This window comes from Mucilaginibacter sp. P5_A4, from assembly GCF_056400605.1.
In genome coordinates this window covers 57,672-115,342 of sequence record NZ_JBFUKX010000016.1, presented here as the reverse complement: position 1 = coordinate 115,342, position 57,671 = coordinate 57,672, and the positions used below count along the sequence as shown (strand labels likewise).

Annotated in this window: 34 protein-coding genes (1 of these 34 only partly in view); 31 read left to right on the top strand and 3 right to left on the bottom strand. The window is 40.8% G+C overall.

The annotated features are described in order from the left end of the window. Nucleotides 1-213: 213 nt before the first annotated feature. From AC1DQW_RS12300 to AC1DQW_RS12190, 23 genes are all read left to right on the top strand, one after another. Nucleotides 214-2,427 (top strand): CmcI family methyltransferase, encoded by a 2,214-nt coding sequence (locus AC1DQW_RS12300; protein WP_477454350.1) that lies wholly within the window; start codon nucleotides 214-216, stop codon nucleotides 2,425-2,427. Between the two features lie 13 nt (nucleotides 2,428-2,440). Beyond that, on the top strand, nucleotides 2,441-3,187 hold the full coding sequence (locus AC1DQW_RS12295; RefSeq protein ID WP_477454355.1) for a capsular polysaccharide synthesis protein: 747 nt from the start codon (nucleotides 2,441-2,443) through the stop codon (nucleotides 3,185-3,187). A gap of 10 nt (nucleotides 3,188-3,197) precedes the next feature. Continuing rightward, complete coding sequence (locus tag AC1DQW_RS12290; RefSeq protein WP_477454349.1) at nucleotides 3,198-3,845, top strand: FkbM family methyltransferase; 648 nt, start codon at nucleotides 3,198-3,200, stop codon at nucleotides 3,843-3,845. Between the two features lie 28 nt (nucleotides 3,846-3,873). Continuing rightward, the gene (locus tag AC1DQW_RS12285; protein WP_477420916.1) at nucleotides 3,874-4,485 is read left to right on the top strand and encodes a Pvc16 family protein; all 612 of its coding nucleotides are present in this window, start codon (nucleotides 3,874-3,876) and stop codon (nucleotides 4,483-4,485) included. 19 nt (nucleotides 4,486-4,504) lie between these two features. After that, on the top strand, nucleotides 4,505-5,557 hold the full coding sequence (locus tag AC1DQW_RS12280; RefSeq protein ID WP_477454348.1) for a hypothetical protein: 1,053 nt from the start codon (nucleotides 4,505-4,507) through the stop codon (nucleotides 5,555-5,557). Nucleotides 5,558-5,574: 17 nt separating this feature from the next. Continuing rightward, a complete protein-coding gene (locus tag AC1DQW_RS12275) occupies nucleotides 5,575-7,107 on the top strand; it encodes a phage tail sheath family protein (protein ID WP_477454347.1) in 1,533 nt (510 codons plus the stop codon). Between the two features lie 46 nt (nucleotides 7,108-7,153). Further along, entirely contained in the window at nucleotides 7,154-7,585 is a 432-nt protein-coding gene (locus AC1DQW_RS12270; RefSeq protein WP_477420919.1) for a phage tail protein, read from the top strand. A gap of 15 nt (nucleotides 7,586-7,600) precedes the next feature. Beyond that, nucleotides 7,601-8,134: a phage tail protein gene (locus AC1DQW_RS12265; RefSeq protein ID WP_477454346.1), complete on the top strand. Its 534-nt coding sequence runs from the start codon at nucleotides 7,601-7,603 to the stop codon at nucleotides 8,132-8,134. A 3-nt stretch (nucleotides 8,135-8,137) separates the two neighbouring features. Next, nucleotides 8,138-8,296, top strand: coding sequence for a DUF5908 family protein (locus tag AC1DQW_RS12260; protein WP_477454345.1), 159 nt, complete (start codon nucleotides 8,138-8,140; stop codon nucleotides 8,294-8,296). After that, nucleotides 8,296-9,030: a CIS tube protein gene (locus tag AC1DQW_RS12255; RefSeq protein ID WP_477404823.1), complete on the top strand. Its 735-nt coding sequence runs from the start codon at nucleotides 8,296-8,298 to the stop codon at nucleotides 9,028-9,030. Before AC1DQW_RS12260 ends, AC1DQW_RS12255 begins: the two co-directional genes overlap by 1 nt. Further along, complete coding sequence (vgrG, locus tag AC1DQW_RS12250) at nucleotides 9,023-10,909, top strand: type VI secretion system tip protein VgrG (protein ID WP_477454344.1); 1,887 nt, start codon at nucleotides 9,023-9,025, stop codon at nucleotides 10,907-10,909. Before AC1DQW_RS12255 ends, vgrG begins: the two co-directional genes overlap by 8 nt. 3 nt (nucleotides 10,910-10,912) lie before the next feature. Then, a complete protein-coding gene (locus AC1DQW_RS12245; protein ID WP_477454343.1) occupies nucleotides 10,913-11,164 on the top strand; it encodes a hypothetical protein in 252 nt (83 codons plus the stop codon). Nucleotides 11,165-11,186: 22 nt separating this feature from the next. Continuing rightward, the gene (locus AC1DQW_RS12240) at nucleotides 11,187-11,618 is read left to right on the top strand and encodes a GPW/gp25 family protein (RefSeq protein WP_477420730.1); all 432 of its coding nucleotides are present in this window, start codon (nucleotides 11,187-11,189) and stop codon (nucleotides 11,616-11,618) included. Further along, complete coding sequence (locus AC1DQW_RS12235) at nucleotides 11,615-14,785, top strand: hypothetical protein (RefSeq protein ID WP_477454342.1); 3,171 nt, start codon at nucleotides 11,615-11,617, stop codon at nucleotides 14,783-14,785. Before AC1DQW_RS12240 ends, AC1DQW_RS12235 begins: the two co-directional genes overlap by 4 nt. Before the next feature lie 77 nt (nucleotides 14,786-14,862). Next, on the top strand, nucleotides 14,863-17,487 hold the full coding sequence (locus AC1DQW_RS12230) for a hypothetical protein (protein ID WP_477454341.1): 2,625 nt from the start codon (nucleotides 14,863-14,865) through the stop codon (nucleotides 17,485-17,487). A gap of 4 nt (nucleotides 17,488-17,491) precedes the next feature. After that, complete coding sequence (locus AC1DQW_RS12225; RefSeq protein ID WP_477454340.1) at nucleotides 17,492-20,362, top strand: hypothetical protein; 2,871 nt, start codon at nucleotides 17,492-17,494, stop codon at nucleotides 20,360-20,362. A 2-nt stretch (nucleotides 20,363-20,364) separates the two neighbouring features. Further along, nucleotides 20,365-21,834, top strand: coding sequence for a contractile injection system tape measure protein (locus tag AC1DQW_RS12220; RefSeq protein WP_477454339.1), 1,470 nt, complete (start codon nucleotides 20,365-20,367; stop codon nucleotides 21,832-21,834). Next, entirely contained in the window at nucleotides 21,828-23,201 is a 1,374-nt protein-coding gene (locus AC1DQW_RS12215) for an ATP-binding protein (protein ID WP_477454338.1), read from the top strand. Before AC1DQW_RS12220 ends, AC1DQW_RS12215 begins: the two co-directional genes overlap by 7 nt. A gap of 12 nt (nucleotides 23,202-23,213) precedes the next feature. Continuing rightward, complete coding sequence (locus AC1DQW_RS12210) at nucleotides 23,214-24,365, top strand: eCIS core domain-containing protein (RefSeq protein ID WP_477420724.1); 1,152 nt, start codon at nucleotides 23,214-23,216, stop codon at nucleotides 24,363-24,365. Further along, nucleotides 24,366-24,824, top strand: a complete 459-nt coding sequence (locus AC1DQW_RS12205) for a hypothetical protein (RefSeq protein ID WP_477454337.1) — start codon at nucleotides 24,366-24,368, stop codon at nucleotides 24,822-24,824. A gap of 112 nt (nucleotides 24,825-24,936) precedes the next feature. Then, a complete protein-coding gene (locus AC1DQW_RS12200; protein WP_477454336.1) occupies nucleotides 24,937-26,592 on the top strand; it encodes an eCIS core domain-containing protein in 1,656 nt (551 codons plus the stop codon). A 111-nt stretch (nucleotides 26,593-26,703) separates the two neighbouring features. Then, nucleotides 26,704-31,791, top strand: coding sequence for an eCIS core domain-containing protein (locus AC1DQW_RS12195; RefSeq protein WP_477454335.1), 5,088 nt, complete (start codon nucleotides 26,704-26,706; stop codon nucleotides 31,789-31,791). A gap of 2 nt (nucleotides 31,792-31,793) precedes the next feature. Further along, a complete protein-coding gene (locus AC1DQW_RS12190; protein WP_477454334.1) occupies nucleotides 31,794-32,348 on the top strand; it encodes an imm11 family protein in 555 nt (184 codons plus the stop codon). Nucleotides 32,349-32,351: 3 nt separating this feature from the next. On the opposite strand, the gene AC1DQW_RS12185 is transcribed toward AC1DQW_RS12190, so the two are convergent. From AC1DQW_RS12185 to AC1DQW_RS12175, 3 genes are all read right to left on the bottom strand, one after another. Further along, nucleotides 32,352-33,137, bottom strand: a complete 786-nt coding sequence (locus AC1DQW_RS12185; RefSeq protein WP_477454333.1) for a response regulator transcription factor — start codon at nucleotides 33,135-33,137, stop codon at nucleotides 32,352-32,354. A gap of 602 nt (nucleotides 33,138-33,739) precedes the next feature. Beyond that, nucleotides 33,740-36,145: a glycoside hydrolase family 127 protein gene (locus AC1DQW_RS12180; protein WP_477454332.1), complete on the bottom strand. Its 2,406-nt coding sequence runs from the start codon at nucleotides 36,143-36,145 to the stop codon at nucleotides 33,740-33,742. A 6-nt stretch (nucleotides 36,146-36,151) separates the two neighbouring features. Further along, nucleotides 36,152-38,521 (bottom strand): beta-L-arabinofuranosidase domain-containing protein, encoded by a 2,370-nt coding sequence (locus tag AC1DQW_RS12175; RefSeq protein ID WP_477454331.1) that lies wholly within the window; start codon nucleotides 38,519-38,521, stop codon nucleotides 36,152-36,154. A gap of 316 nt (nucleotides 38,522-38,837) precedes the next feature. Between AC1DQW_RS12175 and AC1DQW_RS12170 the strand changes: the two genes are divergently transcribed. The 8 genes from AC1DQW_RS12170 to AC1DQW_RS12135 all read left to right on the top strand — a co-directional run. After that, the gene (locus tag AC1DQW_RS12170; protein WP_477454330.1) at nucleotides 38,838-41,861 is read left to right on the top strand and encodes a SusC/RagA family TonB-linked outer membrane protein; all 3,024 of its coding nucleotides are present in this window, start codon (nucleotides 38,838-38,840) and stop codon (nucleotides 41,859-41,861) included. A 26-nt stretch (nucleotides 41,862-41,887) separates the two neighbouring features. Then, on the top strand, nucleotides 41,888-43,273 hold the full coding sequence (locus AC1DQW_RS12165) for a SusD/RagB family nutrient-binding outer membrane lipoprotein (protein WP_477454329.1): 1,386 nt from the start codon (nucleotides 41,888-41,890) through the stop codon (nucleotides 43,271-43,273). A 694-nt stretch (nucleotides 43,274-43,967) separates the two neighbouring features. Beyond that, complete coding sequence (locus AC1DQW_RS12160; protein WP_477454328.1) at nucleotides 43,968-44,870, top strand: AraC family transcriptional regulator; 903 nt, start codon at nucleotides 43,968-43,970, stop codon at nucleotides 44,868-44,870. Nucleotides 44,871-44,919: 49 nt separating this feature from the next. Beyond that, nucleotides 44,920-46,719, top strand: coding sequence for a DUF885 family protein (locus AC1DQW_RS12155; protein ID WP_477454327.1), 1,800 nt, complete (start codon nucleotides 44,920-44,922; stop codon nucleotides 46,717-46,719). Nucleotides 46,720-46,863: 144 nt separating this feature from the next. Beyond that, the gene (locus AC1DQW_RS12150) at nucleotides 46,864-51,018 is read left to right on the top strand and encodes a hybrid sensor histidine kinase/response regulator (protein ID WP_477454326.1); all 4,155 of its coding nucleotides are present in this window, start codon (nucleotides 46,864-46,866) and stop codon (nucleotides 51,016-51,018) included. Nucleotides 51,019-51,677: 659 nt separating this feature from the next. After that, nucleotides 51,678-54,839 carry a SusC/RagA family TonB-linked outer membrane protein gene (locus AC1DQW_RS12145; RefSeq protein WP_477454325.1) on the top strand — a complete coding sequence of 1,054 codons (3,162 nt, stop codon included), beginning with the start codon at nucleotides 51,678-51,680 and terminating at the stop codon, nucleotides 54,837-54,839. Nucleotides 54,840-54,858: 19 nt separating this feature from the next. Then, nucleotides 54,859-56,493 carry a RagB/SusD family nutrient uptake outer membrane protein gene (locus AC1DQW_RS12140; protein ID WP_477454324.1) on the top strand — a complete coding sequence of 545 codons (1,635 nt, stop codon included), beginning with the start codon at nucleotides 54,859-54,861 and terminating at the stop codon, nucleotides 56,491-56,493. A gap of 14 nt (nucleotides 56,494-56,507) precedes the next feature. After that, nucleotides 56,508-57,671, top strand: the 5' portion of a protein-coding gene (locus AC1DQW_RS12135; RefSeq protein WP_477454323.1) for an IPT/TIG domain-containing protein. 42 nt of this gene lie beyond the right edge of the window; only the first 1,164 of its 1,206 coding nucleotides appear in the window; its start codon is at nucleotides 56,508-56,510; the stop codon falls past the right edge of the window.

Genomic DNA, 57,671 nt, shown 5'->3' with positions numbered 1-57,671 from the left:
GGCTATTGTACTGAGTTTTGAATACACTTAATTTTATACTTGTTAAGCTACTTGAGCAAACACTACCATTGAATCTAAATAAGTACTAAGAATTTTTCAGCTTTTTAAACGGATGTATTTGTGACAATCCCCAAGCGAAGCTTTGCTTTACAGCCAAAATTCAAGTGTCCCGCTTAATTTAAATTAAAAAAAATCAGATTACAATCAATAAGTATGGATAAGCTACCGCTTGTATCATGCATTATGCCAACCTATAACCGCAGGCGTTTTGTACCACACGCCATCCGGTATTTTCAACGGCAGGAACATCAAAATAAGGAATTAATTATAATTGATGACGGAACAGATTGTATTGAAGACCTTGTTATAAACCAGCCTGGTATAAAATACATCCGCCTTGATCATAAAATAACACTTGGCGAAAAATTAAATATGGCCTGTAGCAATGCATCGGGCAGTATAATCGCTAACTGGGACGATGATGATTGGTATGCCCCGCATCGTTTAAAATACCAGGTGCACGAATTAAATAAAAATAATACCAGGGTTTGCGGTATCAATAACCTGCTTTACTACGATTTTTTTAATAACCAGGCTTATCAGTATAAATATCCTTCAGATCAGCGTAAATGGCTATTAGGTAGTTCATTATGCTATTACAGATCGCATTGGGAAAACAACCAGTTTAAAAATATTAATGTAGGTATGGATGGATTATTTGTTTGGAATACCTCTCCGGAGCATGTTACCGAGTTGGAAGATACCACCATGTCGGTTCATATGATACATGATCAAAACATTAGCCCCAAACAAACTTCAGGTGAATGGTGGCATCCTTATTCTGTAAAAGATATTGAACAAATTATGCAGGCTGATTTAAAACATTATCATAATCATAGCATGGCTGTAAATTATAGCCGGATGAGTGAGGTTACAAATAGTGTTACTATTCAAGGCAACTCAGGAAAGGGAAAAAATGTTTACGCCTGCCTGGTGCATGAAAGCCCGGACTGTGTAATTGATATGGTCCGTAATTTACACTATAACGATCCATCTTCTATAATTTTACTTTTCAACGGTGGGGCTGATTTTGATCTTAAATCAACATTGTTTCCATTTGAGCAATTTGGTGCTGTTATCTGTCCTGTTAGTTATTATGTGAAGCATGGTTATCTGCACACTTTTGCGTTGGAATGTATGAGGTTTGCATTGGAAAACTTTTCATTCAACACTTTAACAATTGTTGATTCTGATCAGTTAAGTGTTCAGCCGGATTACTCTTTATTTATATCCAATTTCCTATCCGATAAAAGTAACGTTGGGTTATTGTCAAGCAGGCCAGAGCGTATTACCGCAGAAAACAGGGATGTATGGACATCAATTAAAGCATTTGAAGAATATGATCTGTGGAAACCATTGCTGAAAACCTTCCCCGATGGAGAGAATAAGTTTGTACACTGGTCTTTTTGGCCCTCAACAGTATTTACTTATGATGCAGTTAAGGATTTGGTTAAACAGTTTAAGATCAATACCCGGCTTCATGATATAATGCAGCGCACAGGGATATGGGCAACCGAAGAAATTATTTTACCTACAATGGTAAGTTTGCTTGGGTATGATATTCTGCTAAATCCATGCTGTAATACTTTTAATAATTATCAAAAATCTTATTCCACATTAGATCTGGATTGCGCATTAAGTGATCCGAATGTTTTTTGGATGCACCCAGTTGCCAGGGAATATGATGATGTGATCAGAAACAGCACACGGTTATATCTCAATAATTATACCCCTGCTAAAAATGAAATAATACACGAACCTGTTGATCAGTCATTGTTTTTCCCGCTGCAGGTAATTGCAGAAATTCAAAAAATTCAGGGATGGCTTAGTGATGCTGAGTGTGAATTACTTATGGCCACGGCATTAAAAGCATGCTTTAAATTTTCTGGCGCCCATGTTGTTGAAATTGGGAGTTTTCATGGCAAAGCAACAATTTTGCTGGGCAAAATTGCCAAATCAATATCAGATGAAATTAAGGTAATTGCTGTTGATCAGCACGATGGAAAGTTAGGAGCCTTAGGTTCGGATTTGTGTGTATTTGAACCCTCTTTTGAAAGTTTTAAGCAAAATATTGAAAATGCAGGTCTTTCAGCTACCGTGATCTCCCAGGTTGGTAAATCAGTTGATGTTAAATGGGATAACGCAATTTCGCTGTTACTGATAGATGGCCTGCATGATTATATCAGTATCAATGATGATTTTCAGCACTTTTCGCCTTTTGTAGCAGTAAACGGATATGTTGTTTTTCACGATTATGCTGATTATTATCCAGATGTGCAGACGTATGTAAATCAGTTACTTGCAAAAGGTAAATATCAACACGTTTGCCTGGCCGAATCTCTTATCGTTATTCAAAAAATAAGTTAAACCACCAACAGTGATGAATCAGGAACCGGCAGATTTACCTATATGGCTTTATTGGGAAGGTGATCTTCCCGATTGGATCCGCGAGTGCCAAAAAACAGTATTTGCACATGGCGCCAATGTTCAATTGCTGACACCTGAAAGTTTTAGAGAAATGCGTAACACCGATCTGGATATAAAGCTTGAAGACCTTTACGTAGCGCACCGTGCAGATTTTATTCGGGCGTTTTTACTTGCAAGGCATGGTGGTTTATGGATTGATTCGGATTGTGTGGTTATTAAATCTCTTAAACCTTTAATGGATACTTTAAATAATTATGAGTTTTTAGGGTACAGGGAGCGGTCTGGCGAGGTAACAAACAACCTGATGGGCGCATCTAAGAACAGCACTATCGCCGCAAATTATTATAGCCTTATTTGTAGTATTTTACGCAATAGCGAGCCTATTGAGTGGCTAACCTTAGGGTCAAAAGCATTAACATCTACGCTTAACGAAAGTAATGCTTCATGGTGCGAACTAACCGTGGAACAGATTCAACCAGTGTGCTGGAGTAAACCCGAAGAATTTTTGGAGGAAAGGCCTGACGAAGAACACCAATATTTTATTAACAGGACCTCTTATTGCTACATGCTTTCTGCCAATATGGTAAGGCAACATATTTCTGAAAACCCAAATAAAAATATTTTAAATAAGAATACTTTTTTCAGTTACCTGCTAAGAATGTCGGTGCCAACTGAAGAAAATTATTTAGCCTTTGCTTAAATCTGATACAATGAACGATGTTTTAGAAATAGCCTATCGTAAAGATACCGATGATGACCGCTGGGTGATTCCGGAAGTTATTGACCAGGATATGTATTGTATAAAAAGCCTGTTAATAAATCTCAAGCCAGCTAACCCCTGTTATATTGTTGATTGTGGTGCTCATATCGGTGCTTTCTCCATCATGTGTGCACAGTACCTGGCAAATGTTGAAGTTATTTCATTTGAACCCAACCCGGATAGTTTCATGTATTTAAGCCAGAATGCAAACCGGTTTGGGAAAATACAAGCGCTTAATAAAGCTGTTTCAATTGCCGATGGAATATTAAATCTTTATGCTCCCGATCAAAGCGATTGGAGTGGAAGGTGGACAACGCTGCCCAACTCAAATGGGTTTTTAACGGTTGAATCTGTGGGGTTATTTTCTTTTATCAATAAGCTGGATAAAGAGGTTTTTATTCTGAAACTGGATGTGGAAGGATATGAAGAGTTTTTAGTTGATGAATTAAAAGACGGAGACTTGAAAAATGTACAGGTTATAGTAGTTGAAACCCACACCAATAATTTTGATCATCAAAAACTTATAGACTACGGTTACAGCCTGCTATTTAACCCGGGAATATCATCAGCAAGGCAATTTGTTTACACACGAAACTGAGAAACAGCTGTTCATTTAATTAAAAAATATGTTAAGGACCGCATTTGAATTTCTGTCGGATGAACTTAACGCTTATATCAAGCGAAAAGATTCAACAAACTTCGGCAATGAGGATATTGTTGTGCTTTCGTCATTAATGAACCCCGATGGCACATTCGCGGTTTCGACCGAAGGGAGTGACGTATCAAAAGTTATCCTGACACTTGTTAACCTGGAGGAAGACCGGATAGCTGATTCACAATATAACTATCAAAAAATTGAAGATCGTATCCAGGTTGTCAATCCACCTGTAAATATTAATGCATTTGTTCTTTTTTCGGTATTTGCTAATAATTATTCTACTGCATTAAGGCTGTTATCATATGTAATGGCGTTTTTTCAAGGCCACCAGGTTTTTGATAGTGATCAGTATCCTCAAATAAATGCCAAAGTGGATAACAATAAACCATGGCAAAAGGTGGGGCGGTTGCTTATAACACTTCACTCAACAACTTTTGAACAGCAAAATAATCTTTGGGCTGCGCTGGGGGCAAAATATATGCCTAATGTGGTGTATAAAATAAGAACCATCAGCTTTATTGATTACGAACCTAAGATGGAAACACCGCCGATTACCGAGATCACAATTTCTGATAATTAAAAATGTAGCTTTTATTACAATGATAAAAATTAAGTACAAGACGCTTTTTACATTGGAATTTGCCCATACATTCTATAAATCTGGCAAAAGTCCTGATATAATAATGCAGCCTTCGGCCAGGTGTGCAGTGCTGATAAAATCATTAGGGCTTCACTTTTTACCAACCACATCCGGCGGAAAATTATTTGCAAAGGTAGATGCTGTTGCGGGCAATGATATTATTAAGAACCCCTTGCCAGATGGTACAAAATTTACTTTTTTATTGAAACTGCGAAATGGATTATTTGAAAATATTACCAAAATAAATTTGCTTAAAGCGCCTACAAGCCATTACTATTTTAACAACCAGGTTAATAATATGTCGGCTGCTAATGTTCCGCTGCTTGTAGCCAATACAGGCAGTAAAATAGTATCAGATGCCGATTTGCTTCCTTTTGTAAACGGTAGTTTTTCATCAGTTCAAAACAGTACGGCAGGTACGCAAAACGGCGAATTGAATTTTATTGATAGTAATGAAAAGTTGCAACAGCAATTAAACAATTCAAATAATTTATTTAATTATTCTTTTGATCTTAATAAAGCATCTGGTGGAAGAGTCCTTTTTTTAGTTGACGGCACAGAGAAAGCCACTTTCTATTCACTTGACCCGGCCGAAATGTCTGACGTATTTGGAGTGGTTGAAATATTTTACAAAGCTGGTTTAAATAGCAATTACCAGTTCCAGGGTATTGATAATTCAATTACAACTGTAAATTATAAAATTCCGTTTGCTAACCGAGCAACCAAATGGCGCTATATAATTACCAGGAAATTTAACCCGGCAATCACATCGGTAAGTGTGGCCAAAACAAATGGTTCTCCTATAAATTTTAGTTTACTCGGCGGTTCTCCTGCAGGAACATTTATTGTTATATCAAACAATGCGCTTCCATTATCAGAAGAATCTGTAGCTGGCATAAAATTAAAAGACAATACAAATAAAGTGCTGATAGCCAACTTACCAAACCCACCTCTAAATCTCATAAAAACAGAAGGAGCAGATACCTTCTCAGATATTTTAATAACCATTTAATTAAAAAAAGTACCACCATGGCAGATGTATTTAAAACTCCCGGGGTTTACATTAAGGAAATCCCAACGTTTCCACCTTCGGTGGCAGAAGTTGAAACCGCAATTCCTGCATTCATCGGATACACCGAAAAATCAAGTTTCAATGGCAATGATTTTGGGAAACAGCCGCAACGAATAGGTTCGTTGTTAGAGTATGAACAGTTATTTGKGCTTGCTCAAAAAGAAACGGCAATAACGGTAACCATAACAGATGTAAATGCTGCAAATACTGTTACCAGGACAATTAATGCGGCCATTAACCCGACCACAAGCTCTAAATACAGGATGTATTATGCGCTTCAAATGTATTTTGCAAATGGTGGTGGCCCTTGCTACATTGTTTCGGCAGATAAGTATAATGGAGGAGGCGTTAATGCCACCAAATTAACGGATGGTTTAGCCGAGATTGCAAAGGTTGATGAACCTACACTATTGTTGTTTCCTGATGGTCCATCACTGCCCTCAACTAACTATTATTCAGTTATTAATAGTGCGCTAAATCAATGTTTTACATTGCAGGATAGGTTTACCATTATAGATGTTAAACAGTCAAGCGGTACAATAAATGATATCAACTCATCGGCAGATGACTTCAGAAATGCTGCTACGTTAGGCAGTAACCTTGATTTAATGAAATATGGTGCAGCTTATTTCCCTTACCTGCAAACTATATTAAGCTATAGGTTTGATGATGCCGACGTAAATATCACTTATATAGTAAACGGGGTTGAGGCAACTGATATTGGCACCGGTAAAATCAGCCTGGCATCTATTTTAAATCCACCTGCAACTTTAAAGGTTTCGGTTCGTACCGGGCTTAACCTGCAGAAACCGGCGCCAACTGTACCTGCATCGCCTCCGGCGGCACCACAGGTTGCAGGTAATTCCGAATTATATAACCTCATTAAGCTGCAGCTGCAAAATTTAAATATTCTTATGCCTCCTTCATCGGCAGTTGCAGGTGCTTACGCCGCGGTTGATAGTTCAAGAGGAGTATGGAAAGCGCCGGCCAATGTTACGCTGGCATATGTAAATTCTACATCGCTTAAAATTTCTTCCGAAGACCAGATGTCGTTAAATGTTGATCCTACTTCTGGCAAATCTATCAATGCTATAAGGTATTTTACGGGTAAAGGAGTAATGATCTGGGGATCGCGCACGTTGGCCGGAAATGATAATGAATGGCGATATGTGCCTGTACGCAGGTTCTTTATTTTTGCCGAAGAATCAATTAAAAAAGGTACAGAATGGGTTGTTTTTGAACCAAATGATGCCAATACCTGGGTTAGAGTTAGGGCAATGATTGAAAATTTCTTGATAAAGCAATGGAGGGCTGGCGCACTTGCCGGGGCAAAGCCAGAACAGGCATTTTTTGTAAGAGTAGGACTTGGCCAAACCATGACAGCTCTTGATATTTTGGAAGGGCGAATGAATATTGAAATTGGTATGGCCGTAGTACGCCCTGCCGAATTTATCATCCTGAAATTCTCTCATAAACTACAGGAATCTTAATCAATTAAAGGTTATCAAAACCTAATCAAACATAAAAAGCAAAAACATGGCAAATTATCCATTACCAAAGTTTCACTTCAGAGTAGAGTGGGGCGGGTCGAACATAGGCTTCTCTGAAGTAAGCGGGTTGAACATCGAAAATAAATTGATCGAATACCGCGACGGAGCTTCGCCCGAATACAGCAAAATTAAAATGCCGGGCATGCGCGAATTTAGCAACATTACTTTAAAAAGAGGAGTATTTGCAGGTGATAATGAATTTTTCAACTGGTTAAATACCATTTCATTAAATGCTGTTGAAAGGCGGGATATCACCTTAACCCTGCTGAATGAAAAGCATGAACCGGTAGTTGTGTGGAAAATTAAGAATGCATTCCCTGTGAAAATTCAAAGTACCGACCTGAAAGCTGACGGAAGCGAAGTGGCTATTGAGCAGCTTGATATTGCGCACGAGGGTTTGGTTATACAAAACGGTTAAACTAATTCTGTAATTATGAGCCTGATTAGTGGTATTGTAGATGGTTTGATCTATCCACCCCCGGGATTCCATTTTTTGGTGGTTATTGAAATGTTTCCACAAACTCCCCAGGATATCCGGTTTCAGAGTGTAAGCGGATTGAGTGTCAATATCCCAACCGAAACCATTGCCGAAGGCGGCGAAAATCGGTTTAAACATCAGTTTCCGGGTGTGCCGCAGTTTAATAAGCTGGTTTTAAAACGAGGGCTGTTCCTGGGGTCTTTTGTTAGCCATTGGGCACGCAACAGCATCCAAAACTTTGAATTTGATCCTAAAAACGTGCTGATAAGTCTGCTGAATGATAATCATATCCCGTTAAACGTGTGGCATGTTTTTAATGCATATCCTACAAAGATTGATATTTCTGAATTTAATGCCGAACAGAATACCCTTGTAATTGAAACGCTCGAACTTACGTATCAGTACTTTAAACCAATGGGCCTTGATGATCTTGTGGCAGGGGCCGTGGGGGCTGTTGCCGGTGCGGTATCAGGTTCTGTAAGCTTTTAAATTATGCCAATTATAATTAACGAAATCGAAATTTCTGTAACTGTTTCTGATAGTAATTCAGCAGGCAGTACCGGATCTGGTGATGGCTCTTTAAAGCAAGAGATCATTAAAGAATGTATTGAGCAGGTTATGGAAATTCTTGATAAAAAAAATGAACGCTGATGCTGGATATACTCAGTGGCTTATTGCCAGGTAAAGAAGCTCAAAAGCTCAAAATTGAATCATGGACCGATATTAACAGAAATGGCCCTGCCGAGAAGAAGTTTACTGCTTTTATTAATCCTGATGAGTTTACACTTAACTACACGGTTATAACAGAAAGTAACAATGCAGCTGGCGCTAACGGAAGCGCCGGGGGCTTTCTTGGTACCAGGCCCTTAGAAGTAGCTTTAAAGTTTTTTCTTGATGGTACAAATGCCAATGGTGTAAAATTAGATGTTCCGGCTAAAATTAAAGAGTTTTATGAGGCGGTGGGTTATGATGGTAAAAAGCACCGTACCTGTTTCCTTAGGATAACATGGGGGCACCTTACATGGTTACGTACCAATCAGTATGAGTTTGATTGTGAGCTTAAAACCACCTCGATACAATATAAAATGTTTAAAACCGATGGCACGCCATTGCGCGTTATCATTAATGCAACATTTGCCGAAAAGCTTCCGGCCGCAGTAAGACAGGCAGAAGAAAGAAATTCATCGCCAGACCTAACACATATTCGCATAGTTAAAGAAGGTGACACCTTACCGGCTATGGTACAAAAAATTTACGGCGATTTTAAATATTATCTTGAAGTTGCCAGGGTAAATAATCTTAAAAACTTCAGGGATCTGCAGCCCGGACAAAAATTGATTTTTCCGCCTTTCGATAAAAATGTAAAGCCAACCAGCAATGCCTGAAGAAAGAATTATTCCTGCGGTTAACACTGTAGCCGAATTTAAAATATTAATTAACGGCACCGAAATTCCCCGGTCAGTGCCTAAACTTTCGGTTAACGTAATGAAGATGGTAAATAAAATATCATCTGCAACAATTGTAATTCAGGATGGTGAGGCTTCTAATGGCGAATTTCCATTAACCGACGGGGATCTTTTTACTCCCGGTAACGAGATGGAGATAACAGCCGGCGATCCGGATAATAGCTTTAGTATATTTAAAGGAATTATCATTAAACAATCCATCAAAATAAGAGAATCGGTATCGCCAAACCTGATAATTGAATGTAAACACAAGGCCGTAAAAACAACTATAGGGCGTAAAAATGCATATTTTCATGATCTTACTGACGCTGATATCATCAGCCAGGTTTTAGAAAGTGACGGCTTTTCGTCTTCAGATCTGGAAATTGAATCAACCGATGTAACGCATAAGGAAATGGTTCAGTATAACAGCACCGATTGGGATTTTGTATTGAGCAGGGCCGAGGCTACGGGCAATGTTATAATTACAAACGATGAAAAAATAGTTACTAAAAAACCAACCGTTTCCGGAGACGCCAAACTTTCATTACTGCATGGTGCAACCGTTATGGAACTTGATGCAGAAATGGATAGCAGAAACCAGTTTACAGCGGTAAAAAGTGTTTCATGGGATATGGCTAACCAGGCAAATGCCGAATCGGATGCTAATGACCCTGCCAACCTCGAAGAAGAAGGGACACTTTCAGTTAATGACCTTGCCACGGTTGCCGGTCCGGATGATTTTGTTTTAAATCATTCGGGTTCAATTACCTCAGAAGAACGCCAGGCCTGGGCCGATGCGCAATTATTAAAATCGCGCCTGTCAAAAATAAGGGGCAGGGTTAAGTTTGATGGTATTGCCACCATAAATCCCGGCGATGTTATTGAGCTGCACGGCCTTGGTGATAGATTTAACGGAAAAGCTTTTGTTAGTGGTGTCAGGCAGGATTATTCAACAGTTTCCGGGTGGAAAACCCAGGCGCAGTTTGGCCACACGCCAGATTGGTTTATGGAAGAAAATACAGTTACCGCTCCCAAAGCAGGCGGTTTACTGCCGGGGGTTGTGGGGCTGCATACCGGCATTGTAACAGATAATGAAGATCCGGATGGTGAACAAAGGGTAAGAGTGAAAATGCCGTATATAAATGCCGATGATGATGGTGTATGGGCAAGAATAGCCCTTACCGATGCCGGTAACGAACGTGGAATGTTTTTTAGACCAGAGGTTGATGATGAAGTACTTTTAGGTTTTTTATATGACGATCCACGTCAGCCCGTAATTTTGGGTATGCTGCACAGCTCAAATAAGGTGCCGCCAATAAGTCCTACCAATGATAATTTTAAAAAGGGATATACTTCCAGGGAAAAACTGAAACTAACCTTTGACGACGAAATAAAGGAGGTTGTTATAGAAACCCCCGGAGAAAATAAAGTGATCATCAGCGATGATAAAAAGGGGATAAGACTGGAGGACCAGAATGGCCATATCATAACAACCGAGCCATCGGCCATTACTATTAAAGATTCAAACAGCAACCAAATAGTTATTGATGTAAATGGCGGACTTATTACAGTAAAGGGGAATACCAAAGTAATAGTTGATGCGCCGCAAATAGAATTAGTAGATGGTGCAGCGCATCCGTTGGTTTTTGGAGATGAATTGCTCACTTATCTTAACCAGATAGTTAACATTTATCAAACCCATATGCATCCCGGCGAGCTTGCTTTGGGGGCATTACCGGTAACTCCTGCACCACCTGTGCCGCCAATGCCGCCACCAACTCCGTCTTTATTGTCGGTTAAAGTAAAAACAGGTTAAAATATGGCGCTTAAAGCAGGTTCACCATCAGATTTTTCGGGCAGCATGGCCGAGGCTATACAAACTGCATTTAACAATCATTACCCCGAGGTAATGGGAAGTGCGGCCCCGCCGCCAAGTAAACAGATGCAGCTTTTATTTGTAGCCGTGGCCGAAGGTGTGATCAATCACCTTAAGGCACACCCCGAGGCTTTTAAAGTTAAAACAACTTTCAACGACGGAACGCTTTACGATGGCACCGTTGAAATTTCCTGACCTGTAATAAAATCTCTTGAAAATGGATAAGCTTAACAATGTTTCTGAACAGTCATTTTTAGGTAGGGGATGGAGTTTTCCTCCAACTTTTTCAAAAATAACCAGCCAGGTGTTAATGACCGCCGATGAGGCGGACATTAATAAGAGTTTAGAAATATTGCTTTCAACCACCATAGGCGAACGTTTCCTTCAACCTTTATATGGCTGTAACCTGGATGATTATGTGTTTGAAGCCATGAATGCGTCGACAGAAACAGCTATTAAAGTAACTGTAAAAAACGCGGTATTGATTTTTGAACCCAGGATAAAACTATTAACTATTGAGTTGCTGGATGATTTTTTATCAGAAGGGAGAATTGATATACTGGTTGATTACGAAGTGATCAATACAAATACCCGGTTCAACCTGGTATATCCGTTTTATTTAAACGAGGCTAATAACAAATCGGCATGAGTACTAAAGCCATTGACTACAAAGTGATTCTGAAACGCGATGGGCAAACTCAGCAACAGCGTATGCCCCAATTGCTGGATCCGGCCCTTGTGCCGGTTGATCAGCGAAGTAAGGAGGATCTGTATAAATACGTTCAAAAAGTAGCAAAGCTGATCAAGTTTTACGATCTGAATCCCGCTAACCAAAAGCTGATTGAAAATGGTACCTGGGATAATTTTTTTGATAAAAGTATTGACGAATTGAATGACCTGGCGGCAAATGCTTCCCTGCCTCCTCATATTGCTTTGTTGGATAGCTTTTTTGAGCTGATGGAGCAGCCCAAAGCGTTAATGAATACCCTTACCAGGCGCCATCTTGATTTTTATTACCAGGAGGTTTTAAAGCTGGGTAAAAACGCACCCGTGCCAGATAAGGCGCATGTTATTTTTGAGCTCAAAAAAAATACTGAAGATACCTTGCTTACAACAAACACAGCCTTATTGGCGGGCAAGGATGCTGCTAAAAAAGATCTTAACTATATCTTAACACATGATATTGTAGTTAATGAATCAAAAGTGGCGCAGTTAAAGTCACTTTATGTAAACCAGGTAAATAAAAATTACTTGCATCATGCACCTATAGCCAATTCAAAAGATGGCCTGGGTGCGGTTTTGGATCCATCAAACCCTAAATGGAATGGTTTTGGGAGTTCAGATCTTCCGGTGGCACAGGTTGGGTTTTGCCTTGCAAGTGATATTTTAATGATGAAAGAGGGTAACCGTAATGTTTCGGTAACCCTAACTGTAAGAAACCTGGATGTTTCTGCCAAAAACGCCGTGTTAACAGCCAATCTTTTTAACATAAGTATAACAGGCGAAAAAGGATGGATAGGACCTAAGCTTTCATCAGCTACCATAACTTCGGCAGATAATCAATTGTTCAGCGTTAAATTTACTTTTAATGTAAGTAAAGATGAACCCGCTGTAATTGCCTATAATAAGGCAACACATGGCAGCAATTTTGATACAATTCATCCAATACTGCAGGTGCTTGTTAATACCGATAAATATGATTTTGGGTATCGTAATCTTATTAATGCCGAACTTGTTGATTCAACAATCGAAGTTAATGTAACCGGCATTTCTTCGCTCAACCTTGAAAATGACTTTGGAACGTTGAATGCCAAAAAGCCATTTACTCCATTTGGGCCGCTATCTGATAAAAATTCAAACTTTTATATCGGTCACCAGGAAACCTTTTCAAAACGATTGAAAGAATTTTCGCTGGATGTGAACTGGAAAAATATTCCGGATTCAAACCTGGCGTCGTATTATGCTAACTATAACCAGTCAAATAATGGCAATGGCGATTTTAATGCAATAGCAGCCTTTAAAGATGGTTTTTCGTGGCAGGAGCAATATAAATCTGTTCAGCTTTTTAATACCTCAAATGCACAGGCGGCAACAACCTGGAAGTTTACCAATCCTGCATTTCCCGTTTTGTTTCCGCTATACGTTTTACCGCAGTTTGTAACGCCTTATTATATAAATCCAGGCCAGTCAATACAGCAAACGGTAACCAATAAAATGTCATACCTGTTACCTGGTTTTTCAAACTTACAGGCTAAAACCAATTTTGTAAAAGCTAAATCGTCTTTAACACTCCAGTTGTATAAACCCGTTCTTCAGCTGCTTCTTGATGTGTACAAAGATATCCGCAAGGGACAATTGCAGCTCCGTTTAGATCATAGTTTCCTGTTTAAAGATTACCGTGAAAAATACACAGCAGAAATTTTAAGATACAGCAGGGACGGGGGGACGTTAAAACTTCCGTCAGAACCTTTTGCTCCCGAAATACAATCCATAACCCTAAATTATACGGCAACTACAGCCAAAATTAATTTTAGCGGAACCACGCTGAATGATTACGTAAATGAAGAAATTGAATTTTTTCAATACGGAGCATTCGGACAAATGCGTGAACATGCCTATACACGCAGCAAACATAGTTTTTTAAACAATGCCCTGGTAAAACTGGTGCCCGAATATATTGACGAGGGGACATTGCAAATAGGCTTAAGCGGCCTTTATGCCCAGGATTCTGTATGTATGCTTTTCCAGGTGGCCGAGGGTAGCGCCAACCCGGATAAACCCAAAGTTGACATTACATGGAGCGTACTTTGCGATAATTATTGGAAAACCCTAAGCAACGAAGATTTTATTTTTGATACAACAAATGGTTTATTAACAAGTGGCGTAATAAAAATAGTTGTCCCTCCCGAAGCAACTACCTCCAACAGTATTTTAGCAGATGGTTTATTATGGTTTAAGGCTGCCATAAAAAATGATAGTGACGGGGTTTGTAACTTGCTCGATATACAATCAAATGCAGCCATCGCATCTTTTAACAACCAGGATAATGATCCATCGCACCTGGTGAATGCTATGCCGCCCAATAGCATAACAAAGCTTAAAAATGATAACGGTGGTATCAAAAAAGTAACGCAGCCATACGCATCTTTCGGGGGCCGCTTAATGGAGGACGACCAGGCTTATTACATTAGGGTAAGTGAACGGTTAAGGCATAAAGAAAGGAGTGTAGCCATATGGGATTATGAAAGGATGATCCTAAATCATTTTCCTATGGTGCACAAGGTAAAGTGTATTAATCATGCTACAACTACTTCTTTTTATGCACCGGGTAATATCCTGATGATTGTGGTGCCCAATTTAACAAATCGCAACGCGGTTGATCCCTTTAAACCTAAGGTTGATAAAAACACCCTCGATCAGATTTATACATTCCTCACGCGGCATTCATCTGCCTGGGCTCAATTCCAGGTAATTAATCCTTTGTATGAACCCGTGAAAGTATCAGTAAAGGTTAAACTGAAAAAAGGATATGAGTTTAATTATTACGAAAAAATAATCGATCAAAAAATTCAGGGCTTTTTATCTCCCTGGATATCTGACGCTGGTAACGACCTCCATTTTGGCGGCAAGGTAACCAAGTCGATGATCATTAAATTTTTAGAAGACCTGGAATATATAGATTACCTGACCGACTTTTCGCTGTACAAATATTCACCGGATAAACAGGCGTTTGGCCATAATGTTGAAGTTGCCGAGGCATCAAATCCGGCATCTATACTGGTATCGGCAACGCATCATGATATCAGCAACTACTGATACTGCATTTGTATTCGCCTCTCATTATTAAATGAGCTACAGCTCAATCATTTCTAAATTGAACAACAAGATAACCCATGAGTGATGTACTAACTATTTCATCGCAAAAACCGCAAAACAGCGCTTTTGATTTTGAAGAATTAAGGAGGGTTGGCGTTGACCATATTGAAAAAACTGCATCCGCTATCTGGACAGATTATAATATACACGATCCGGGTATTACTACGCTTGAATTGCTTTGCTATGTAATTACCGATTTAAGCTACAGGGCAAATAACAGCATCCCCGATTTGCTTGCTACGCCTGCCGATACAAAAGCGAATAGTCTCAAACATTTCTTTTCGGCCGGTAAAATATTCCCCAATAAACCGGTAACAATTAATGATTATCGCAAATTGCTTATCGATATCGTAGGTGTTAAAAATGCCTGGTTGCAAAAAAGAATCATTCCAATTTTTGCGGATATCAGCCTTAAAAAATTACAATTTACACAACCTAAAAGCTTAAAATGGGAGCCGGTAAACGTGCAGGGCTGTTACGATGTGCTTATTGAGTTTGATACCAACGTTGCCGAAGTAAATAAACAGGTTATTAAGAATAACGTGGGTAAGGTGCTGATGCAAAACCGTAACCTTTGCGAAAACTTTTTAGCCATAAACGAGGTCGCCAAACAAGAATTTCGTATTTGTACAGAATTGGAGCTGAAGCCCGGAGCAGATCCGTTTGATGCTGTTGCCCAGCTTTTTTTTAATATTCAATTATACCTTACACCACTAATAAAGTTTTATTGGCTCAAAGATCTGTTGGCGCAGGGTTATACAACTGATGTAATATTTGAAGGGCCAATGCTTACGCATGGCTTTATTAAAGAAGAGGAATTAATTAACTCCGACCTTAAAACAGAAATTCATTTATCTGATATCATGCAGCAGATATTGAATGTTGATGGCGTAACTAATATTCTTGATATCATTTTTAACCCGACAGACCAGGTAACCGAACTGCCAAACAAATGGATAATCCCGGTAGCAAAAGGTAAGCAATCGGTAATCAATATCCTCGATTCCAATATTTTGATCTATAAAAATGGGATTCCGCTACGGCCAGATTTGAACATCATTAAAAACAGGTTTAATAAGTTGATGAGCGATTACATAGTTGGCAATGACCTGGTGTTAACCGAAGATATTGCCTTTGATAGCGGCAGCTTTATTGATACCGGTAACTACTATTCTTTTCAAAATCACTTACCCAAAAACTATGGTATCAGCCACTGGGGACTGCCCGGCGATGCTACAGACGAACGCAAAGCGCAGGCGAAACAATTGCAGGGGTATTTATACTTTTTTGATCAGCAATTGGCAAACTACGTGTCGCAGCTTTCACATTTAACTAACCTGTTCTCGGTAAACCCCGAATCAGCTACTTATTTTACACAAGCAGTAAAAAGCTTTAAAAATGCCGATGCGTTATTTGTAAATAAAAATACAATAAGCGCGGATGTTCAGTCTGCTGCTGAGGATAAGCTTACTTATTATAAACGGAGAAATTTATTTTTGGATCATCTGCTTTCACGATTTGCCGAATCATTTTTTGATTATGTGAATGTGTTGTATTCAGGGTTTACCTCAAACCCTAAAGATGTTATAAGCCCCGCAGTAGTAAATCCTGATGATATTATCCAGGACAAAATTGATTTTCTTAAAAACTATCCAGAATACAGCTCCAAACGGTTCTGTGGATATAATTATACCGATGCCGGTAAAATATGGGATACCGATAATATAAGCGGACTGGAGAAAAGACTGCAACGGTTGCTGGGCTTTGATAACATTAACAGGCGCAACCTGGTGAATTTAAATACTGCTATTCAGCATGGTCTTAATGCAGCTAATAATGATGAATATTGGTTTCGTATTATTGATTACCGTGCCGGAAAAATCCTATTGGAGGGTGCTGTAAAGTATCCCGGACAGGAAGAGGCAGCGTTTGACCTGGATGATGCGCTTACTTTGCTTTATACCCCTTCAAACTTAAAAATTGTTAAAAATGCTGATAACACTTTTTCGTACCAGCTTTTAAATGCAGGTAAAATTATAGGCGTAAGTACCACAAAATATGCATCGGCTAAAGCTGCCGGTGTTGATACCGCAACGCTGTTATTGTTGGTAACAAAGACAAGAGCGGAGGAGGGAATGTTTTTAATTGAACATTTATTGCTTTTACCTAACCAGGAAGTTCAACCACCTGCAAGCCCGCCATCATCACCTCCGGCAGCATCCTATGATGGCTTTTTGCCTATTTGTGTTGATGATAGCTGTAAAAGTTGCGATGATAAAGATCCGTATTCATTCCGCATTAGCGTTGTTTTACCAGCTTACGCTCCCCGTTTTCTTAATCTTGGTTTCAGGCAGTTTAGCGAACAAACTATCCGGATGGAAGCTCCTGCTCATACTTTCGTAAAAATATGCTGGGTTAGTAACGAGCAACTGGTGGAATTTCAGGATGCATATAAAGACTGGCTTAAAGTTAAAGCGGGTATAGCCGCCGATGTTGGTAATATCAAATTAAACAGGTTCATTACCATTTTTACAGCACTAAGAACAGTATACCCGGTTGCACGTTTGGAGGACTGCAAAAGCAGCGAAGAACGTACACTTTTTTTATTGAATCAAAACGCATTGGGAACACTTAAAACATAAAATTATGGGTAACGTACTCGATAACATCAGTAAAGACAATACCCGCTTTACTATTTTTGAAAACGACCAGGTATTAACTGCCGATCAGTTAAATGATTTGTTTAATTACCTGGATGTTCAAAACCGGCTAACCCGCACGCAGGCAATCGGGGTTGGTATAATTGCGGGTCTCGAGATAGGGCTGCTGGAAAACAAGCACCTTGTGGTATCAAAAGGTGTAGCCATTACCACAGATGGCGACCTGCTACAGTTTGAAACCGACCAGGAGTTTGATCAGTATGATACCTTCGAGGATAAAAATGCAAAGTATCCTTACTTTCACCTGGATAATGACAAACCTATTCCAATGTTCGAACTTCGCAACAGCAAGTTAGTTGGCTCAGTACCGGGTAAAGATCTGTCAACGCTTGAGGGTACAACCAGCACGGCATTTAAGGATTATGTAGGTATACTGTACCTGGAAGATTATGATAACGATCCGGATCTGTGCACAGGAACTGATTGCGATAACAAGGGTATAATTGCAGTTAAGGATCTTAAGGTTTTGCTTGTTCATAAAAACAACGTGCGCACACTTTTACAAAGCATGCCATCTATGAATAAGGATTATTTTTCGCTTGATGATCTGAATATTCCCAGGGTAACTGTAAGTACTGCAATTGATACTTATGCCGAGCTGAATGCGTCTTTTAATAATGTGCTGGCGGTTAAGGATGATATAAAAAATAAGTTAACAAAGGCCTACCAGGTATGCCGGCTTATTGTAGAGGATGAGTTTGACAGCGGCGACCCAACCACAAACTGGGGAACATTGCTTGATCAGTACTTTACTGCCGCAACAACTACGTCAACCCAATATGTATATGATTTTGCAAGGGATATAAGCTATGCTTACAATGAAATGCGCGAAAGCCTTTTCTCCAACGATATGCTGATCTCTCCGGATGTTGATCTGTTTCCCAAACATGTATTGCTTGGTTTGATCAGAGATGCAACCGTAAAGAATCCAATTGTTGTTTTTCCCGACATCAGGATACCCATAAGAGAATTGCCTACAACCAGGACAATAGCAATAAATAGTTTGCTGAATCCGCGGGTTAGTTTATTGAGCAATATACGTTTTAACCTTGGCACCCTCATTCGCAGGTTCAACCCGGTATTGATCGATCTGGAATACCGCCATCATTTTTATGAGTCGCCAATTTTGAATAGTAACGATGAGTCTGATGAGCTTACCCGGTTTTGCTTTATGCGAATACACAGCATGATCACTAATTTTAAGGTGCCAACTGCTGCTGAGCTTCAAAACCTTGATCGGGGCTTTAAAATTACGCCAAGCCTTTATGAGGATGCCGAGTTAGGTAAAAGAAGTATTCCTTTTTACTATAGATTTAATGCAAATTTACCATTAAACCTATACTGGAATTTTAAGGCAAACAACCGGAAAAGAGAAAATAAAATACTCTCATATTCTGCCGGTCAATATGCCCCAAATGATGCAGCAACTTTTAACCCCCTGTTGTTTAATATTTTGCCCTATAACTTCTTCAGAATTGAAGGGCACATTGGGTTTAAGCGGGCAGATGTTGAAGCTGTACTTAATAAAGTGATCTTAGATAATAATTTGCCAATAAATATTCAATCTGTCCAGGTTGAGAAAAAGCTGGAAACCATCCCGCCCAGGGCCTGGTATTTTCCACATTTATATATGTACGAAAAATCAATAAAGAGCACTTTTATTGACAGATTGGATAATGCTGATATAATAAATGATAACCTCCAGACTAAAGACCAAACCGTGCCGGTTACTGAGTTTAAAACAGCAAGGCAAAGTGTGCTCGATAATAGTCTTGACATTGCTAACCCCAAATTTAGTCTCCTGAGTTACCGTTCTGCTGTTTCAAATGTAATCACTGCTGCCACCAATGTGAAAGCTCAAACCAAACAATATACCTTTTCAAATACTGCAATTCCTCATGATTTTATTCTTAATTCTGATGTTATCAGGAAAACGGATGTAATTTCAGGTATTTACCAGGATTCTCTTGTAAAGAAAAAAACAGGGCTTATGCTGGGTAACTTTATGAAAGACAATCCCGGGCTTGAACACGCCGGTGGTGTTTTACGCGGGGGGACTTTTGTATTGGTATATACAGCCGATGATCAAATAGTAATAGCTGATTTCATGCTGCCATATGCCAGCATTGATAAGGATATAGTGCCCAACCCGCCGGTTTACACACCGCTGCCTTTGCCATTACCAGGCGGTATACCGATTATTCCTAAATTTCCGATAGATAATATATTTGAGCTTAAACCAAATTATATAAAACATTTTGAAGCCAGTATACTTCCTTATGCCAAGGGAACCGACATTGATGATGCCGTAACTAAAAAGGTAGCGTCAACAATTGATCTTAAAATGGCCGTTACAAATGCCAGAATTGACAGCATCGCGCCCCAGATAGCCAGCTTTAGCACTCGGTTGGACGATAATTCATCGCTGTTTAAAACAGTGCTTACCACGGATGCCAGTATAAAAACGCTCCCAACAACCGGTTTAACTTTTGCCAACCAGGATCTTACAGCCGAAGTAGAGAACTTCCGTCAAAAACAAATTGCGGTGCAGCAACTTGCAGCTAATGATCCTACCAGGGTTGAAAAGGAAACCGAGCTTGTGAAAGCAGCAGATGCTATAACTGTAAAACTAAATGATCCGGCAATTACAAGTGATGTTAATAGCGCGGTTGCAGTAAAAAGCATTTTAGCCGATGTACACAGCGGTACAAGCCTTGTTCAAGATGCCAATTTACAAAAACAGGTTACTGCGATAACTAATCGCGCAAATGTTATAACCCGGGGCTTTAATAAATAATTGTGAACGGAGATGTAATAATATGTAAACAAAAGATCAGGATACAAGCCTGTAATGAAAAACTTGCGTTTGATTGCAGGCAGTATATAAATGAAATAGCTAACCACGAATTATTGAGGATGCTTGAGCGGGTATTTCATCAAACCATGAGTTCTGGCAATATTTTGAAAATAGATTCACTTAAAATTGATCTTGGTGTGATACCGGCAAATGAATTTAACGACAATTTTATAAGGATAGCCGAGCAAAAAATAATTAACGAATTGGTAAAGCAATTTGAAGCCAGCCCGCAAAGTATACAAACTCAGGCATCAACAGCACATGAACCGGGAGCTTCTTTACAATATGTTGATCAAAAACAACAAAATGGTTCGGCATTGTTTTTCTTTTTAGAAAACGGGCACTATCCCTGGTGGTTCAAAAAGGATCAGAGACAGACGCCAGCCGAACTTCTTGCCGGGCTGGATACTGCCGGGCAAAACAGCCTCCTGCTTAAGCTCATATCCAAAACACGAAATTCATCAGCAAAAGATGTTGAACAACAGATAAAACGCCTGGTTGATTATCTTGATGATACAGCTTGTAATAATTACATTGTTCAAATTATTGGCTTACTTAACAATGCTGCGGTTAAAGTAAATGTGGATATGCTCCTTAACCCAAAGGAACAGTTTATATCCCTTTTTAAGATCTCCTTAAAAGTATTTTATGAACAGGTGTTCAGCTTTGTTTTATTACATACTGATGAAAGCAATTTCTTTAAAGCGTTTTTAAATAAATTGATGAGCTTATTCCCGGTTAACATCCATGAAATGAAAAACAGGATTAATACGCTTGATGCAGATAAAGCTTTATATGAATCGGTAATACAAACAATTAATTTGGCTGATCCTGCTGAAAGGTTAAAAACTAATGCAGAAACCAGCCTGAACAAAAAAAAGCCTGTAAACAATAATACTCAACTTAACAGCGAAGGACTATATGTTGAAAACGCTGGCCTCGTTTTGCTTCATCCATTTTTACCTGCTTATTTTCATGGTTTAAAGCTTGTTGATGAAAAGAACCAGTTTGTATCTGTAGAAGCGCAAACTAAAGCGGCTGTATTACTTTATTATCTGCAATGTGGCGACGAAGAATATAAAGAATGGGAAATGGCGCTCAACAAAATTTTATGCGGATTGAATACCAGTGAGGTTATTGCAAACGGCATTAAACTAACAGAAAATGAAAAGGAAGAATCGGGAGTATTGCTGCAAACTATTATTAACCATTGGGGGGCATTAAAAGGACCGGGGATTGCGGCACTACAAAATACTTTTATACTTCGCGAAGGAAAGGTGACCTATAAAAATGATCATTGGTTAATACAGGTTGAACGAAGCGGCTTTGATGTTTTGCTTGATCGTTTACCCTGGGGTATCGGCACAATAAAGCTTCCTTGGCTTAAAGATTTAATTTATTGCGAATGGTAGGCGAGGCCCCCTTATTAAAAAAGGACGCGTATCATTTAAACGCGTCGGACCTGCTTGACGAGATCATGTGGTTTCAAAGTGTGCTTCAGGCTCGCTTGAAGAGCTATTTGGGCGAAGAGTCGGCAATAGATTCAGTTTATAGTATAACTCCACCAGAATTATCAGCCGGTAAATCTGTTTACAATGAATTTATTGAGTTTTATAAATTAACATTTTCTGAAAGGCTGGTATTAATGCTTGCCTTATTGCCGCATATTTGCCCACAAGTGCTTGATGCATTTTTTACCCGCAATCAATCTAAAGATCGTGGCAATACAGAGTTTGGCGGGTTGAAGGGAACGGCGCACAGCGGCTTTTTACCCACCGGCGAAACGGCTTTGTTTTTACTTGCCGGTAATGATCTCAGTAAACGTTTTAAAGCCCAGCAGATATTTGATACCGATCATTTGTTTAGGGTTCATAATATTTTATGGCTGGCTTCTTCGCCGGCAAATGAGCCCGTATTTAGTGGGCAATTATTAATTAATGACGAATATGTAGATCTGTTTACCACCGGCACACTTCGTAAACCCTCGTTTAGTATGGATTTCCCGGCCAAAAGGATCACTACAACTCTTGCCTGGGACGACCTGGTGCTCGACAGGCATACCATGCAGCAATTAAATGATATAAAAATATGGCTGGAGCATGGTAAAACACTCATGAATGAGTGGGGAATGAAAAAACAGTTAAAACCGGGATATAAAGTATTATTCCATGGTCCGCCGGGTACGGGTAAAACGCTTACTGCCGGTCTGTTTGGCAAGCTTGCCGGAGTTGATGTTTACCGGGTTGATCTGTCAATGGTTGTTTCAAAATACATTGGCGAAACCGAAAAAAACCTCGAAAAAATATTTGTTAAGGCAGAGCATAAAAACTGGATATTATTTTTTGACGAAGCAGACGCCTTATTTGGCAAAAGAACTTCCATCTCAGATGCTCATGATAAATATGCTAACCAGGAAATTGCTTACCTGCTTCAGCGGCTTGAAGATTATAACGGCCTGGTAATTTTATCATCAAATATGCGCAGCAATGTTGATGAAGCTTTTGGCCGCAGGCTTCAATCTGTTATTTATTTCCCGGTACCTAAAAGCCATGAGCGTTTTGCACTATGGCAAAACGCGTTTAGCAATAAAACAACTTTATCAGATGATATAGATTTGTATGCCATTGCCGATAAATATGAGCTTGCAGGAGGTTCAATCATAAACGTTGTTCAATATGCATCCCTTATGGCCCTGCATCGCAGAGAAAATGTGATACGCCAGGCTGATATATTAGAAGGCATAAGAAAAGAATTCAGGAAAGACGGAAAGACTATTTAAAAAGGAGGAAGTATGTTTGCTACAGCTAAAAATACAGATATTCAAGCAGGCACCGGATCATATAATAATGAGGAAGCAACCATGGGGAATGATCTTTCTGTTCAACCTAAACTAACGGTAGGAAGTTCTGATGATCATTATGAAAAGGAAGCCGACTCAATGGCCGACCACGTGATGAATACACCCGACAATACGTTTGTTCAACGTAAATGTGCTGAATGTGAAAAAGAAGAAGAATTGCAAAGGAAACCGTTGGCCGGCGATGTGACACCACTGATCCAGGCAAAAGGAGACGCAGGCGTTGCAGTAAGCGAATCAACCTCAAATTCAATTAAATCGTCTGTAGGCAAGGGTGTAGCTCTTGATCAGCAAACAAATTCATTTATGAGTAAACGTTTTGGTCGTGATTTCAATAATGTGAAAATCCATTCAGATGGTGAATCGGCTAAACTTAGTAACAATCTGCATGCAAAAGCATTTACTGTAGGGAAGGATATATATTTTAATCAGGGCCAGTATCAACCAAACTCAAACAACGGCAAACATTTGCTGGCGCATGAATTAACGCATACTATTCAACAGAGCGATAGCGCACAAAGGGTGCAAAAATTAGATCTTTCACTGCATTCATTTAACAAAGGCACATGTGGCGAACGAGATGTTCAATGGGTATTTGCATTGAGCAGTCCTGCACCGGATGATGGTTACATTGTTCAACATATCAGATCATTAGAAACTAAAGCCGATTGCCCATCGGATATTAGTTATACAGAATTGGCGCCAAAATTAGAGTTTTGGGAAGCCTGGAAAATAAATAAAGGTGACAAACTTGACTGGACAACTGTTAGAGATGCCTGGACAGATGGAAGTACGAGACCGCCGCAACCTAATACCAGCGGAACACAAACCTCATTAGGAACCATTAAATTTTTTACCAAGGCTGTAACCGGAGACCTTGGAGATTTTAATGTTGCACCGGCAGGAAGCAGCAGCTGGGGGCCTGGTAAAGAGCCAACAAGCGGCGCCTTACCCTCAACTAAATCCGAACCTTCGTGGTTTAACGGGGCTGCAACAGAAGGGCCAGCCTCGCGCTGGGCAAGTTCATGGTGGAATTGCTGCGGTGAAGAAAGTAAACATTTTAATAAAGTTGATTCAAAGCCATAAATGGAAAATGCAGTAAGCAAGGCAAAAGAACTCATAAGTAAATTAAAGCCCTGGAAAGACGGAAATTTTACCAATGCAGACTGGGCTTTATATTTTGAATGCGCCCGGCTTATACAAAAAATGGGTTCGCGTGATATTATTCACCTTTTTGAAGGTGAAAGGAGCATATTTACTCATAAGGATAATAATGATGTATTGCAGTCACGGCTGTTTATTCTTTTAAGAATCATTTTTGATTTGCCTGTTAACGCAGATATTTCATTAAGGAGGTCTTTTAAAGGCTGGGAAAACTGGCCAAACGAAGACAAAGAAAAGCAAATTAACCTAAGTTGGCCGGTCAATTGGAAAGACGGTCAGCCTTATATTGAAGATACTTACCAGGGCTCAATGGGTAAGCCCTATGCTTTGATAGATGAATTTAACTACTTCAAAAGCTTATTTAAGTATCGGAAGATCTGACAGGTTTTAACCGGCGGAGTCTTTTATATTGCCACGGTGGGGATTATGATCTGGCTTGCGTCGCTGTTTTAAAATTGAATTTTTCCTGGTTATATAATTTCATTAATATTTTGTGAAAAAAGTTGTTGCTTCAGAACCCGTCGCTACTGCTGCTGCAACCGTACAGCAGCAAGGTTTGCCACAAGATGTGTCGTCTGAAGGAAATGTGGCTGGCTTGTTTCTTCAGGCTAAATTAACTGTTGGCGCACCTGATGACCCACTCGAACATGAAGCCGATACTGTTGCAGATAAGGTGGTGAATATGCCCGGGAGTACATTTGTTCAGCGTAAAGCACACTTTGCTGAGGGGGGGGAAGTACAGCATAACTCGCTTACACAATCAGTTCAAAAGAAAACCGATATTGCTGGTACAGCGGTGCCCGCTAATGTAAGCGGGCAAATTGAATCATCAAAGGGGAGCGGTGATACTATGGATAGGGGAACTAAAAGCTTTATGGAAAGCCGTTTTGGAACCGAATTTTCGGATGTTAAAATTCATGCGGATGCCGGGTCAAGCCAACTTTCAAAAGCTTTGAATGCACAGGCATTTACCATAGGAAAAGATATTTATTTTAACCAGGACAAATATAATCCTGGCACCGAGAGCGGGAAGAGATTGCTGGCCCATGAACTTACCCATACTATTCAGCAGGGAGACACTCCTCAGTTGGTTCAAAGAGATACGGATGTTGTTAATATGCCGCCAATAACAATAACTGCAGGCATGCCAGATACAAGTTCATTGTCTACACCGGTCCCTGCTGGTAGTATGACAGCAAGCAGACCACAGGCGGATATTGAGTTAAATAGCCAGCTACCAGAAACTGTTTTACCTTTTACAGCCGGCGGATGGGATGGAAATGATATTGCCAACAAGCTGGGGCAGTATGATCGTATTCCGGGTACTGATAGCGATGCTGTTCGTTGTGTGCAGTCGGTGGCGTTAATGAGTCATATTTTAATGGGTCCCGCTGCTGCAATAAGTTACTTATCTGCAATCTCGCTGCAGGGGCTTTTACAGGCGCCCCAGGTTGGCACACGGGAACGAACTGCAATGAGGGTCATTGATTTTGTTAAATCAAGAATTACAAGCAGGCAGGCTACTTATGGCAATATGTATTGGGCAATGGAGGCAGTACATGATCTCTTTTTTGCCGATAATGTTGGTACGCCTGCTGCAAATGCCAATACAGTTCGTAGCCAGATAACCCCGGGTTTCGATTTGTCCCAAAATATGGTGAATATGGATGTTTGGTGCAATAACAGGGCAGAGTTGTTAACCCAGGCATCATCACTCAATCCAGGTGAGCAATTAATGCTAAATACATGGGCGGTAAGCTTTAATTCAACGTTTGATATGGCAGGTTTGCCAACTACACAACAAAGCAGTACAATTACCCAGGTTGATGAACAAGGCAATCACCCAAGAAACGTTTTTATAAGGAGGATTGATGCTTCACATAAACCCAGGGCAAATCAAATAGATAATAACAGGGATAGTAAAGCAGGGCATCAGATGCTTATTTATAAAGATTCTGCAGATAGTCACATTAAAATGTATGAGCCCGAAATTACAACATCAGGGATGCATTTGTTTGATCTTACAACAGACCCTTCTGTAATCGACACTTCGCTTTTTGATGATCAGCCACGATTTGAATTATATCATTACCTTCAAATCTGGGGTAAGATTGTCCCCTCTGCATTAACTGCCCCAATTAGTCCTTAATGGTGTTGATAGTGTAAAAGCAGATATAGGCAAAATTTCTAAGTAGCTTTGTATACAGCTTGTACATTACAGTTTAAAACGCTTGTGTTTTTATAAACAAATATTTCTTTAGTGAAGGAGAGTGCAGTTAATGAGGCTGTTACTACCCCTGCTGCAATCGTTCAACCTCAAGGCTTGCAGCAACATGATGTATTACCTGTTGAAACCGGGTTCGGTTCGTTCTTTCAGGCTAAGCTAAGTGTGGGGGCACCGGATGATCCGCTGGAAAAGGAGGCGGATGATACGGCTGATCGTGTTACGCGTATGCCCGAGGCATCATTTATCCAACGAAAATGCGCTCATTGCGACGAAGAAGAAAAGATCAACAGAAAAGAAATTAGTCCCACTCCGCAGTTAATACAACGGGACGGTGAAAACGAAGAAACTCCACAGCCACAACAACAAACCACCCCAGCGGCGCCGCTTCCTTTCCATTTAATCAATCCTGCAGAGCTTCAGCTGCGTGTACCGCAACTACCCCGAATTTCGCTTTTCCCAACAAGGCTTCCATCTACAGGGGTAACAACACTTTCTATGTCAGATACCGGGGCAACCGCTGCTCCAGCCAATGCTATAGACTGGTTTGCCATGAACCGCCCGTTTTGGAACAGGGGAGCGGGGCAAATCTCGGATGGTGATTTTAGCGCAATTGAAACTCACTGGAATTACTCCTTTCAGTTTTTTCGCTCAATTGGTGCTTCTGCCGGCCATGCAACGTTCTTCTCAAATTTGCTGGTCCCCATGGCTATCGATTCTTCATTGCAACGGGATCATCCTACTTGGTGGGAAACGACAGATCATGAATTAGGGACATCAACAAAAATTATAAGTCCAACTTTACTGCGTTTTGATCTCGATAATCTTTTTGGTACCGTCAAGCCCATCTGGGATCCGTCTAATCCATACCAGATCCAGCGGAAAAGTGAGGCATCTGCTCCCGGAGTTGCCAGTGAAAATACAACAGCCCAAATCAACTCTTCCAAAAATAGCGGAAGCCCCATGCCCGAACATACCCAAAGCTTTATGGAAAGCAGGTTTGGGTATGATTTTTCGGATGTAAGGATTCACGCAGGTAACGATGCCGCAAATATGTCGCGTGATTTAAATGCGAAAGCCTTCACAGTAGGTAATAATATATATTTTAATCATGGAAATTTTTCGCCTGATACATTTGGCGGGAAACAACTGCTTGCACATGAGTTAACCCACACATTACAACAGGGCGGAAGTAGTGTAAAAACGAAGCCCTTGCAGAAAAATGTTTCTGAAAGCACTGTAACTAACCAAACGGAATCTTTTATTCAGCGAAAATTAAACCACGCTGGGGCTGTACAGTTAGAAACAAGTGCTGCACCTCAAACCGAAATTAAGCCCGATGTTCATGATCAAAAAAGTATAACAGGTTTACAATCCGTCTATAATGCTGTGCCGCCTGATGATTCCCTTCCAACTCCAACTACAACCGGAAGCATAGGTATCCAAACGAAGGAGGATTTTAGCAGTATGGGTAGAGCTGATACCCCTGCTGATTTTTTGCAGTCACAAGCAATCCAAACAGATATTGAGCCTAAAAACATTCCTGGGGTTAACTTCATTCAGCGAAAATGTGTTGCATGTGAACAGGATGAAAAAATACAACGTAAAGAATCTCCGGGCGTTTTTACTTCAATTCAGCAACCTCTGCAGGTTGCCGGTATCAATAATGTTTCGAATACTCCACAGCAGCGTATTCAAAGAAATGCTTTCACTTCTGCATTGGGTAGTGCCTGGGATGCTACGGGCGGCAGAGTTGTATCGGCTGTTGGGGACGCCGCTTCAAGCGCAATTGAGTGGGTTGAAGACCAAGCCGAAAGTATCATTGAAAGAATAGCTCCTGGTTTACTTGATTTTTTGAGGGGCGACATTATTGATAACATTAAGAATTTACTGGCGCGTGCTGTTGATGCTGCAACCGGTGGTTTATTCAGCAGGTTGCAGGCAGAAGGCTTGCAGGGCATACTTGAGGATTTTATAAGCAGCCTGATTGATACCGTTTCCGGAGGTATTGAAAGGGGATGCCAGGCTTTTGCTGTGCTCGCCCAAAAAATACTTGATTTTATAAGAACGTTGGGCGGTGCAGCCCTGCAGCGAATCCGGTCCTTTTTTCAACAGGTTGGCGGCTTGTTATCCTCTTTTTGGAACAACTTTGCTTTGCCGATATGGGATGCCATTAAGGCTGTCGCCGGCACTGTTTGGGAATGGATTACCAGTACAGCAGCCTGGTTATGGGAATTGATAAGGCCTATACGCGAAACCATTGCACGGGCCTGGAACTGGCTGATGCGGCAGTTCGGCATAGCCTGGCGGGCGGGCGGCTCGGTACTTGATTGGATAAAGGGAAAAGCCGAGCAAGCCTGGAACTGGCTGATGGAAGCCATAGAGCCAATTAAAACCCCGCTGATAGTTATTGGCGGCATTTTGCTCATGCTATCGCCATTGGGGCCGGTTGTAGCAATTGGCGCCGGGGCTTATGCCATTTACCGGGGCGTTCAATGGGTTCGCGCCAACTGGAATAGTGAAGTTTTCGTTCGCTTCAGGGCGTATCTGCAGGAGAATATACTGGATGTAATTACTTCAGGAATTGAGACACTTAAAAATAATGTTGTTGGCGCTTTTAACTGGGTAGCCAATACATTGCTATCGCTGCAGGAACCAATAGTTTCACTTTTGGAAAATATTGGCGCTATTGCGGTTTTCAGGTTTATACAGCGTGGTATTCAAAATTTTGCAAATATAATCAGGCGGGTAGTAACCTGGGCCGGGGCAAGGCTTACCGAAATTGGGCACCACATCATTAACGTAGCCAGGGACATCTGGGAATTTATTCGCCCGTATGCGGAAATTGTTGCAAAACTTGCTTTCCTGGCTATAAATCCATGGTTAATCCCTATTGTACTGGCCGCCTGGGCCTGGAGGGTATTGCCGGATTGCTTTAAGCCACCTATCATCAATTTTGTGATCCAGATTATGATAAGTGTTTTGCAGAATTTGCCGGATTTTAAGTTATTTGGCGATACCTGGCCACAGGTTAAGTTACAAATTATTCAATTTTTGCAAAGAACTTTAGCAGCCGAAGAAGAAGAAAAAATTGCAGCTGCAAACAGGGTAGCCCGTATGGTTTCAGAACTTGACCTGGAATTGATTAGTAACCAGATTGAAGCTGCACGGCTAATGCCCGGTGAGTTTGAAGGGCAAATGGAAGAGGAACTATTAGGGGCAGATTTAACGGTTCCATTGCCATTTGAAAGAACTGAAGAACCAACGCTGATGCAACAGGTGCAATCATCGGGGGTTGAAAGTGAAATTGCTGCCGAGGATATGAGCTTATTCCAAAAAAGCACGTATACCCAAAGTGATATAGATGTTGACCAGGTAGCTCCCCTTGAGCTTGAACCTGAACTGGTTCAATCAATTTTACACAGGACCGGTAGTAGTGGGGGTGAGGTGGAATTTGGCAACTCAACAGACAGTACAAGAACTGTTCATGATATATTGGGGGGAATGCTTCCGCAGGATGGAACTTCAGGTACCGGCGGGGTGGGTATTCCGGTTGTAGGGGCAGTCCCTGATTCGACTGATGTTGCCCAACCTGCCATTGATGCGGCTCAGCAAGGTCCTCCGTTATCCCGTGAAGAAGAAACTGAAAGCCGGCTACAGGAAATGATGGTGCAAAGTGAGCAAAATATGCTTTCGCAGGCTTGTAATGCATCGCAGGAGCATGCTGGCGGACAGGCAGAAACAACAACACCGTTTCCCGAATCCGCTAAATTTGGTCCGCTCAGCCGTGGTCAGCGTGCACGTTACACCTTAAACCAAATGTATACAGGTTTGCGGCGATGGTTTGGCTGTAACAGCAGTTGGCTTATACCCACCATTATCGGGGCTATAGTATTACTGGTTGTTGCCGAGGTTTTAACCGGCGGCGCGGTTACTGCAGCATTACCTGTAATTATGGAAGCGGTTACAACCATAATGATTGGGGTGGCTGTTGTAAGAGGAGCCTATTACCTTGGCGAGTATGTTTACAAATCAATAGCCGGTGATATTATAGGAGCTGCAAAATCATTGGCGCGTTCAATTGCAGTTGCCGCTGTTGAAGCCATTTTTGCTTTACTTGGCAGTGATGCCTTCTGGAAATCATTAAAGTCTGGAGCGGCGGCTGTTGGCCGTGTGGTAGCCCGCGCCGGTCGCGCAGTGGGGCGTGCTTTTCCGACACTTGGCAGAGCCGGAAGAGCCATATTATCCTCAATTCACGCTGTTGTTGAAAGGGGGCGACTGATCATGCGCGGAATAGGCGAGCGCGCCGGCAGAGGTATGAAAACGCTGGATGAATTTGCTGAAAGATTGTTTTCACGGGTTCGTTTCAGGAGGTTTAGGATCAGGTTTGAAAGGCGGAGGTTTCTGCTTGAAGGATACATTAATCCCTGGGTATTGCTGGCAACAGGTGATGTTGAATTTATTGAGCAGGGCGATCTGCGTGTTGTAGGTGCTGCTGATGATACAGCAAGATTAGGCGACGATGTATTTATACGCGGAGGAAGACAAAGAGGGATTGTTGTTGGGGTTGAAAGCAACCCGCGCCAGTTTATTGACGACATTAATTCCTTATCACAAAACGCCAGGCGAGACCTGCAGCGCGATTTAAGACGGGTAGGGAACAGGCAGGCGCGTCGTGCTGTTATTGAGATGCGGGAGAGTACTGCCGAGCTTAGAAGAGGAATTGCTGGCCTGCAACCAGGTAGCTTCCAGGCTCATCATGTTATTCCGAGAGAACTGCGGTCAACTTTTCAGGATTTGTTTGATAGGGTGATTCCACCGTTTAATATTGAAGATGGTTTGCGAAACGGTATCATGGTTCCGCCGGATGCCGCCACTTTAGCCGATGCTATCTTAATCAACCCGAATGTGGCAACACATTTTGGTAATAGTGCTTTTCACCTGGGCTCGCACCCAAATTATACTTTATTGGTGCAAACAAGGTTAACTTCCATACGGTCAGGCTTACATGCCGGAACCATAACCCCAGGCCAGGCACGTGTATTAATAGACGATTTGATAAGAGATGCACGCGTAAGTATAACAAATGGTGCAGGGGTGAGTTTAAATAACATAGTATTTTAATAATGGTTTATAAACAACTTTTACCCTGGGCAGATGAGGACGTGTTAGAATTTAACAGGTTTGAATGCGCTGCTTCATTTAACCAAAAAATGTATAAGGGCCTGCCCATAAATGATGAGCCTGCCCCACAGATTTTCATTAAAGACCCATCAAAAAAAATACCCGATTTTTTATCCGGGATAGGAATGGTTTTACCGGTTACCTCGGTTAAGGCTACAAACTTTTTTAAGGCCTTGGCCGACGCAAAATTCATTCAGTTTATTAAGCCTGAAATGATTAACTATGAAAAAAAAGAAGAGTTCACCATTTTAAACATTTTGTACGTACTCGATGCTTTAGATTGGGACAGATCAGATTACGACCTATTTGATGAACCTGGCCCCGGCGGTAACAAAGTGATCAGAAAAATGAGAAAATTAATTTTAAAAGAAGATGTAATAAACGGAAGAAATATTTTTTACCTAAAGGAGTTTCCTTCAGTTGTTTATATATCTGAAAAACTTGAAAATGAAATAATAAAATCCGGAATTAAAAACTTCAGAACGCTTCCTGTTTAAAAATCAAAGCGTCCCGTTTTTTACAGCCCTGTCAACAAGTTGCAAAATGTTTTTACAGTTTGATCTGCTCAGCATATTTCGCCTGTGATTATTGATGGTGTGGATACTTATATTAAGCTCTTCGGCTATCTCTTTACTGCCCAGTCCTTTACTGGCGAGCTTTAAAACATCAACCTCCCGTTTACTAAGTAAATCATTGCTATCTTTTGAATAGTAGCACTTATTTTCTACTACACGCCTTTGCCTTTTTTCGTCAAACTGCTCAATAAGGTGGTTTATTTTTGAATCATTTTTAAAATAAGTGATATCAGTTAATGAATTAATTGACGCAACAGGTATCCGGTCATATTCATTAAAAAGATAACGGGTTCGCTGGATTACAACAGACCATGCATTACTGAAATTTTTAACCCTGAAATTTGTAGTGAAAATATATTGACAGCTATTTTCCTTGGTATGATGTGCCAGGAATGACATTTGATCAGGAAATATCTGCTCGTTAAAAATACTAAGATCCTCTTTATTCCGAATTTCGTTCAAAAATGAAGGACTTGTTTTAAATAGAAAATCTGAAGAATATCCAAGAAACTTATCCATGTTAAAAAGCCGGAAAGAATAGGAGTTTTCCGTGTAGTCAATTGAATATAACACCGAAGGAAATAAATCTTTGTTTAAAGATTCATGGTCAAACTGGGATAATAATTCTGGCACTTCGGGAACGTGCGTCCCATTTCTTTTGCGGGAATACTTTAAAAAATCATAATAGGATGATTGATAATTATCTTTCATAGCGGGATGATTTGTGTAAAGGTTTATAACTGTTTCTTAGTTAGAAAAAACTCATTTTGCTTGTTAATCTTTAATAAATTTATGTAAGTAAATATAGGATAGAAATGATTTTTGATTAAGCGTATAACTACGTGAATTTCTACGTAGTAGTACCCGAGTTCATGAATTACTTTACAGTGGTCAAGTCGTAATGCGATCAATAGTATCAAAACATCAGGGCAAATCTTTAATCTTATAGCGTCTGCATCGGTTTTAGATTGGTAAAAGGATGATACTTTTCCTTGTAATATTTTAAACAGGTTGGTACACTACCATCTATATACAACACAACTATTATATAATGTAATCTTTTTAGGGGCGAAAAGATATTTAATCACAACTTAGGTTGTGCTAATTTAAGTAAAAAATATTCAAGATCAATACGAGTTTTAGGGTATTTGATTGTTTATTATTTAACTACAGTATTTGATTGGATTTTTGGGAGTGATGTGCAACCTGATAAAAGCAAAGTTTACCTGACTTAAAACAGAAAACCCGGCTGGCAGTAATTTTACCAATCGGGTTTTCTGTTTTAAAAAAGCTTTTATTTTATTGTTGCTCTATCATTTTATAGCCCATTCATGTATTCCTGTTGAATTATCGACGGGTAATTTAACTTCTATACGTAAAGCGGTTGTATTTACGGGCTCAAACGTTACTGTATTAAAATTATCCTTGCTTATGGTGTATGGTATTGTGTTTTTTACTGGTACCCATTGCCCGTCTTTTTTATACAGGATCTGATAGGAAACAGGTATGCGGCACCCGCCCCATGGACCATCATCATACCAGTAAACTTTCGATTCGCTAACAGTATGCGGCGCATCAAAATCATACTGCACGTATTCGCTGGTGTTGTGTGCAGGCCACCAGTGGAGGTAAGGGTAGTTTGTATCGCCCGAACCGGCCGGTTCATACTGATCTTTTATAGCCGGATACATTCTTTTGTTTTTTAATGATGATGTCACTGTGCTGTTGCTGGCAATGGTAGGGGCTGGTTTTGGCCTTGATGCCGATGCTTCATAAGGGATCCAAACAGTCATTTCGCTGGGGCCGCGGTTTGCCCAGGCATAGTAGGGGATGGCCTTTACCTGCTGGTCGGTTTCGGTTAGTTTATCGCTGTTGAGCTGTCTTTTGGTGCTTTTGCCTTCGGTATTTATAACATCTACGCCGTTTAACAGGTCGGCCTGGTAATTAGCGTTTGCGATAGCATTTTTGTCGATCAGTATATTCTGAACAAGACTGTCCCGGTTATCCGGACCTTCCAGGCAGTAAACAATTGGTCCGCGTTCAAAAGCAAAGCGGTCTTTATCATCTTTCACCTTTTGGTTGGCCAAAACCTTTTCTGTTTCCATAGGCAGGTTAAGGGTCACCTTGTCTCCTTTTTTCCAGTTGCGTTTTATTACCGCGTATCCCTTCTCGCTTACAAATGAGGTAACTTTGCCATTTACTGATAAAACAACAGGTAATGGCGTTTTATCCATAAAAGTATATAAATCGCCCGGTACAGGCTGCTGCTTTGCCCAGCCTGGTATGCGTACCCTTAAAGTAAAGGCCGTTGCTTTTGCGGGATTAACCGTAATATCAACCTTGCCTTTCCATGGGTAATCCGTTGCCTGAACAATGTTTACATTACCCGATGCCAGCTTAATATTACTGGAGTTGCTCATGAACAGGTTAATATACAGGTCGTTTTTGTTTTTAGCATAAACGTAGCCGGGTAATGACGGTAAAAAGCGGGTCATGTTACTGATACAGCAGGCACAGCTTATCCATGCGCTGCGCTGGTGCTGATTCATGGAAGCCAGCGGATTTGGATAAAAGAACCTGTCGCCACTTAAAGAAACACCCGAGAGCAGGCCATTATAAAGCGTCCTTTCCAGTACATCAATATATTTGGAATCGCCATGCAGCAAAAACATGCGGTTATTCCAGTAAACATTACCAATGGCCGCGCAGGTTTCTGCATAGGCCGACATATTGGGCAACTGGTAGGCATCACCAAAAGCTTCACCGGCACCGGTTGCACCAATACCACCGGTGATATACAGTTTTTTATTTACCACATCTCCCCATATATCATCAATTGCTGCTAAATATTTGGTGTCGCCCGTTAAGGCGGCAATATCGGCCATACCGGTATACATATAAGCAGCCCTTACCGCATGGCCTTCGGCCTCATGCTGGTCAACCACCTTTTTATCTGCCTGGTTATACGCATCGCCTTTAGGGCCGCGTACATCAAGGAAAAATTTGGCCAGGTTAAGGTACTGTTTGTTGCCGGTAACACGGTACATTTTTGATAAGCCTATCTCTACTATCTGGTGGCCGGGATATTCTTCAATTTTTCCCGGTCCAAAGGTTTTTACCAGCAGGTCGGCATTTTTTATGGCGATGTTAAGGAGGGTGCGCTTGCCGGTAGCCTGGTAGTGGGCAACCGCGGCTTCGTATAAATGGCCGCAATTATACAACTCATGGCTCAATATTTCTTCGTTCACCCAGCGTTTATCACCAATCCATTCATGTAGTTTTTGGGCGTGAACCGTGCGGAAAGTATACAGGTAACCATCGGGCTCCTGTGCGGCGCCGATAATGCCGATAAGGGTATCAATATACTTATCCAGCGTAGGGTTGTTTTTGTTCTGCATGGAGTATGATGCGCCCTCAATAGCTTTGTAAACATCAGTGTCATCAAAGGGGAATTCGCTCAGCTTATCACCGTCCAGTTTTTTGGATGCCCTTAAAAAATTATCCATGCGCCCGTTTGCCTTGCATTGGGCAAGTACATAAGGTATGGTAACCCTGGCATTTACCTCCATTTTTGGTTGCCAAAAGTTATCATTAACATGCACGCTGGTAAAAGCTACCGGCTGAATAGGGTAATCCTTTTGTTGTGCAGTAACCCTGCTGCTTAAGCTTATAACTGATAACGACAGCAGGCAGGCCGCTGTTATTTTATTGATCATCATATTCATTTAGTTTTTAACCATGCGGCTACCATAAACCGGACCGGCGCTGTTATCTTTTTTAGGTAATAGTTTAATGCTTACTTTTTGTTTTCCTTTAGTTAGCTCAATGGGTATGGTGTAGCTGATATCATAAAAACGGCTTTCTTTATACTGGTTAAGGTCCTCGGTTGATAGTTTTATGCCATCTACCAGGATATCAAAGGTACGGCCCCGGTTATCCATTCCCCAGTAGGTATTAATCAGGGTGTTTTGTGCATTGGCATCAACCTTCATTTCATACAACAAAAACCCTCCGTTTTCTGTTGATCTCCATTTCTTTTGGTGGTCTTCTCCCGTAATAGCGTTTTCGCCGCTGAAATTATGATCCCGCTCGGGCTGCATTTCGCCTATGCGTAAAATATCTGTGGTACGGGCTTCCAGCTCCTGTTGTTTTTTCTTTTGTTCGTCATAGGCTTTTTGCTGTACTGCCCATGATTCTGGCGTAAATACATCCCAGTAAACAGAATAATATTCATTTTTAGTTTGATTGAAGGGCATTAGTTTAACCTCCGCCGGTTTCGAAATATTTTCGGTGCGAAAGCTCAATTGCTTCCTATCAACCATTTGAAGCCACTTATTAGGGTCGGTTTCGCTGGTAACAAAAACCGGGACACCTTTAAGCGGGTCGGGTTCTGTATTACCCAAAATACCGGCCAATAATACCGGGCCATAAAATATGGCGCGCCTGTTGGCATTATCAGGCATAGCCTCTGTATAAATAGTCTCGGGCGTGGCAAATTCAATTTTGTCGTTATTTTTCCATTTACGGTTTAAAACCAGGTAACCCTGGGCATCTGCGGTAACCAGTTGCTTTTTGCCGTTTATGCTGATAGCCGCGTTGCTGGTCCATTTAGGCTTACGGATGCGGATAGCCATTGTAACAGGTTTTAAAGTATTAACAGTAAAGGAAATATGATCGCCGGCCGGTAAACTGCTTTCCTGTTTTATAATTAAACCTTTGCCGCTCCATTTTAGTACCGATGGGATAAACAGGTTGATATACAAGCTGCCATCGGCGCCCCTGAAATAAATGCTTTCATTGTACTTTACATGGTTTTCCATGCCCGAGCCCACACAGCAGGTAAAAGTATCAAAGGGACTGCTGTACTCTTTTTTGCCGCCCATTCTTAAAGGTACAAAATAGCACATCATCCCGTTTTCGTGATTCTGAGACGCGAGGATATGATTGTACAATGCCTTTTCGTAATAATCCATTAGTGCTGCCGAAGGCTCAACCGCAAATAAATGCCTGGTTAATTTAAGCATATTATAGGTATTGCAGGTTTCGGTGGTATTCTCGGTAAGCTTATCATTTAGCTTGCCGGGCTCGCCTAAGTACTCATAATTACTGTTGCCGCCCGTGGCATAGGAGTGGTTATGCGTTACAGTTTCCCAAAAGAAATCGGCAATGACCTTATCTTTTTTGTCGCCGGTAAGCTCATACCGCCTTGCGCTGGCAATAACTTTAGGTATTTGTGTATTTGAATGCTTGCCGGGTAACACATCCTGTTTTGCGGCAAGCGGATCCAATATGCGCTTGTCGTAAAACTTGTATGATAGTTCAAGATATTTCTTATCGGCATTAATAGCATATAAATTAACAAGGGTTTCTGCCATGCCGCCGTATTCGCAAAGCAGCATTTTTTGCAGCTTGTCATCATCAAGGTTTTTGATGGTTTCGCCGGTCCAGTCGGCCATGCCCTTACATATTTTAAGCGCCTGTGTATTGTTGCAGTATAAATAGGCATCTAACAGGCCCGCCATAACCTTATGCACCGTATACCATGGCGACCAGCCGCCATTCAAATCAAATCCCCTTGATCGGATGTCTCCTTTGGCAACTTCGGCCCAAACCGTATCTTCTTTAGGTATGGCGCCCACATAGCCGGTTTTACGGGCTACCTGGCATTCATCCAGTTCTTTTACAATATAATTTACCCGTTTTAAAAATTCAGGATCGCGGGTTGAGGCGTAATGCATAGCAATAGCCGAAAGGTAATGCCCAAGGGTATGCCCGGCTAATCCGGACGACTCCCAGCCTTCATACATTTTTCCTTTGGGCTTTAAGCCCGAGTGCGAACGGAATGCAGATAATAAACGATCGGGCTCAATGGATAGCAAATACGCGGCGTCAACCCGCATGGCTTGTTTAAAGGGACTTTCCAGTAATGCTACATCTTTCAAATCAAAAGTATAGGCCTTAATCTCCGTTTGGGCTTTTACCTTCATCCGGGTGTCATTCCATTCGGGCACATATGATTGTGCCTGTGCAAATTCAGCTGTGGTTAAACCTGCAATAAGGCACATGTTTAATTTAAGCCACTTATTTATCAGCATAGTGTTTTGGTTTATGTATTCATAAAAATCAGTTTATAAAATTACCATGGCGTTATGAATAATTAGCCATGATAATTTGCAGGTATTAACCGGATTTTAACTGTTTTTTACCGGCTTAAACTTTTAGTAATAAAAGTCATGATTAAAGCTGATTTTATAGAAATATCATAATTTTTTAATGTTGTTGTAACAACAATGTTAATATACGGTAAGCTTTGGCAAATTTCTGCCAAAAATGGAATGTAGGGGCAAATAAATTTACAATTCTGAAAATCAGACTTGATTAAAATAAATTCTTAACCCCAAAAATTAGTTTATGAAACTAAAACCATTACTCAAACGGCTTATTTTACCTTTACTTTGCATGGTTGCGTTTTGTGGTAGCACATACGCCCAAACAATTGCATTAAAAGGAAAAGTATCTGACGATAAAGGCCAGCCAATACCCGGCGTGTCTGTCAGGCTAAAAGGCACCAATAAAGGTGTAAGTACCAATGCCAATGGTGCGTTCACTATTACTTACACAGGGACAGGTACACTTAGCATCACGGCTATAGGTTATGCCTCCAAAGAAGTAAAACTAACAGGCCAAACCGAGATTGATGTTGTTTTACCTGAAGACAATAAAACCTTAGGCGAAGTTGTTGTAACCGCGCTTGGCATAAAGCGGGATAAAAGAGTATTAACCTACAGCAGCCAGGAAATAAAAGGTGCCGAACTGGTACAGGGTAAAGATCCCAATATTGTTAATAATATTGCCGGCAAGGTATCGGGTGTGCAAATTACCAGCTCATCCGGTAATCCGGGTAGCTCTACACGTATTGTTATTCGTGGTGCTTCGTCATTTTATGGCGATAACAATGCTTTAATGGTTATAGATGGTATCCCTGTGGATAACAGCGAAACAGGCAATCTTAATTCCGGGCCGGGTACAAGCAGGATAGCCGATTTGGACCCCAATATAATCGAAAATATCAATGTTTTAAAAGGCGCTGCCGCTACTGCGCTCTACGGGTCACTGGGTGCAAACGGGGTAATTATTATTACCACCAAAACAGGTTCTGCTAACAGAAAACCTACTGTTAATTTTTCGTCCGATCTGTCATTTGAGAATCCATTACTGCCGCAAATCCAGAGTAAATACGCACAAGGTACAGGCGGCGTTTATTATAATGGTGATGCTATGAAAACCAGTACTTCCTGGGGCCCATTGATGGATACTTTAAAGATAAACGGGCAGGCTGCAAAAAAATATAATCAATCAGATCTGTTTTTTAAAACCGGCCATACCTATAATAATGTGGTTAGCATAAATGGCGGAGAACCTGCTTCTAATTACTTTATATCATATTCTAATTTCAATCAGCAGGGAACCGTACCAACTACCTCGTTTATCCGGAATTCGATATTTGCCAAATATGGAGCTCAGATCCTTCCTAATTTAACTACAACCTTCCAGTTAAATTATTCTAATTCTCAAAATGACCGCCTGCCCGAAGGATGGGCTTTAGAGAGTCCGGTGTGGACTATTTTTACCGCCCCTATATCGTACAACCTGCAGCCTTATGAAAATGCAGATGGTACACAGCGTCTGTATCGTTACTCACGAAACAATCCTTACTGGGCACTCGCTAATATCTCAAACAAATCGGGTGTAAACCGTTTTATGCCAACCTTTACCGCAGATTATAAACCGTTAAAATGGCTTACTATAACCGAAAGGTTTGGTGCCGACGTATATGCCGAACAGGATAAATACCATGAATCAGCAAACTCGGTATCCAACCCTAACGGACGTATTGTTGTTAATAATGCCAATTTCAGACAAATAAATAATGATTTGATCATAAGCGCAAATCATCAGTTTGGCGATTTTAGTATTGATGGTGTTATCGGGAACAATATTTTCTCTCAATACACACAAAGTTCTTACGCCAATGGTCTTGGGCTTTCGGTGGCCGATCTTGACAATATCAGCTCTGCTTCAACTGTTACCTTTTCTGAAAACCACGCCCTCATACGAAGGATTGGTTTCTACGCACAATCTAATATTGATTATAAGAAATTCCTTGTTTTATCCTTAACCGGGAGGTATGATGGAAGTTCGGTATTAGCAACCTCAAATAGCTTTTATCCTTATGGGTCTGCGGCCACCAGCTTTATATTTTCTGAATTTTTCTCAAGGGAGTTCCAGGATATCATGAACCTGGGTAAATTCAGGGTATCCTATGCCACGGTTGGCGGGAGTAATGTAGGGGCATATTCATTAACCACACCTTATTATAGCCAAACCATCCGTAACATTGCATTCCCTTACCAGGGACAATCAGGATTTTTACTGAGTCCAACATTGGGAAATCCTTTCCTGAAAAACGAAAGAATTAACGAGTTCGAAGTTGGTTTTGAAACCGGGTTTTTTAATAACAGGATAAGCCTGGAAGCTTCCTATTTTGCTAAAAAGACTACAACTGGTATAATTCCGGGCGTAAGTATTGCCCCTTCAACCGGCTATAACGGTACTACTGTAAACACCGGCGTAATGCAAAATAAAGGTATTGAGGTATTATTGGGCCTTGTACCTGTAAAAACCAAAGACTTTAACTGGAACGTGACCTTAAATTTTACGCGTACCAGGAATAAAGTACTTAGCATTTACGGTGATCTGGAGCAAATTGGAAATGGCTTTACTACTATTATTAAAGGCCAGCCATATGGAACAATATATGGTACCCGGTATGCGCGCAATACAGAGGGTAAGTTACTGATTGGCGATGACGGATTGCCTTATGCCGATGCTACACAAGGAGTTTTAGGTGATATAAACCCCAAATGGACCGGGGGAATTACCAATAACATCAGGTATAAGCAATTTAACCTCAGCTTCTTTTTTGATGTAAAAAAAGGCGGCGATATCCAGAATAACGTAGACGGATACGGATACTTTTACGGAACCCCTAAGGTAACCGAAAACAGGGGCCCAAGAGTTGTTCCAGGCATCATCGAATCAACAGGCCTGCCAAATACTATTTCGGTTAATGGCCAGGCTTACTACCAGCGTATAAATGGTATCACCGAATCTGTAATACAGGACGGTACTTACATTAAATTAAGAAATGTAAGCTTAGGCTATACTTTAAAACCATCATGGTTAAAGGGCAGCCCTTTCAAAACGGTTAATTTAAGTGTTACCGGGCGTAACCTGTGGATATACGCACCGCACTTTACAGGCGGCGATCCGGAAGTAAGTTCATTCGGTTCATCAAATGGCTCGCAGGGAATTTATTCATTCTCTACGCCAACATCAAGATCTATCGACTTCAGCTTAAAATTCTCACTTTAATAATCATTTATCAAATAAAAAATATCATGAAAAAAATATTAATGATTTTACTATCATGTATCCTGATAAGTGTTTCGGGGTGTAAAAAATATATCAACGTTAACCAAAATCCTAACCAGCCTATTGATGTGGCAGAAGCGCAAATTCTTGCCCCGGTTGAATTAGCTATTGCATCAAACCTATATGCCGGAAATGTAGCCATGATTGTGCAGGAGTATATGCAGGTTGCCGCACTTAACCAGGTTGCACCCAATGCAGGCACTTATTTAATGTATAATTCGGATATGGACGGCGATTGGAACAGCCTGTATGTTACCTGTTTAAATAACCTGGTAACGCTAAACAAAAAGGCTGTAAGCGATGGGAAAACAAATTATGCCGGTGTGGCTAAAATTTTAACAGCCTACTGCCTTGGTGCCGGAACTGATCTTTGGGGTGATATCCCTTACGCACAGGCCTTTAATGGCAGCTCCAACTTTACGCCGGTATACGATGCTCAAAAAGATATATATACCCAGGTACAGGGCTTGTTAGACGCAGGTATAGCCGATATTGCTAAAAACGGCACGGCAACTCCAGGCGGAGACGATTTCTTTTATGGCGGCGATATGAGTAAATGGACAAAACTTGCTTATACCTTAAAAGCCCGTTATTATATGCACCTTGCTAAGGCGCCCGGCTACACTGCAGCAGCACAGGCTCAGTTAGCCCTTACAGCACTGCAAAGCGGTATGCAATCAAATGATGATGATTTAAAAATGAACTATACCGGTGCAGCCGGTGGCGAAAACCCATGGCAGCAAAATTTTATATCGGCCAGCACAATGGTATTGGCAAACACCCTGGTTAATGGTTTTAAAACACGCAATGATCCCCGGTTAACTATTATGGTTGCTCCTGCAACTGCAACCGGCTTGTATACTGGTCTTGGTGAAGGTTTGAACACCATAGGCCAATTGGAAGAGTACTCCCGCCCAGGGGCTTTTTACGGTGCAGCCGGGGCAACTAACTATATTGTAAATTACTCAGAAGCACTATTTATAAAAGCTGAAGCCACACTGATAACTTCGGGCTATTTAAGTGCACAGCCTGTTTACCAGGCTGCGGTTTTATCACATATGACCAAGCTTGGGGTAAGTACAGCTAATGCCGGCACCTACCTGGCTTCAAGAGCGCTTACCAGCAGTAATGCCGAACAATTGATCATTGAGGAAAAAGGCATAGCAAATTTCCTTTCGCTCGAAAACTTTAATGATTACAGGCGTACAGGCTTTCCGGCCTTATCACCGGCGCCAAATGCGCTCTCTGCTATTCCGCGAAGGGTATTATACCCCCAGGCAGAAATTATTTCAAATCCACAGTCTCAGCAGAGTGCCAAATTAACCGACAGACTTTGGTGGGATACTAAATAATCATGACGTTATAAAAGGTTTGTCATCCTGAACGGAGTGAAGGATCTATTCGCAGACTTTACAGGGCGAAGAAGCATGACGAATAATAGATCCTTCACTCCGTTCAGGATGACAAAAAGTTTTTTTGCAAAAACTTCATTACAAGTTGTAGAATCCCAGACTTCCGAAGAATCCCAGACTTACGAAGTTTTAAAAACTTCGGAAGTCTTTCGCCGGTTTGTCATTCTCGCTGGATATGTGCTTCGCGGACGCAAAAAACATTATCGGATTAAATTTAAACAACCTCTTAATACTCCCATGAAATAAAATTTAACGCCTTGTAGTTAATTTGCCCGTCTTCCTTAATTGGAGGCGGGCATTTTTTATTTTAAAACCGACAATCGCACAATAAAAAAACGGATTTTTTTTCTGAAAATAACGTGTTGTTTTTTTAGCACTAATTGCATAATGAATAATTATAATGCTTTTGTAGTGTGAACAGAAAATAAGCACAGGTTTAATTTTGATTATTGTTGTTTACTTAGCATTTAATTTTTTTAAGAAAAAAGTTAAAATTTGTGGTTTTCTTCAATTTTTCAGCCGTTCAACTGCATGAAATTAACAGATGATAGCAGTATTTTATCCGGTTAATGCCAGATGTTGGTTATTAGAGTTAAGTAATTGTAAATTCAAAGTGGATTAATAAAAATAAAGAATGAAAGTTTTACAATTTACTATCCCTGTACCGCACGATAAAAGCGTGATTGCAGAAAAAGTTTCTCTGCCGTATCACTATCCTTACCTGCACCGTCATAAAGAAATACAAATCACCTGGATCCAAAGGGGAGAGGGTACCCTGATAGCCGGTAATAACATGCATGATTACTCATCTGGTGATATATTTTTGCTGGGTGCCAACTTGCCACATGTATTTAAAAGCAACCCCGAATATTTTGTAAACGATGGCAACAAACAAATAGAAGCCATATCCATATTTTTCAATCCCGAGGGAGCATTATCCTCCTTATTTGATTTGCCCGAGCTGAAATTAAGCAAAATGTTTATGCAACAACATCAGCAGGGATTTAAAGTGCCACATAGCGCAGTTGATAAGGTATCGCAAATTATGATGGGGCTAAAAAATGCCTCGGGTACAGATCAGCTTGTGCAGTTTTTTAGTTTGCTTAAAGGACTCACCACTATCAGGGGGAAACTTGACCCATTATCAACCTATGGCAACTTACCGGGCATAACCGAAAACGAGGGTATAAGGATAGGTAACATCTATAACTTTATTATGCAGCACTACAGCGAGCAGATCACCCTGGAGGATGTAGCCAAAGTAGCCTTCATGACCCCCGAATCTTTTTGCCGCTATTTTAAGAAACATACCGGGCATACCTTTATTTCATTCCTGAACGAGATCAGGATCAACGAAGCATGTAAAAAACTGATAGCCCATAAGTTTGAAAGTATAAATACGGTTGCCTACAAATGCGGCTTTAAAAGCATCACCAATTTTAACCGTGTTTTTAAATATGTAATAGGCAACTCGCCACGCGGCTATCTTGATTCTTATAACAATAACCTCATTAGCCTGAGCAGGGCAGCAAGCTAAACTCATTTGATTAAATAACTACTTCTACTTACGCTTTAAATATTCCATTGTGCCAATCACAACAAAAAAACTGTACACCTTTATCATTGTATTTTGCTTAACCATATGTGCATTTGCAGCTAATGCACAAACCGGCACATCCGCTGCCAGTCTTTACGAACAAACCAGTGAATTAGCCGGTAAAATAATTCAATATGGGCAGGATATAAATGCCATAAAAGATTTTTACTCGCCATATAATGTAAATGAGCATGCCGAAGATCAGGATAAAATGAATGTACTTAATTCACCCGAACAGCGTAAAAGGCTGGTTGAGGTGAATAACGACTATTTAAAGCAACTGCAGCAAACAGATTTTGAGTCGCTGAGCATTTATGGCAAGGTTGATTATATATTGCTTAAAAAACGGATATATTTTGATCTGAATGAGCTGAAAAAAGAAGAAGAGAAGTATAACCAGGTAACAAAATACCTTTCATTCGCGGATGAGATCTACCTGTTAGAGAAAAAGCGTCGCCGCGGTGACTTTGTGGATGGCGAAAAAGTGGCTACTGAACTTAATGGTATCCTTAAACAACTTAAAGCAGATTCGGCAGTATATTCAAAAAATGTAAGCGTGGATATGCCGCTGGCAAAAATTATCCGCGATGCGCTTATTGGTTTAAAAGGAAGGTTAAAGGATTTTTATGGATTTTATAATGGTTATGATCCTGCCTTTAGCTGGTGGGTGCCAGAGCCTTATAAAGCCCTTGATAAGGCATTGTTGAAATATAGCGAATTGGCAAAGCGTAAAGGAAAAGTTAATACAACTCAAAAGCCCGATAGCAGCGGCATAAAAGGTATACCCATTGGGCGTGATGCGTTGATAAGCCAGTTACAGGCCGAAATGATCCCATACACACCGGATGAACTTATAAAGCTGGCTAACAAAGAATTTGCCTGGTGTGATAAAGAAATGCTAAAAGCATCGCAGGAAATGGGCTTTGGCAACGATTGGAAAAAAGCGCTGGAAAAGGTAAAAAACAGTTATGTACCAGTAGGGCATCAGCCAGAACTTATTGTGAAACTATATAATGATGCCATCAGCTTTATTAAAGAGCGCGACCTGATAACCATACCTCCGCTTGCCGAAGAAACCTGGGGCATGGTCATGATGTCGCCGGAAAGGCAGCTGGTTAACCCTTTCTTTACAGGTGGTAAAGAGATCAGCATATCGTACCCTACAAATACCATGGAGGCCCGGGATAAGCTGATGAGTATGCGGGGCAACAACCCTTATTTTTCAAGAGGTACCGTACAGCACGAATTGATCCCCGGTCATAACCTGCAATATTTTATGAATAGCCGGTACAAGGCCTACAGGCAGGATTTTACAACTCCCTTCGCTACCGAAGGCTGGGCCTTATATTGGGAACTATTACTATATGATAAAGGCTTTGCCAAAACACCCGAGGAGCGGGTTGGTATGCTGTTTTGGCGCATGCACCGCTGTGCCCGCATTATATTTTCTTTAAATTACCATTTAGGCAACTGGACACCGCAACAATGTGTTGACTTTTTAGTAGATAGGGTAGGCCACGAAACAGCAAATGCTCAAGGCGAAGTAAGGCGCTCATTTGAAGGTGGATATAGCCCGCTTTACCAGGTAGCTTATTTACTGGGCGGATTGCAGCTTACGGAGCTGAAAAAGGAAATGGTTGATAGCGGCAAAATGACCTACAAGCAATTTCACGATGCCGTTATAAAAGAGAATCTTATTCCCATAGAAATGGTAAGGGCTACGTTAACAAATCAACCCTTAAAAAAGGATTTTACCACCAGCTGGAAGTTTTACGATTTTAACAAATAATCGCCTGCGTTCTTTTACCGTACTTAACTAAAAATCGATAGTCCTATGGTAAGCTATGATTTTTCTTAATATTTCTTCATTTTAATGCTATATTTATGGTTATTTATCCGGGGTTATAAACCATTGTATACGCTTAGTACCGCCATGAGGCTTAGGATTTTCCTATTGATTTTTTTGATGCAGTTTGTGCTGCTTACGGTAACCGCGCAAAATAACCAGTTCCTTTTTTCGCACCTCGATATCAAAGCGGGCCTGTCGCATAACCAGGTAAACTGCATTTATAAAGATAAAAAGGGGTTTATGTGGTTCGGCACACTATCGGGCTTAAATAAGTACGATGGCTATAGCTTTAAAACCTTTAAACACATTGACGGCGATACCACAACCTTAGATGACGATTATATTGTAAGCATAAACCCCGGGCCCGAAAATAAATTGTGGATAGAAACCCGTACAGGTTTTAATATATATGATCCTGCTACAGAAAAGTTTAGCAAAAATCTGAAGGATTTTATGTATAAAATTAAAGTGTATGATACGTACATTTTAGCCATTAAAAAGGATAGGTTCGGCAATTTTTGGTTTCTGGAACACAATAAAGACCAGGGTATTTTTAAGTACGATCCCGTAAAAAAAGAGACTATCAAACTGGTTCATAAAGATGGCGATACCACTTCTATTTATTCAAACCTGGTTACCGATCTGTCGGTTGATTCAAAGGGAAATATCTGGATTGTATCCAGTTCCGGCATATTAGAGCGGCTCGATCCCCGGAGCTATAAAGTTAATTACAGGCTAAAACTTGGCCAGCTACCTGCGGCTTTAAGCACAACCTATAAGATATTTATTGATAAGCAGGATGATATCTGGACTTTTGTCCCCAGTTACTCAAAAGGGGTATTTTTTATCAGCCTCAAAAACAAAATATTTAAGCACCTTTTAAAATCAACCGGCAATATAAATACAGATGTAATATCAGACGTAACCCAGGACTTTCAAAACAGGATGTGGATTGTTACCGACCATGGTGGTATAAATTTACTAAACAAGCGGGATTTTAAAACTCAATACCTGCTTAACCGCGAAGACGATGATAAAACAGTAGCTCAAAATAGTATCATCTGTGTTTATGTGGATGATTTAGGTATTATTTGGTGCGGTACTTATAAGCACGGCATTAGTTATTATCATCAAAGCATTATTAAGTTTGCCAATTATACACATCATCTGTCTGATAAAAATAGCCTGCCGTTTAGTGATGTTAACAGCTTTGCCGAAGATAAACTGGGCAATATATGGATTGGCACCAATGGGGGAGGGCTAATTTATTGGGACAGGAAAGCAGACACTTTTAAACAATATTTGCACAATGCTGCCGATAAAAACAGTCTCACCAATAACGTGATAGTTAAGCTGTTTATTGATCACGAACAAAAGTTGTGGATAGGCACCTACTATGGTGGACTTGATTGTTTTGATGGTAAAGCTTTCAAGCACTACAAGCATTCAGATTCCAATGCCAACAGCATATCTGAAGACAGAGTTTGTGCCATAGCAGAAGATAGTGAAAACAATTTGTTAGTGGGTACTATATCGGCTGGTTTGAATATCCTTGATAAAAACAGGAATGTTGTAGCAGTTTACAGGCTTGAAGGAGATGTGAGTAAAAGTACAATTCACTCCAATTATATAAGTGCGGTAATTGAAGACAGGCATAAAAATTTATGGATTGTAACAGCTTATGGTTTAGATCTTTTACTGAAAAAAAACCATCGGTTTCTACACTATTTACATGATGATAATAATCCCAACAGCCTGATTAATAATAATACCAATAATATTCTTGAAGATACAGATGGCTTGATATGGATAAGCACCCGCGAGGGAATAAGCATATTTGATTACAAAACCAGCAAGTTTACCAATCTCAACAAGCTTAATGGTTTGCCGGATAATACAGTGATTGATATGCAGGAGTATAGCAGGAATAACATTTGGGTGAGTACGCCCAATGGTTTATCCAGTATTTTTATCGATCGGTCATCAGGTAAGTTAAAATTTCGTTTTGTAAATTATAATGAAACAGAGGGGCTGCAAGGGCGGGAGTTTACCGAAAATTCATCATATAAAACCCGTGAAGGGGAATTATTGTTTGGCGGAGGTAATGGTTTTAACCTGTTTAAACCGTCAAATATTGTTACCAATAAAAAACAACCAGATTTGATATTTACTGATTTTCAGGTATTTAACAGGAGTTTAAATGTTGGTGAAAAAGTTAATAGCCGGGTTTTACTGCCAAAATCAATATCAGTTTTGAAAAACCTTAAACTTAATTATGATGATAATGTATTCGCTATAGAATTTGCGGCACTTAATTATTTTAACCCAGGTAAGGTAAAATACCAGTATAAAATGGTGGGTTTTGATAATGATTGGATAAATGCCGATAACAAAACAAGAAAAGCCCCCTATACCAACCTCGATCCTGGTAATTATACATTTAAAGTAAGGGCCGGTGATAATGAGGGCTGGAATAATAAAGAACTTACATTAAACATCAGTATATCACCGCCATTCTGGAAAACTACCTGGGCTTATATCTTATATGTTGGCCTGGCAGTTGGTTCGCTATTGTATTTAAGAAAACGCGGCATCGAAAAGTTACGCGCGCAATTTTCTATTGAGAAAGAGCGGGAAGAGGCTCAGCGGATGCATGAACTTGATTTGATGAAGATTAAATTCTTCACAAACGTTAGTCATGAGTTCCGGACGCCTTTATCGCTCATTATGGCCCCGGTTGATAAGATACTTAAACAAATTAATGAACCCGAAGTGCAGCGTCAGCTTATGCTGGTGAACCGTAATGCAAAACGTTTGCTCAACCTGGTTAATCAGCTGCTTGATTTCAGGAAGATGGAATACCAGGAGCTAAAGCTGCATAAGATGAATGGCAATATTATCAGTTTTATAAAAGAGCTGTCTTTTGCTTTCACCGATGTGGCTGATCAAAAAAATATCCGTTTTGTGTTTGATTCGGAAATTGAAAGCTATTATACAAGTTTTGATCATGATAAAATAGAAAGGATCATGTTCAACCTGCTTTCAAATGCTTATAAGTTTACACATGATGGTGGGCAGGTAAGCGTTTTGATTAACCTGGTAGATAAAGGAGATGAAAATGATGACTTGCTGGAAATCAGGGTTGTAGATACGGGAATAGGTATTGCTGCCGATAAGCTTAACCGGATATTTGATCCATTTTTTCAGAATGATCTGCCGGGATCTATGCTCAACCAGGGTAGTGGGATAGGTTTATCGATAACCAAAGAGTTTGTAAAGCTGCATGATGGTGAAATTTTTGTTGAAAGTGAGTTTAACCAGGGAAGCTGTTTTACAGTTTTATTGCCTGTAAGCCGGTTAGATAACATTGTTTTTACCGATACACTTTTACCATTTGACCATACCAATGAATCATTACCCCACAAAGCCCTGCAAAGGAACGATCTTCATAAAGAGAACCGGGATGGTAAAAAACCTACCGTATTATTGGTGGAGGATAATGAAGATTTCAGATTTTACATTAAGGACAATTTAAAATCGGCATTTAACATAATTGAAGCCGAGAACGGTAAAAAAGGTTGGCAAAAAGCACTGGCCCAGCATCCTAACGTGGTTGTGAGCGACATCAGTATGCCCGAAATGAACGGTATTGATCTGTGTTTAAAAATCAAGAATGATAAACGCACCTCACATATTCCTGTAATATTGTTAACGGCATTAACCGGGGAAGATCAGCAGTTAAAAGGGTTGGAAACAGGTGCTACCGATTATCTAACCAAACCTTTTAACTTCGAGATACTTCAGTCGAAGATCAGAAATATACTGAGCCAGCAGGAAAGCATGCGCAAAACCTATACCAAGCAGGTGGAAGTAAATCCTACCGAGATGCATGTGGATTCGCCGGATGAGCTGTTCATTAAAAAGGTGCTTATTCTGATAGACAGCAATATCTCGAACCCCAATTTTTCTGTTGAGGAATTAAGCAACGAGGTTTTTGTAAGCCGGTATACCTTATATAAAAAGATATTGGCTATGACAGGCAAAACTCCTAATGAACTGGTGCGATCCATGCGGTTAAAGCGAGCTGCCCAGCTTCTGGAAACAGGGCATCTAACCATATCCCAGATCTGCCATAAAGTAGGTTTTAAAAGCCAGAAATACTTTGTAAAGATGTTTAAGGCCGAATACAATACCATTCCATCTAAATACCTGGAAGATGCCGAAGAGGCAGAATTATAGTTTACTATACTATAATTTTCCTTTACGGAAATCGATTTTTGTAGGTCTTTTATTTATAAAACATAGATATATATAAGTTTTCTTTTGGCGTTTCAAGTGGTTTTTCCGACAGAAACAGGCAGCCTTAAGTTATCAACTTTGTTTCCGCAATATGTAAGCGTCTGCGCTGTCAGGTGCAAATTGGGTTTCGATACCCTTCAGTTGTTAGCACCAAACTAATACTATTATGGCATTTTCAAAAACAAGATCACGGCAGTATGGGGATACATTTGTAATCTTTTTTGTGCGTTTTAATTGCAAATATCTCCTTTTATTTAATTAAATATCTGATAATCAATTAGATAGTTAAGGTTGACATTTGTGCCCCTATTTATCCACAACCGGGGTTTGTTTAGCATATAATTTTACCATCAACAAAACGAATATTCAATGAATTGCTTTTAGCATATCAGCTGAATAATAAACCTGGAGAATTAGTTTACAAATTTTAGTGAAGACAGTTTACCCGCAATTATAGCTGGCCTACCTGTAGATGCCGGTTGAAGTTGTTAACCTGCATCTGTCCGAACCTATTGATCTGTTTCTGATTTGAAGAACGTGTGTACCAATTAGCAAAACCAAAAACAATCAATAAATCAATTATCAATTAACCAATTATTATGCGAAAAATTCTACGAATAGCATTGCTGTTCCCTTTACTGTTAATGTGCATCCGGGGGGTGGCACAAAACCAGGGAACGGTGATCCAGGGAACAGTTTCTGACGAAAAAGGTGTTACCCTGCCTGGTGCTACAGTATCAGTTAAAGATACCAAGGTTTCGGTTGTAACCGATATTAACGGTAAATACAGTGTTACCCTACCCGCAAACGCCAAAACTCTTGTTTTTTCGTTTATCGGAGCCGAGAAGCAGGAAGTGCTTATTGGCGCTAAAACAACAATTAATGTTACGCTTAAATCATCAACAACAAGTTTAGCCGAAGTTACCGTAGCGATTGGTTACGGCCAGCAAAAGCGGCAGGATGTAAACGGTGCCATATCATCAATAAAGGCATCAGATATAGCCAATGTGCCACAATCAAGTGTAGATCAGTTATTGCAGGGCCGAGTTGCCGGTGTAACGGTTACGCAAAACTCAGGTGCGCCGGGTAGTCAAACATCGGTTCACATCCGTGGTATATCGTCATTGTCAGGCTCAAACGAGCCATTGTACGTTATTGATGGCGTGCCCATATTTGGCGATGCTAATAACCGGGCCACCAGCGGCCGTTCTGCCGCCTTAGGTAATAATGATGAAGTTGCGGTAAGCCCGTTGTCGATGCTTAACCCGAGCGATATCGAGTCCATAGATGTATTAAAGGATGCTTCATCAACAGCCATTTACGGTTCAAGAGGCTCAAATGGTGTAATCATTATTACCACCAAGCGAGGTAAAAACGGAAGCGCCCGTGTTGGTTATGATGGTTATTATGGTTTTCAGCAACAGGGTAAATTTTTACCCATGATGAACCTGCAGCAATATGCGACTTTGCAAAACGCCCTTGCCGACAACGTGCAGGTACCCCGCAGAGCTGAGTTTGCATCGCCGGAATTATTAGGCAAGGGTACCAATTGGCAACAAGAAGTTTTCAGGACTGCGCCACAGCAAAGTCACCAGGTATCAGTATCGGGTGGTAAGGATGGCGTGGATTATTATGTATCGGGCGGCTTTTTTGATCAAAAGGGTACTATACTGGGCAGTACTTACAAACGCTATAGCCTACGCTCAAACATTAATACCCAAGTTAAGGAATGGCTTAAGTTTGGTGCAGTAATAGGTGGAACCCGTAGCGAAGAAAACAGGGGCCTTAGCGATAACAACGGCATTGTATATACCGCATTATTAAGCGCTCCCGATGTACCGGTCAGAAACCCTGATGGATCATTCGCAGGCCCTATTCTTACCGGCGATAATGCGACAGGAGGTTCTATAAATCCTGTTGCGCAGGCTTTATCTTTAACCAATACGCTGGTTAGGCACAATGTCAACAGCAGCTTATATGCTGATATAAAAATATACCGCGATTTAACCTTACGGTCGGAAGTTAACGGCGATTTTAACTGGTCGAAAGCATTGCAGTTTAACCCAACTTATGCCTGGGGAGGGTACATTAATAAAACAGCCAATTTAACCGAATCATGGCAAACGCAAATTTACTGGGGATGGAAAGAGTATTTCTCATACAACCACACATTTGCCAAAAAACACAATGTATATGCCACACTGGGTTACGAGGTTAACGAAGCGCAATGGAACGGCGTAAGTGCTTACACACAAAGCTTTTACAGTAATGATTTGCAAACCCTGAACCTGGGTGATGCGAAATCGGCACGGATTGACGAGTATAAGGGCAGCCAGGCGATGCAATCGGGTATAGCGCGCGTAGTTTATACCTTCGATAGTAAATACAGCTTAACAGCAACAGGCCGTTCAGACAGGTCGTCGAAATTTGCCGAAGGTCATCAAACAGGCTTTTTTCCTTCGGTAGCCGTTTCATGGCGCTTATCTGAAGAGCCGTTTTTGGCAGGCATTAAAAATATAGCAGATAACGTGAAACTAAGAGCCAGTTACGGGCAGGTTGGTAACCAAAACGTACCCAACTACCTATATGGCGCAGCTTTAAAGCCGTCTGCAACAGGTTTTGGTACAGGCTTTTTAATCGACAAGATCAAAAATTCTAACCTAACATGGGAATCCGGGATCCAAACCGATTTCGGTATCGATTTCAGTTTGTTCAATAACAGGATTGATGCAAGTGCTGATTATTATGATAAGACATCAAAAAATTTTCTTTTCCAGGCAGCACTACCCGCATTTCTTGTGGGCGAAGGTGCAAGCGGATCATACCTTGGTGGTGTAAACCCGCCATATTTTAACTCTGGTAAGCTGAGCAACAAAGGGTTCGAATTTTCTATCAACAGCAAAAATATTGTCGGTAAAGATTTTAAATGGGCAACCACTTTAAATTTCTCGCACTACAAAAACAAAGTGCTTTCATTAGCTAACGGAACGCCGTTTATTGCAGGCAATATTACCAATGGCTTCTTAAACAGGGGTATTACCCGTACCGCTGTAGGGCAACCGGTTGGTGAGTTTTATGGTTATGTAACAGATGGCTTATTTAAAAGCGATGCGGAGTTGGCCAGCTCAAAAACCCAATTCGACAGGCCAATCGCGAATAGCTCTACAGGTACATGGTTAGGCGATATAAGGTATAAGGATTTAAATAACGACGGCCTGATTAATGAAAAAGACCAGACTTACCTGGGTAACCCTAACCCTAAGTTTACTTACGGTATTGCCAATACGTTCTCTTATAAATCCGTTGATCTAAACATCTTCATGACCGGCTCATACGGCGCTAAAATATTGAACGCGTTAAATTATACAACTGCGGGCTTATCGGGCCTGTACGTGAACCAGCTGCAATCATCTGCTAATTTCTGGAGCCCGAGCAACCCAACATCTAATATCCCGGCACCGCGTGCCGGTTTGGATAACCCMAACCTGTTTACATCTGATAGGTTTTTAGAAAGCGGATCGTACTTAAGAATCCAGAATGTAAACCTTGCATGGAACCTGCCACAAAAATGGACCCGCAAGATAAAACTGAACAGGTTTAAGGTATTTGCGAGCGGTCAAAACCTGTACACATTTACTAAATACAAAGGTTTAGACCCCGAAGTTGGCGCCATGAACCAGAATGTGTTTTTAACAAACGTTGATTTGGGCCGCTACCCATCTCCACGCACAGTAACATTTGGTGTTAACGCTGAATTTTAATCCATAAAAAGAATTTAACATGAAAAGACATATAAAATATTTTATAGGCGTTACGGTGATGAGCACATTCACAGTAACCGGTTGTAAAAAGGAATTTTTTAACAGACCGCCCGAGGACGCTATTACTGTAGATAACTTTTATAAAACAAACGACCAGGTAGCCGCGAGCACCAACGCATTGTATAACTCGCCATGGTTTAACTGGAACAACAAAGCAGGCTGGGCAATTACAGAACTGGCCGGCGGTAACGGGCGTACCTATTCTGATGACGTAATAAGCCTGTTCAATTTCTCGCTTACCAATATTAACCCCCGCCTTGCCGATGCCTGGAACTCTTTATTTACGGTTGTTGCGCAATCAAACGCTGTCATCAATAACGTACCTAATGCTCCGGCATCGGTTGACAAGGCTGTTATCAATAATGCCCTTGGCGAGGCGCATTTTATGCGTGCTATAGCCTACTTCCATATTGTAAGGTTATGGGGCAATGTGCCTATCATCGAGAACAGTGAAGACTTTGTAACCAATTTTCAGGTTAATACTAACCCGGTTACTGATGTGTATAAATTCATTATCAACGATTTGAAATTTGCCGAGGCTAATTGTACCAAGATGATCCGCAGCGGATCGAGCCAGGCACAGGGCCATGTTTCAAGCGGTTCGGCATCGGCATTGCTGTCAAAGGTATACCTGTATATGGAAGATTACACCAATGCCCGGGCTGAGGCGGAAAAGGTAATCAATAGCGGCGAGTTTAAATTGTACCGTGGTTATATAAATGATGCACAAATAGCATCAGGCGGCTACACCGGTTTGGTAGACGGTAAATATTATGACGATTTGTTTAAAACTGCTAACAACAATAACGAAGAATCTGTTGCGGCCTTGCAATGGGCAGGTGGTGCATCTTATGGCCATGGAAACTCTATACAGGCTTCGTGGGCAATAAGTGGTGTTACAGGCACCGGTGACGGCTATTCTGTAATGGGTCCAACAATTGACTTTCAAAGAGCTTACGAGCCAGGCGATAACCGCAAGCATGCCACTATTATGCTGGCCGGCGATAAGTACCCTGAAATTGACCAGGCCAGTGGAGGTTTCACCGTGCCTAATAATGTGAACTCACAGGGTACCAAAGCAGGTATGAAAAAGTATGTAGTGGGTACGCCGGCAGATAATGGCGGTGTAGGCGCGGCACAATCAGCCGCAAACAATACCTACCTGATGCGTTACGCCGAAGTTTTACTGATTGAGGCAGAAGCTATTTTAGGCAGCAACGGCAGCACAACTGATCCGCTTGCTTTAAGGTATTACAACATGATCAGGAACAGGGCTGGTTTAAATACTGTAACATCATTTACCAAAAATGATATCCTACACGAACGCCGGATGGAGCTTGCTTTTGAATTTGATTATTGGTTTGATTTGGGCCGTATTGATGGCTGGCAAGGTATTTTAAAAGTAAACCACCCTAAAGCTGTAGCAATTTTAAGCAACCAGGAGCGTGGCACATTTAGTAATGATACCCCGCCGGTTGTATACAGCCAGAAAAATGTAGCGCAAAGTTCGTTTTTTGTGTTTCCTTACCCGCAAACAGAAACCGCAACTGACCCTAAATTATTAGATCCACCGGTTCCTTACGTATTCAAATAGTAAAAAGCATTAACATGAAAAAAATATTTAAACAATCAGGACGCCTATACTTACTGCTGGCCGTGTTGGCTACACTTGCAGTGCAATCCTGTAAAAAGGATAAAAACAACTACGGAACAGGTGCGCCCACTATTTCCCGTGTGCGCACGCTTACCAAAGATAGCCTGACATCAATTGAACACCGGATAACGCTTGATTCGTCCTCAACTTATGGCGAGCATAGACCAACACCGTTTGACTCTACCACCACATCGGGTAAAATATATACCCCGTATATGATTGTGGGTGCAAACCTGGGCAGTGCAACGCATATCTACGTCAATGGCGTCGAAATTTATTTCAACACCGCGCTGGCAACGGATAAGAGCCTTATTATCAATATACCTACAACTGTGCCTTTTAGTGATGCAAGCACGCCTAATAAGTTGAAGGTAGTGACCCAGAATGGCTCGGTTGATTTTAATTTTATCATCGAGCAGCCTTTCCCATCCATCACATCGGTGAACTTTACCGCAGGTAATGCCGGCGACCTGATCGTTATCAACGGAACTACATTTAACGGCTTGAGTAGTGTTAAGTTTGGTACAACTCCGGCACAGATAGTTTCCTTTACACCTACGCAGGCTACAGTGAAAGTACCCGCTGGTTTATCAGGCCCAAATATTATCTCGGTTACTACTACCGCTACTTTGGGTGGTGGTACAACATCGGGGCCCCTAGGATCAAATGGCATAAATCTGAGTATCCCAGACAATCACACCGAAGCTTTCGGTGTATATCCTTTCGGATTTTCGCAGGCTGCGTTTGAAGATAGTTTTGAAAACGGATGGGGGCAATATGGTTGGAGCAATTCGCCCGATGGTAACAATAGTTCGCCTGTTGCACGCGGTAGCAAATCAATAAAGGTACAGTATGCCGGTGGCTACGATGCTTATGTTATTCAGGCTCCAGGCAATGTTGCTTTAAAAAGCTTTAAAATGTCGATTTATGGTGGTAAGGGTTCCGATAACAAGGTTATACATATATTACTTGATTATAACTTTAATAACGCAGTAGCAATTACTTTAAAAGAAGGCGTTTGGACAAACTTTAATATCCCGATGACGGCCTTTGTAAATACTGGGGGCACAGCGCCTAAAACAGTAAATTCAATTATTTTCCAGGAATTTAGTGGAGTA

Coding starts and splice junctions, on each gene's coding strand:
- AC1DQW_RS12300 (WP_477454350.1), top strand. CDS start 214: ATGGATAAGCTACCGCTTGTATCATGCATTATGCCAACCTATAACCGC.
- AC1DQW_RS12295 (WP_477454355.1), top strand. CDS start 2,441: ATGAATCAGGAACCGGCAGATTTACCTATATGGCTTTATTGGGAAGGT.
- AC1DQW_RS12290 (WP_477454349.1), top strand. CDS start 3,198: ATGAACGATGTTTTAGAAATAGCCTATCGTAAAGATACCGATGATGAC.
- AC1DQW_RS12285 (WP_477420916.1), top strand. CDS start 3,874: ATGTTAAGGACCGCATTTGAATTTCTGTCGGATGAACTTAACGCTTAT.
- AC1DQW_RS12280 (WP_477454348.1), top strand. CDS start 4,505: ATGATAAAAATTAAGTACAAGACGCTTTTTACATTGGAATTTGCCCAT.
- AC1DQW_RS12270 (WP_477420919.1), top strand. CDS start 7,154: ATGGCAAATTATCCATTACCAAAGTTTCACTTCAGAGTAGAGTGGGGC.
- AC1DQW_RS12265 (WP_477454346.1), top strand. CDS start 7,601: ATGAGCCTGATTAGTGGTATTGTAGATGGTTTGATCTATCCACCCCCG.
- AC1DQW_RS12260 (WP_477454345.1), top strand. CDS start 8,138: ATGCCAATTATAATTAACGAAATCGAAATTTCTGTAACTGTTTCTGAT.
- AC1DQW_RS12255 (WP_477404823.1), top strand. CDS start 8,296: ATGCTGGATATACTCAGTGGCTTATTGCCAGGTAAAGAAGCTCAAAAG.
- vgrG (WP_477454344.1), top strand. CDS start 9,023: ATGCCTGAAGAAAGAATTATTCCTGCGGTTAACACTGTAGCCGAATTT.
- AC1DQW_RS12245 (WP_477454343.1), top strand. CDS start 10,913: ATGGCGCTTAAAGCAGGTTCACCATCAGATTTTTCGGGCAGCATGGCC.
- AC1DQW_RS12240 (WP_477420730.1), top strand. CDS start 11,187: ATGGATAAGCTTAACAATGTTTCTGAACAGTCATTTTTAGGTAGGGGA.
- AC1DQW_RS12235 (WP_477454342.1), top strand. CDS start 11,615: ATGAGTACTAAAGCCATTGACTACAAAGTGATTCTGAAACGCGATGGG.
- AC1DQW_RS12230 (WP_477454341.1), top strand. CDS start 14,863: ATGAGTGATGTACTAACTATTTCATCGCAAAAACCGCAAAACAGCGCT.
- AC1DQW_RS12225 (WP_477454340.1), top strand. CDS start 17,492: ATGGGTAACGTACTCGATAACATCAGTAAAGACAATACCCGCTTTACT.
- AC1DQW_RS12215 (WP_477454338.1), top strand. CDS start 21,828: ATGGTAGGCGAGGCCCCCTTATTAAAAAAGGACGCGTATCATTTAAAC.
- AC1DQW_RS12210 (WP_477420724.1), top strand. CDS start 23,214: ATGTTTGCTACAGCTAAAAATACAGATATTCAAGCAGGCACCGGATCA.
- AC1DQW_RS12205 (WP_477454337.1), top strand. CDS start 24,366: ATGGAAAATGCAGTAAGCAAGGCAAAAGAACTCATAAGTAAATTAAAG.
- AC1DQW_RS12190 (WP_477454334.1), top strand. CDS start 31,794: ATGGTTTATAAACAACTTTTACCCTGGGCAGATGAGGACGTGTTAGAA.
- AC1DQW_RS12185 (WP_477454333.1), bottom strand. CDS start 33,137: ATGAAAGATAATTATCAATCATCCTATTATGATTTTTTAAAGTATTCC.
- AC1DQW_RS12180 (WP_477454332.1), bottom strand. CDS start 36,145: ATGATGATCAATAAAATAACAGCGGCCTGCCTGCTGTCGTTATCAGTT.
- AC1DQW_RS12175 (WP_477454331.1), bottom strand. CDS start 38,521: ATGCTGATAAATAAGTGGCTTAAATTAAACATGTGCCTTATTGCAGGT.
- AC1DQW_RS12170 (WP_477454330.1), top strand. CDS start 38,838: ATGAAACTAAAACCATTACTCAAACGGCTTATTTTACCTTTACTTTGC.
- AC1DQW_RS12165 (WP_477454329.1), top strand. CDS start 41,888: ATGAAAAAAATATTAATGATTTTACTATCATGTATCCTGATAAGTGTT.
- AC1DQW_RS12160 (WP_477454328.1), top strand. CDS start 43,968: ATGAAAGTTTTACAATTTACTATCCCTGTACCGCACGATAAAAGCGTG.
- AC1DQW_RS12150 (WP_477454326.1), top strand. CDS start 46,864: ATGAGGCTTAGGATTTTCCTATTGATTTTTTTGATGCAGTTTGTGCTG.
- AC1DQW_RS12140 (WP_477454324.1), top strand. CDS start 54,859: ATGAAAAGACATATAAAATATTTTATAGGCGTTACGGTGATGAGCACA.